49 protein-coding genes and 1 pseudogene (2 of these 50 running past the window's edge) are annotated in these 56723 nt (G+C 73.2%); 16 read left to right on the top strand and 34 right to left on the bottom strand.

Annotated features, from left to right (window positions below; genetic code table 11):
- The 11 genes from AQJ11_RS05155 to AQJ11_RS05110 all read right to left on the bottom strand — a co-directional run.
- Positions 1 to 230, bottom strand: the 5' portion of a protein-coding gene (locus AQJ11_RS05155) for a flavin reductase family protein (RefSeq protein WP_237280992.1). 271 nt of this gene lie to the left of the window's left edge; only the first 230 of its 501 coding nucleotides appear in the window; it begins with the start codon at positions 228 to 230; its stop codon lies beyond the left edge, outside the window.
- 58 nt (positions 231 to 288) lie between these two features.
- Complete coding sequence (gene galU / locus AQJ11_RS05150) at positions 289 to 1200, bottom strand: UTP--glucose-1-phosphate uridylyltransferase GalU (protein ID WP_014675885.1); 912 nt, start codon at positions 1198 to 1200, stop codon at positions 289 to 291.
- Positions 1197 to 2708, bottom strand: a complete 1512-nt coding sequence (locus AQJ11_RS05145) for an alpha,alpha-trehalose-phosphate synthase (UDP-forming) (protein ID WP_059262026.1) — start codon at positions 2706 to 2708, stop codon at positions 1197 to 1199. Before AQJ11_RS05145 ends, galU begins: the two co-directional genes overlap by 4 nt.
- 86 nt (positions 2709 to 2794) lie before the next feature.
- Entirely contained in the window at positions 2795 to 3856 is a 1062-nt protein-coding gene (locus tag AQJ11_RS05140; protein ID WP_244218114.1) for a zinc-dependent alcohol dehydrogenase, read from the bottom strand.
- A 59-nt stretch (positions 3857 to 3915) separates the two neighbouring features.
- Complete coding sequence (locus AQJ11_RS05135) at positions 3916 to 5115, bottom strand: acyl-CoA dehydrogenase family protein (RefSeq protein ID WP_014675882.1); 1200 nt, start codon at positions 5113 to 5115, stop codon at positions 3916 to 3918.
- Between the two features lie 346 nt (positions 5116 to 5461).
- Positions 5462 to 5608 (bottom strand): LxmA leader domain family RiPP, encoded by a 147-nt coding sequence (locus tag AQJ11_RS49700; RefSeq protein WP_014675881.1) that lies wholly within the window; start codon positions 5606 to 5608, stop codon positions 5462 to 5464.
- A gap of 137 nt (positions 5609 to 5745) precedes the next feature.
- A complete protein-coding gene (locus tag AQJ11_RS05130) occupies positions 5746 to 6699 on the bottom strand; it encodes a T3SS effector HopA1 family protein (protein ID WP_059262025.1) in 954 nt (317 codons plus the stop codon).
- A gap of 74 nt (positions 6700 to 6773) precedes the next feature.
- The gene (gene lxmK / locus AQJ11_RS05125; RefSeq protein WP_244218113.1) at positions 6774 to 7925 is read right to left on the bottom strand and encodes a class V lanthionine synthetase subunit LxmK; all 1152 of its coding nucleotides are present in this window, start codon (positions 7923 to 7925) and stop codon (positions 6774 to 6776) included.
- 7 nt (positions 7926 to 7932) lie between these two features.
- Entirely contained in the window at positions 7933 to 8961 is a 1029-nt protein-coding gene (locus AQJ11_RS05120; RefSeq protein ID WP_014675877.1) for a ParB/RepB/Spo0J family partition protein, read from the bottom strand.
- Positions 8962 to 9015: 54 nt separating this feature from the next.
- Positions 9016 to 10212, bottom strand: a complete 1197-nt coding sequence (locus tag AQJ11_RS05115) for an IS701 family transposase (RefSeq protein WP_244218112.1) — start codon at positions 10210 to 10212, stop codon at positions 9016 to 9018.
- 150 nt (positions 10213 to 10362) lie between these two features.
- Positions 10363 to 11337 (bottom strand): LLM class flavin-dependent oxidoreductase, encoded by a 975-nt coding sequence (locus tag AQJ11_RS05110; RefSeq protein ID WP_058082518.1) that lies wholly within the window; start codon positions 11335 to 11337, stop codon positions 10363 to 10365.
- 266 nt (positions 11338 to 11603) lie between these two features.
- On the opposite strand from AQJ11_RS05110, the gene AQJ11_RS05105 reads away from it, so the two are divergent.
- Positions 11604 to 12221, top strand: coding sequence for a TetR/AcrR family transcriptional regulator (locus AQJ11_RS05105; protein ID WP_059262023.1), 618 nt, complete (start codon positions 11604 to 11606; stop codon positions 12219 to 12221).
- Here the strand turns inward: AQJ11_RS05105 and AQJ11_RS05100 are convergent.
- The 3 genes from AQJ11_RS05100 to AQJ11_RS05090 all read right to left on the bottom strand — a co-directional run bounded on the left by AQJ11_RS05100 (position 12212) and on the right by AQJ11_RS05090 (position 15223).
- On the bottom strand, positions 12212 to 12931 hold the full coding sequence (locus tag AQJ11_RS05100; protein WP_059262022.1) for an HAD family hydrolase: 720 nt from the start codon (positions 12929 to 12931) through the stop codon (positions 12212 to 12214). The genes AQJ11_RS05105 and AQJ11_RS05100 overlap by 10 nt on opposite strands.
- The gene (locus tag AQJ11_RS05095) at positions 12928 to 13986 is read right to left on the bottom strand and encodes an acyl-CoA dehydrogenase family protein (RefSeq protein WP_059262021.1); all 1059 of its coding nucleotides are present in this window, start codon (positions 13984 to 13986) and stop codon (positions 12928 to 12930) included. The genes AQJ11_RS05100 and AQJ11_RS05095 overlap by 4 nt, the downstream gene beginning before the upstream one ends.
- A gap of 214 nt (positions 13987 to 14200) precedes the next feature.
- Positions 14201 to 15223, bottom strand: a complete 1023-nt coding sequence (locus AQJ11_RS05090) for a ScbA/BarX family gamma-butyrolactone biosynthesis protein (RefSeq protein WP_244218111.1) — start codon at positions 15221 to 15223, stop codon at positions 14201 to 14203.
- 142 nt (positions 15224 to 15365) lie between these two features.
- On the opposite strand from AQJ11_RS05090, the gene AQJ11_RS05085 reads away from it, so the two are divergent.
- A complete protein-coding gene (locus AQJ11_RS05085; RefSeq protein ID WP_014675870.1) occupies positions 15366 to 16046 on the top strand; it encodes a ScbR family autoregulator-binding transcription factor in 681 nt (226 codons plus the stop codon).
- A gap of 295 nt (positions 16047 to 16341) precedes the next feature.
- Here AQJ11_RS05085 and AQJ11_RS05080 read toward each other — a convergent pair whose 3' ends face one another.
- Positions 16342 to 16935, bottom strand: a complete 594-nt coding sequence (locus tag AQJ11_RS05080; protein WP_059262020.1) for a CGNR zinc finger domain-containing protein — start codon at positions 16933 to 16935, stop codon at positions 16342 to 16344.
- A gap of 114 nt (positions 16936 to 17049) precedes the next feature.
- On the opposite strand from AQJ11_RS05080, the gene AQJ11_RS05075 reads away from it, so the two are divergent.
- A complete protein-coding gene (locus AQJ11_RS05075) occupies positions 17050 to 18282 on the top strand; it encodes an MFS transporter (RefSeq protein WP_059262019.1) in 1233 nt (410 codons plus the stop codon).
- 82 nt (positions 18283 to 18364) lie between these two features.
- Here the strand turns inward: AQJ11_RS05075 and AQJ11_RS53075 are convergent.
- The 8 genes and pseudogenes from AQJ11_RS53075 to AQJ11_RS05035 all read right to left on the bottom strand — a co-directional run.
- A pseudogene (locus AQJ11_RS53075) lies at positions 18365 to 19663 on the bottom strand (SWIM zinc finger family protein); the annotation flags it as partial.
- A 1250-nt stretch (positions 19664 to 20913) separates the two neighbouring features.
- Complete coding sequence (locus AQJ11_RS05065; protein ID WP_059262018.1) at positions 20914 to 23769, bottom strand: DEAD/DEAH box helicase; 2856 nt, start codon at positions 23767 to 23769, stop codon at positions 20914 to 20916.
- 92 nt (positions 23770 to 23861) lie between these two features.
- A complete protein-coding gene (locus AQJ11_RS05060; RefSeq protein ID WP_058082512.1) occupies positions 23862 to 24443 on the bottom strand; it encodes a hypothetical protein in 582 nt (193 codons plus the stop codon).
- Positions 24440 to 25585 (bottom strand): ROK family glucokinase, encoded by a 1146-nt coding sequence (locus AQJ11_RS05055; RefSeq protein WP_059262017.1) that lies wholly within the window; start codon positions 25583 to 25585, stop codon positions 24440 to 24442. Before AQJ11_RS05055 ends, AQJ11_RS05060 begins: the two co-directional genes overlap by 4 nt.
- 140 nt (positions 25586 to 25725) lie before the next feature.
- On the bottom strand, positions 25726 to 26496 hold the full coding sequence (locus AQJ11_RS05050; RefSeq protein WP_014675862.1) for an ATP-binding cassette domain-containing protein: 771 nt from the start codon (positions 26494 to 26496) through the stop codon (positions 25726 to 25728).
- The gene (locus tag AQJ11_RS05045; protein ID WP_059262016.1) at positions 26493 to 27536 is read right to left on the bottom strand and encodes an ABC transporter permease; all 1044 of its coding nucleotides are present in this window, start codon (positions 27534 to 27536) and stop codon (positions 26493 to 26495) included. Before AQJ11_RS05045 ends, AQJ11_RS05050 begins: the two co-directional genes overlap by 4 nt.
- Entirely contained in the window at positions 27533 to 28537 is a 1005-nt protein-coding gene (locus AQJ11_RS05040; protein ID WP_059262015.1) for a sugar ABC transporter substrate-binding protein, read from the bottom strand. Before AQJ11_RS05040 ends, AQJ11_RS05045 begins: the two co-directional genes overlap by 4 nt.
- Before the next feature lie 163 nt (positions 28538 to 28700).
- The gene (locus tag AQJ11_RS05035; RefSeq protein WP_107120786.1) at positions 28701 to 29438 is read right to left on the bottom strand and encodes a GntR family transcriptional regulator; all 738 of its coding nucleotides are present in this window, start codon (positions 29436 to 29438) and stop codon (positions 28701 to 28703) included.
- Between the two features lie 130 nt (positions 29439 to 29568).
- Between AQJ11_RS05035 and AQJ11_RS05030 the strand changes: the two genes are divergently transcribed.
- Complete coding sequence (locus AQJ11_RS05030) at positions 29569 to 30585, top strand: Gfo/Idh/MocA family protein (RefSeq protein WP_059262013.1); 1017 nt, start codon at positions 29569 to 29571, stop codon at positions 30583 to 30585.
- Between the two features lie 76 nt (positions 30586 to 30661).
- Here the strand turns inward: AQJ11_RS05030 and AQJ11_RS05025 are convergent, their stop codons facing one another.
- Positions 30662 to 31846 carry a cytochrome P450 family protein gene (locus AQJ11_RS05025; RefSeq protein WP_244218110.1) on the bottom strand — a complete coding sequence of 395 codons (1185 nt, stop codon included), beginning with the start codon at positions 31844 to 31846 and terminating at the stop codon, positions 30662 to 30664.
- 248 nt (positions 31847 to 32094) lie between these two features.
- Here AQJ11_RS05025 and AQJ11_RS05020 point away from each other — a divergent pair, with 248 nt between their 5' ends.
- On the top strand, positions 32095 to 32481 hold the full coding sequence (locus tag AQJ11_RS05020; protein ID WP_014675854.1) for a ribonuclease domain-containing protein: 387 nt from the start codon (positions 32095 to 32097) through the stop codon (positions 32479 to 32481).
- Positions 32482 to 32553: 72 nt separating this feature from the next.
- Here AQJ11_RS05020 and AQJ11_RS05015 read toward each other — a convergent pair whose 3' ends face one another.
- The 6 genes from AQJ11_RS05015 to allB all read right to left on the bottom strand — a co-directional run bounded on the left by AQJ11_RS05015 (position 32554) and on the right by allB (position 40459).
- The gene (locus tag AQJ11_RS05015) at positions 32554 to 34911 is read right to left on the bottom strand and encodes an MFS transporter (protein ID WP_059262011.1); all 2358 of its coding nucleotides are present in this window, start codon (positions 34909 to 34911) and stop codon (positions 32554 to 32556) included.
- Between the two features lie 197 nt (positions 34912 to 35108).
- Positions 35109 to 36017, bottom strand: coding sequence for a DMT family transporter (locus AQJ11_RS05010; protein WP_059262010.1), 909 nt, complete (start codon positions 36015 to 36017; stop codon positions 35109 to 35111).
- Between the two features lie 257 nt (positions 36018 to 36274).
- Positions 36275 to 36901 carry a dihydrofolate reductase family protein gene (locus AQJ11_RS05005; RefSeq protein WP_059262009.1) on the bottom strand — a complete coding sequence of 209 codons (627 nt, stop codon included), beginning with the start codon at positions 36899 to 36901 and terminating at the stop codon, positions 36275 to 36277.
- A gap of 99 nt (positions 36902 to 37000) precedes the next feature.
- A complete protein-coding gene (locus AQJ11_RS05000) occupies positions 37001 to 37816 on the bottom strand; it encodes an AIM24 family protein (RefSeq protein WP_078611843.1) in 816 nt (271 codons plus the stop codon).
- A gap of 133 nt (positions 37817 to 37949) precedes the next feature.
- Positions 37950 to 39065 (bottom strand): allantoicase, encoded by a 1116-nt coding sequence (gene alc / locus AQJ11_RS04995; RefSeq protein ID WP_059262265.1) that lies wholly within the window; start codon positions 39063 to 39065, stop codon positions 37950 to 37952.
- A 53-nt stretch (positions 39066 to 39118) separates the two neighbouring features.
- Positions 39119 to 40459, bottom strand: a complete 1341-nt coding sequence (gene allB / locus AQJ11_RS04990) for an allantoinase AllB (RefSeq protein WP_059262008.1) — start codon at positions 40457 to 40459, stop codon at positions 39119 to 39121.
- A gap of 274 nt (positions 40460 to 40733) precedes the next feature.
- Here allB and AQJ11_RS04985 point away from each other — a divergent pair, with 274 nt between their 5' ends.
- Together AQJ11_RS04985 and AQJ11_RS04980 are read left to right on the top strand one after the other, a co-directional pair.
- Positions 40734 to 41531, top strand: a complete 798-nt coding sequence (locus AQJ11_RS04985; protein WP_014675847.1) for an IclR family transcriptional regulator — start codon at positions 40734 to 40736, stop codon at positions 41529 to 41531.
- Positions 41532 to 41880: 349 nt separating this feature from the next.
- On the top strand, positions 41881 to 42303 hold the full coding sequence (locus AQJ11_RS04980; protein WP_059262007.1) for a DUF6234 family protein: 423 nt from the start codon (positions 41881 to 41883) through the stop codon (positions 42301 to 42303).
- Positions 42304 to 42310: 7 nt separating this feature from the next.
- On the opposite strand, the gene AQJ11_RS04975 is transcribed toward AQJ11_RS04980, so the two are convergent.
- The gene (locus AQJ11_RS04975; protein ID WP_078611842.1) at positions 42311 to 42664 is read right to left on the bottom strand and encodes a DUF5955 family protein; all 354 of its coding nucleotides are present in this window, start codon (positions 42662 to 42664) and stop codon (positions 42311 to 42313) included.
- 144 nt (positions 42665 to 42808) lie between these two features.
- On the opposite strand from AQJ11_RS04975, the gene AQJ11_RS04970 reads away from it, so the two are divergent.
- On the top strand, positions 42809 to 43417 hold the full coding sequence (locus AQJ11_RS04970) for a nucleotidyltransferase family protein (protein WP_059262006.1): 609 nt from the start codon (positions 42809 to 42811) through the stop codon (positions 43415 to 43417).
- Between the two features lie 184 nt (positions 43418 to 43601).
- Positions 43602 to 45227: a malate synthase A gene (aceB, locus tag AQJ11_RS04965; RefSeq protein WP_059262005.1), complete on the top strand. Its 1626-nt coding sequence runs from the start codon at positions 43602 to 43604 to the stop codon at positions 45225 to 45227.
- 32 nt (positions 45228 to 45259) lie between these two features.
- Here the strand turns inward: aceB and AQJ11_RS04960 are convergent, their stop codons facing one another.
- Together AQJ11_RS04960 and AQJ11_RS04955 are read right to left on the bottom strand one after the other, a co-directional pair.
- Positions 45260 to 46174, bottom strand: a complete 915-nt coding sequence (locus AQJ11_RS04960; RefSeq protein ID WP_079082222.1) for a HipA family kinase — start codon at positions 46172 to 46174, stop codon at positions 45260 to 45262.
- Between the two features lie 20 nt (positions 46175 to 46194).
- Positions 46195 to 47694, bottom strand: a complete 1500-nt coding sequence (locus tag AQJ11_RS04955) for an IucA/IucC family protein (protein ID WP_059262003.1) — start codon at positions 47692 to 47694, stop codon at positions 46195 to 46197.
- A 131-nt stretch (positions 47695 to 47825) separates the two neighbouring features.
- Between AQJ11_RS04955 and AQJ11_RS04950 the strand changes: the two genes are divergently transcribed.
- From AQJ11_RS04950 to AQJ11_RS04930, 5 genes are all read left to right on the top strand, one after another.
- Positions 47826 to 49349 (top strand): IucA/IucC family protein, encoded by a 1524-nt coding sequence (locus tag AQJ11_RS04950; protein WP_059262002.1) that lies wholly within the window; start codon positions 47826 to 47828, stop codon positions 49347 to 49349.
- 107 nt (positions 49350 to 49456) lie between these two features.
- The gene (locus AQJ11_RS04945; RefSeq protein ID WP_014675839.1) at positions 49457 to 50998 is read left to right on the top strand and encodes a hypothetical protein; all 1542 of its coding nucleotides are present in this window, start codon (positions 49457 to 49459) and stop codon (positions 50996 to 50998) included.
- Between the two features lie 48 nt (positions 50999 to 51046).
- Positions 51047 to 51790: an NUDIX hydrolase gene (locus tag AQJ11_RS04940; RefSeq protein WP_059262001.1), complete on the top strand. Its 744-nt coding sequence runs from the start codon at positions 51047 to 51049 to the stop codon at positions 51788 to 51790.
- 80 nt (positions 51791 to 51870) lie between these two features.
- Entirely contained in the window at positions 51871 to 53133 is a 1263-nt protein-coding gene (locus AQJ11_RS04935) for a VWA domain-containing protein (protein ID WP_014675837.1), read from the top strand.
- Entirely contained in the window at positions 53133 to 53933 is an 801-nt protein-coding gene (locus AQJ11_RS04930; protein WP_059262264.1) for a hypothetical protein, read from the top strand. Before AQJ11_RS04935 ends, AQJ11_RS04930 begins: the two co-directional genes overlap by 1 nt.
- Before the next feature lie 55 nt (positions 53934 to 53988).
- Here the strand turns inward: AQJ11_RS04930 and AQJ11_RS04925 are convergent, their stop codons facing one another.
- Positions 53989 to 54615, bottom strand: coding sequence for a winged helix-turn-helix transcriptional regulator (locus AQJ11_RS04925; RefSeq protein ID WP_014675835.1), 627 nt, complete (start codon positions 54613 to 54615; stop codon positions 53989 to 53991).
- 81 nt (positions 54616 to 54696) lie between these two features.
- On the opposite strand from AQJ11_RS04925, the gene AQJ11_RS04920 reads away from it, so the two are divergent.
- Positions 54697 to 55905, top strand: a complete 1209-nt coding sequence (locus AQJ11_RS04920; RefSeq protein ID WP_014675834.1) for a pyridoxal phosphate-dependent aminotransferase — start codon at positions 54697 to 54699, stop codon at positions 55903 to 55905.
- 169 nt (positions 55906 to 56074) lie between these two features.
- Positions 56075 to 56723: the beginning of a trypsin-like serine peptidase gene (locus AQJ11_RS04915; protein ID WP_244218109.1), read on the top strand. It continues 1178 nt past the right edge of the window; only the first 649 of its 1827 coding nucleotides appear in the window; it begins with the start codon at positions 56075 to 56077; its stop codon lies beyond the right edge, outside the window.

Here is a 56723-nt window from a genome sequence, read left to right as displayed (position 1 = left end):
TCGGCGGCCAGGACGTTGACCAGGAACCGCTCGGCGGTCACGAAGGCGTGGTGGGTGCTGGCCTTCTTGTCCAGGCAGATCAGGACCAGCGGCGGCGTGAGGGACAGGGAGCTGAAGGAACTTCCGGTGAAGCCCCACCGGCCGCCGGACGCGTCGACGGTCGTGGCGATCGTCACGGGAGCCGGAACGCGGGCCATGGCACGGGTGAAGAGGGAACGGTCGACGGTCATGGAGAACATCCGTTTCGCGGGGCCGGGGTGGCCGGCCGGGTGAGAGGGGTGGCCGGTGTCAGGGGCTCTTCGGCATCGACTCGGTGACGTACCGGTGGAGCCAGGTGCGGAACTCCTCGCCGAGGTCCTCGCGTTCGCACGCGAGCCGCACGATGGCGCGCAGGTAGTCCCCGCGGTCGCCGGTGTCGTAGCGGCGGCCCTTGAAGACGACGGCGTGGATCTGCTCGTCCCCGTCGGACAGCAGCCGTTGCAGCGCGTCGGTGAGCTGGATCTCCCCTCCCCTGCCGGGCGGGGTGTCGCGCAGGACGTCGAAGACGGCCGGGGAGAGCACGTACCGGCCGATGACGGCGAGGTCACTGGGCGCCGTGCCGGGCTGCGGCTTCTCCACGAGGGAGGTCACCTGGACGACGTCGGCGTCCTTGGTGAGGTCGACCGCGGCACAGCCGTAGAGGTGGATCTGCGCGGGGTCGACCTCCATCAGCGCGATGACGCTGCCGCCGTGCTCGCCCTGGACCTCGGCCATCCGGGCGAGCAGGGGGTCGCGCGGGTCGATGAGGTCGTCCCCGAGCAGTACGGCGAAGGGTTCGTCCCCCACGTGCGGGGCGGCGCACAGGACGGCGTGGCCGAGCCCCTTGGGCTCTCCCTGTCGCACGTAGTGCAGGGCGGCGAGGTCGTTGGTGGCCCGCACCTTCTCCAGCCGGCCGTGGTCGCCCTTGGCCCGCAGGAGGCGTTCCAGCTCCTGGTTGCGGTCGAAGTGGTCCTCCAGCGCTCTCTTGTTGCGTCCGGTGACCATGAGGACGTCGGTCAGTCCGGCGGCCACGGCCTCCTCGACGACGTACTGGATGGCCGGCTTGTCGACGACGGGCAGCATCTCCTTGGGCGTGGCCTTCGTGGCGGGCAGGAACCGCGTTCCCATGCCTGCCGCGGGGATGACGGCCTTCCGCAAGGGGACGGGTGGTACGGGTGTCATGTCAGGGCCCATTCGGTGTCGGAGGCGAGCGGCGCGGAGCCGTCCGCCACGGAGGAGCCGGGAACGCCGGGGCGGCCGTCGGACAGGGCGGCGAGGAACGACCGGGCCCAGAAGTCCACGTCATGGGTGAGGACTTGGTGGCGCAGTCCGCCCATGCGCAGGCGCGCCTGGTGCGGGGACTGGTCCAGTGCCTCGGCGAGGGCGTTCTTGACCTCGTCCAGATGGTGCGGGTTGACCAGGTACGCGCCGGTCAGCTCGGCCGCCGCGCCCGCGAACTCGCTGAGCACCAAGGCCCCGTCCTCCCGGTACCGGCAGGCGACGTACTCCTTGCAGACGAGGTTCATGCCGTCGCGCAGCGGGGTCACCAGCATGACGTCGGCCGCGCTGTAGAAGGCGGCGAGTTCCTCCCGGCTGACGGAGGTGTGCAGGTAGTGGACGACCGGCCGGCCGACGCGGCTGAACTCGCCGTTGACCCGTCCGACGGCGCGCTCGATGTCCTCGCGCAACCGGACGTAGTGCTCGACGCGTTCACGGCTGGGGATGGCGATCTGGACGAAGGCGACCCGGTCGGGTCGGATGCGCCCCTCGGAGAGCATCTCGTGGACGGCCCGGAGGCGGACGTCGATGCCCTTCGTGTAGTCCAGCCGGTCCACCCCGAGGATGATCTTCTCGGGGTCGCCGAGTTCCTCGCGGATCTGCCGGGCGCGCCCCTGGACGTCGGGCCGCCGGGCGAGCTCGTCGAGTTCGGCCGCGTCGATGGAGATGGGGAAGGCCCCGATGCGGACGTCACGGTCGCCGAGACGGACCATCTCCTGGCCTGGACCGGACGCGGGGTGCGGTGCGGTGGGCAGGCCGGTGAGCCGGTGCGCGAGCCAGCGGAAGTTCCGCGCGCCGCCGGGCCGGTGGAAGCCGATGAGGTCGGCGCCGAGCAGGCCGCGCACGATCTCGGTCCGCCAGGGCAGCTGCATGAACAGTTCCACGGGCGGGAACGGGATGTGCAGGAAGAAGCCGATGCGCAGGTCGGGGCGCAGCTCGCGCAGCATGGCCGGCACGAGCTGGAGCTGGTAGTCCTGGACCCACACGGTGGCTCCGGGACCGCTGGCCCTGCTCGCGGCCTCGGCGAACGTGCGGTTGACCCGCACGTAGGCTTCCCACCAGCCGCGGTGGTACTCGGGCGGCACGATCACGTCGTGGTACAGCGGCCAGAGGGTGCCGTTGGAGAAGCCCTCGTAGAAACCCCGGACGTCGTCGGCGGAGAGCCGCACGGGGTGCAGGCGCAGGCCGTCGTCCGGGAGGGCGGGCAGGTCGTGGGCCGTGGTCCCGGGCCACCCCACCCATACGCCCCGCCTTCCGCGCAGGAACGGCTCCAGGGCGTTGACGAGGCCTCCGGGGCTGTGCCGCCAGTGCGGGCGGCCGGCGGCGTCGCGTTCCAGGCTCACGGGCAGGCGGTTGGCCACGACCACGAGGCCGGCCTGCGCTCGCGGTGCCTGTGTGTCTTCGTCGTCCATCCGGAAGCTCCTTGTGCAGCGGGCTGGGGGGGGCGCCGCGCCGGGTGTGCCGGTCGGTGGTCGCCGGCGGCACACCCGGCGACGGGTCACTTGCGGAAGTCGACGATGGTCTTCAGGTCGGTGGTGAACCGGTAGTTCTCGAAGATGGCCACCAGACCGTCGTAGTCGTCGAAGGGGTGGACGGTGGACAGCAGCGCCTTGCCGTCGACGATGCCCCTCAGCAGCATCTGCATGGCCGCCGCGATGACGTTGGCGCTCTTGTGCATCGGGAAGTGGGTGACGTCGAAGGGCGCCGAGCGGATGTTGATGCCCTTGGCGAGCATGAGCCAGGTGTCGAACTTCTGCATCTCCTGGGACGCCCCGTAGAGGACGTAGCGGCCCCCGGCCTTCATCTTGCGCATCGCGACCCGGCGCGGGTCCTTCTCCTCGTCGATGCCCTTGACGGTGGGCAGGGCGTCGAAGACGTAGTCGAAGGTCCCCTCCGGGACGGAGTCGATCAGCTCCTCCGGCAGGTAGGCCCGGTCGGAGAACTGGCTCTCGGCGAAGGCGTTGCGGGCCGGGTTGGTGTCGACGGAGACGACCGTGTTGGCGGCGAGGAGCTTCTTGATCACGCTGCCCGCGATGATGCCGATGGGGCCGGTGCCCAGGATGAGCACCTTGTCGCCGACCCGCGGCGGGTTGGACAGCACCGAGCGCATGGCGCCGGTGACCGGCTCGATGAACGACGCCTCCAGGTCGCCCATCTCGTCCGGTATCTTCACCGCCGCCGCTCGCCGGTCGTCGTTGAAGTTGCGGTCGGCGGCGAAGACGTCCTCCTTCACCTGACCGGAGAAGATGGGGCGCACGGTGCGGTACTCGGCGAAGCCGCCGAAGTCCGTCTGGCCCCAGTAGACGATGCGGTCCCCGACCTTGACGTCGACGGAGCCGCCGTCGAACTCGGGACCGATGTCGACCACTTCGCCCAGGTACTCGTGACCCAGGATGACGGGGTATTCGGACGGGAAGAGATGTCCTTCGTAGAAGGAGATGTCGGTGGAGCAGATCGACACGCACCGCGTCTTCATCAACAGGCCGTCGACCGGGGCCGCGGGGACCGGGAGTTCGGCCAGAACGGTCTTGCGCGGGGCCAGGAGCTGAACTGCCTTCATCGATTCCACTGGTTTCCTCCGGAGTGTGCCGGCATCGGATTCTTGGATACTTCTCGCGGTCAGCGGCGCTTCAGCAGTTCTCCGCCGAGGAGGTACTGGCCGGCCATTTCAAAGTGCGTGGACGACAGCGTGATGTGCTTGACCGCGGAATGCACGTCACGGAAACAGCGCTCCAGTCGGCTGGTGGCGTAGACGGAGGTCGCGCCCGCCAGGTTGTAGGCGATGTCGACTGCGGCCGAGGTGTTCTCCGCCACCGTCGCGGCGGTCAGCCGCACGAGCGCCGTCAGCGGCTTTCCACCGGTCTCACCGAATTCGCTGACGCGGTCGGCGGTGTCGGCGAGCAGCAGGCGCGCGGTGTGGACGAGCATTTCGGCGCGCGCCAGTTTCTCCTGGACCACATGGCTGGTGGCCAGCGTGCTGCTGGCACCGGTCGCGGTCTTCTTGACGGCGAGTTCCTTGAACGCGCCGACCGCGTCCTGGGCGATTCCGAGCGCGGTGGAGGCGGATGTGAACGGCCCGAAGTCGTCGTAGCTGACGGCGTACGCGCGCGATTCCCGGGCGGCCGGCGGACGGGTCATCTCCGCGCCGTCGACGGTGTATTCCCGCGGGACGAAGACGTCCTGGACGGTGTAGTGGTTGCTGCCGGTTCCGCGCAGCCCGACGGTGTACCAGGTGTCCTGGAACTCGACCGACTTGCGCGGCACGAACAGCATGCGCAGTTCGGGGCCGCTGTCGGTGCGGCGCACCTCTCCCCCCTCGGTGACGAAGGCCGCGCACACCAGCCACTCGGCGTGGGCCGACCCGCTGGCGAACGCCCACTCGCCGCTGAGCCGGTATCCGCCCGGGACGGCCTCGGCGCGGCCGGAGGGGTTGACGCCGCCCACGACGAGGCCGTCGTTGTCGCGGAACAGCTCGGTGGAGGTGGCCTCGGGCAGGTAGTCGGCGAGCCGGCCGATGGCGCCCTGCACGCCCATCTGCCAGGCCACGGAGGCGTCCAGACGGGCGAGGGCCTGGATGACGGCGGAGCCGGTCCGGATGCCGACCTGCGAGCCGCCGAACCGCCGCGAGACCCACATCCGCGGGATCCCCGCGTCCCGCAGGGCCTCGAACACGGGCCGCGAGGTCACGCGTTCGCGGTCGGCCTGCTCGCGCGCCGCCTCGATGACCGGCGCGATCCGCTGGACCCGGTCCAGCCACGCTTGCGTCTCCTCGTCCGGCAAGACGGAAGGCAGCGCGTGCTCGACGCTGAATTCATTCATGAGATAGCTCCGTACTGTCCCGGAATGGGCTACGAGAGAAAACCGCAGGACATGAACTGCGAGAGAATGCGTCGACGTTGACGCTGAAACAGAAGAGCTTCGGCCTCACGGCAGCAGCCTTGGCGCCGGACAGGGATCCACCTTCCGAAAAGGGAATCCGAGGCCTTCTTCGCTCACTCCGCGAACAGTGGCTCCCACCTCGCGGCTTCGTTCTCCATTCTGGGAAGGACCGGGACTCCGGGCAAGCCCCGCCGGCCGGAAGTTGCACGCCGCGGACGAAAAAAGAGCCCGGGAGAACTCGGTGAGTTCTCCCGGGCTCGGCGTCCGCGCCGTGCGGCGCGGTTCGTCAGTGCTGGCCGGTGAGGCTGAAGGTCGGGGTGATGGAGAATCCCGGGGTCTTGGCCTCGGTCGACGCCTCGACGGCGGCGGCGAGTTCCTCAAGGTCGGTGTAGGCGTCGAAACCAGTGGCCAGTTCGGCGGTCTCGTTCATCATGCTGCTACCTCCTGTTTGTTTTCAGGGGCTCCGGCCGGAGACATTTCTTTTATAGCAAGCACGGATCTGACCACCAAGATGCATCTTGCACAGTGCGGCGCATTTCCGGGTGACCGCCGTGTGACGAATGCGCTACATCATGCGGCGAGATTGCGGGACGGGTCGGAGGGGTCGATGGACGCCTCGGCCAGCCGGCGGGCGAGCAACAGGTCGAGGGGCTCGCCGCGGCCCGTGGCGGCGTGCTCGACCAGGGCCTGGGCCATCACGTGGCTGCGGTGCTGGCCGAAGCTCATCCCCCGCATGCCCGGCCGTGGGTCCCCGGGCTCCGCCGCCGATGCCAGACCGGGCGCGTGCCGGCGGGCGAAGAGCGACGTCTCCTCGCCCAGTGCGGGATGCCCCTCCACCTCGCGGGCCACCAGGTCGGCCAGCGCCCGGTCCTCGGCCGCGAGATACACGACGACGGCGTCGTACCGCGGGTACTGGTGAGGAACGGAGGCCGCCTTGGCCCTGTAGGGCCGCCCGCTGGCCTCCAGCGCCCTCAGCACCCGCCCGAACAGCGCGGGGGCGGCGTCCTCGTCGCGGACGTGCAGGTAGACGCGGAGCAGGGGCTGCTCGCGGGGCGGTGGTCCCTGCGAGCCGGTGACGAAGAAGAATCCCGGGGAGACCGCCGGGTGGGCGGCCGGCCAGGCGAGCCTGACCGGCCGCCCGTTCCGCACCGGCCCGTCCACCCAGGCTCCGGGCACCGCCACCGCCACGCCCCCTGTCCGCACCACGACGCGGCCACCGGTGCCGGATTCCGGTGGGCGGTCGCCGATCAGCTCGGCGTCCGAGGGGAAGGTGGCGTGCGGCACCTGACGGGCCAGCGCCTCTTCCAGTCGCGGGTCGCGCAGCCGCCGGGAAGGGGCCGACGACTCGGGCAGACCGGCGTGCAGGCTCGCGTACAAGGCGTCGGCGAGCAGACCGGTCAACTGCCGCGTGTCCTCGGCGGCCACCCGCCGATCGGCCAACTCGGCCTCGGCCGCGGCGGCATCGACACGGACGGCGTGCAGGGCCGCCCGCAGGTCCTCGGGCAGGCGCGTGCCACTGGTCATGCGACCGCCTCCGGACTCGGCCGCGGTTTCTGGAGGGAACGCATGCCGAGCCTCCTGCGAACGCCTGTTACCGGTCATGCGGCCACCTCCAGGCCCAGGGTCGTCGTGAAGCGTTCGGGGGTGAGGAGGATCCGTCGGCCGATTCCGGCGGCGGCGCGGTCGACCGCGCCCAGCCGGGCGGACTGCGTGGCGCCGGCCAGCAGGCGGTCGTACATGTGCCAGCCCGCGTAGGCGGCGGCGCGTACCGCGAGGTCCCGGTCCGGGGCACCGTGGGAGCCCGCCCGCCCCGCGTCCGCCGCCCGGTGCCGGGCGGTCAGGTAGCTCTGCCAGAAGGCGGCGATCTGCACCCGGGCCGCGGCGATCGCCTCGGTCAGCCGTGCGGTCATCTCCTCGTGGGTCGGTGCGGGCGCGCTCTCGCCGCGGATCACCCGGGTCAGCGAGCGGAACAGCCACTCCCCCGCGAGACTGCCGAGGTCGCGGGCCGGGTCGCCGAGGCAGAACTCCTCCCAGTCCGACAGGTACATCTCGCCCGCCGAGATCAGGAACTGGTCCAGGCGCAGGTCGGCGTGGAGGGGCCGGGCGACAGCGGTGGCCGAGGCGTCCCGCAGCCGGTCGAGGGCCTGGTGCAGCGGGGTGTCGCGTTGCAGCAGCGCCCAGGCGTCCAGTTCCGCCCGCGTCGAGTCGAGATAGGTCTCCGCGGTGAGGGCGCGCAACGACTCGCGGGGGAAGAAGGACGCGGGTGCGGCGGGCAACGACGGGTCCGGTGCCAGGCCGTGGACGTCGGCGACGAGTTCGCCGGCGCGCTCGCACCAGGCCGTGGAGAAGCCGTCGTCGGTCTCGGCGACGTCACTGCCCGAGCGCGCGTCCTCCAGCAGTTCGAACGCCATGAGGCAGGCGGCCGGGTCCCAGCCCAGGCACGTCGGCCCGAGGTGGCGGGAGCGGTCACCGGCGCGCCGGGCCTGTTCGAAGGCGATGGCCCGCTCCAGCCGGCGGCCGGGTGCCCGCCCCGCGCCGTCGAGCCGTTTGACGAACAGTTTGACGCCGCGCGTGGTGGTGCCGGCCCAGTTGGCGTTCCGGCCGGGGTACGACGTCACGTCCGCCTCGCGCAGCCGGCCGAGCCCGAGGGTGTCCAGCAGTTCGTTCACCTGGGGGACGCGGGACAGTTCCAGGGCCCGCACGTGCCGGCGCGCACTGCGTGCGTGCGGCGTGGAGAGTGTGTTCGGCATGGAGAGCTCATCCTCTTTCTTCCAGGCGTCTGCTGAAGTCGAGCCACACCTGCGCGCATTCGCGTGCCGCGGCGGACAGTCCCGACAGGCTGTGGGGCGGCAGGCCGGCTATCAGCCGCTCGCTCTCGGCCTGCGACAGGAGCCGGTTGTCGAGCAGTTTCAGCAGCAGGCGCCCGGTCTGGGTGTGCCGCAGGGAGGGGTCGCGCATGAGGGCCGCGAGCGTCGGGCCGCTCGGCCGGCGCCCGGTCCGCTCCGGCGGCCGGGGCGGGTCGGCCTGCGCGGCTCCCCCCGTCCGCCGGCGCAGCCGGGGCGGCAGCGGGTCCTCGCTGCGCTGTAATCGCCGGCGTACGTCGCGCGCGGTGCCGGGGGAGATTCCCGCGGCCTGTGCCACCTGCCGCAGGGACGCGTCGGGGTGCCGTCGCAGGAAGGCCGCCGCGCGCTCCCGGCCGTCCGCCCCGTCGACCGGACGGGCCCGCCCGTCCCGGCCGATCCGGGTGTGCAACTGCTGTTCCTGACCGGTTGCACACTTCTGCCGGAGCTTGCCGATCGTGGTCGCCGACAGGCCCGTGACCTGGGCGACGGCACGGTCGGACCAGTGCGGGTGCGAGTCGAGGACGCGTTCGGCGGCGGTCAGCCGCTCGGCCCTGGACAGCGGCAGCCCGTGCCGTACGTTCGAGGCCACGGCCAGGACGAAGGCGCCGTCGTCCGGTCCTTCGTAGAAGCGGGCCGGGATCGTCGTCTGCCCGCGCAGCCTGGCGGCGTGCACGCGGTGCGTCCCGTCGATGAGGCGCAGGGTGCCGGCGTGCACGATCACGGGTGGCAGTGGCGCGTCGCTCTCGGCGAGGGTGCGGACGTGCTCGTCGTCCTCCTGGACGCTGCGGGGCGAGTCCGCGGGGAGCAGGTCGCTGATGTCGACCGTGTGAACGGTCGGGGAGACCGCCGTGAGGACGGCGTGCTCCTCCGTCGTCGGCGCCTCGGTCGGTGGCGTGTGGTCGGGTGGAGGTCCGCCGGCGTTCGACGACTTCCGGTGGGCCATTGTCGTTCCTTCCCCCTGCCTTTCGGCTCGGATACGGCATCGGCGTGACGTCGTCTAGGACGTGAGTTCGAGCAGCGCCCCCCTCGGGGTCGGGTGGTGACCGTGCCGGCAGGTCCGGGGCGCGGTGTGGTGAAGGCGGCTGAAGACGTAGGCCGCCGCGGCCATCGTCATGTGGTGGTGCCAGCCCGGATAGGAACGTCCTTCGAAGTCCTGGACGCCGAAGTCGTCGATGAGGTCGGCGATGGCGCAGTCCGTGGCCGTGACGCTCTCCGCCAGTGCCGGCACCTCGTGGATCCGGGTCGCCATGTTCGTCAGCCAGTACCGCCCGTCCCGGTGGAAGGGCGAGGCGGGCTGCATGACGAGCCGGTGGGAGAGCGGGACGCTGTGCGGTCCTCCGGCGAGGCAGGCGGGTCCGGTGTGCAGCAGGAAGCGCCCCGGACGGCGGTCGTCCGGGGGGACCGCCGACGCGAGGGCCGGCTGTCCCCGGCGGTGCGTCATGGCGGTGGCGGCCGACACGGGACGCCGGCCCAGGGCGGCCAGGTGCATCCGCTGGGCCGGGCCGACCTCGCACAGGAAGTCCTGCCCGTGTTCCGTCAGCGCGTCGACGACCAGGGCGGCGTCCGGGGTCTCGGTCAGGTCCAGCACCCAGGGCGCCTGGTTCCCGTCCGGCACGGCCGGGGCCCCGGTCACCAGCTCCCGTACGTGTTCGGCCAGGGTCCGCGCGGTCTCCGTGTCGGGCACACGGGCCCGTCCGCGTCGTACGGTGTCGGTGCTCCAGGTGCCGTCCAGGAGCAGCCGCCAGTCCACGGGCAGGCTGCCGTGCGGCGTGACCGCGAACAGCCCTATGGCGAGCTGGCAGTTGACGACGCGTCCGGCCCGGGGGTCGAAGCGCCGGTGGACGCCCACCGAGTGGTGGCCGCGCTTGCGGATGGTGATGGTGGCGATGCTCCAGGCCCGGGGCCGGCCGTGTTCGGTGATGACCCGCGCCAGGGCCTGGCGCACCGGGGCCCAGTCCCAGGGACTGCCGTTGATGAACTGCTGGAGACCGTGCGCGGACGCCGTACGGGGAGTGACCGCCTGGGCGAGGCCGCGCAGGGTCTTCCTGCCCGGCACGGTCAGCAGACCGTGCAGGTACGCCTGTGCCCACCTGCGCTGGTCGACGCGCGGGAGCGAGGCGAAGACCTCGTTGACGAAGGCTGCGACGGCGGCGCTCTCCGGGATGGTCGGGTGCCCCTCGTACATCTCTAACATCCGGTGTTCCCCCTTGTTGCCCACCCACCGCAGCGGGTGCCGGCCGCCGGCCGACCGGCCGCAGCCAAAAATACCTTCCCACAGGTAGTTTTCCCGGATGTAGGAACGACTTTGCGAATTCCGCTGGTGAGCTGGGAAGTTGTCGTCGGATCAGGACTGGAAAGCGGTTGTGACGGCGTGCAGGTCCTCCAGGGCCGCACGTGCGCCCTCGGTGAGGAACACCCCGGTGACGTTGAGGATCACCTCGTCGACGCCCTCGGCCCGGTACGCGCGCAGTCGCGCCGCGATGTCCTCGGGCTCACCGGTCAGGTGGACGCCGTCGCCGACGAGCCGGCCGGCCGCCTCCCGGGGGCGGCCCGGGTCCACGTCCAGCCCCGCCCGGCGGAGCATGTCGGTGTAGTGGGCGGACCTGAGGTGGGCTCCGACGGCGGCGAAGGCCACCCGGTCCAGGTCGCGGCCCGGCCGTCGTACCGCGAGGTGCACGACGCTCGCCACCCGCGGCACGGGCCGGTGAGCCGCACGGGCCCCGGCACGCAGCGCGGGCATGATCCGGTCGGCGAGGTAGGGCAGCGGCGCCAGCCAGGTGATGGCCACGTCGGCGCAGGCGCCCGCGGTCCTCGCCATCCCGGGGCGGAGCACCCCGAGCCCCACCTCGACCCGCGGACCCGGCAGTTCGGGCAGGACGTAGCGGGTGGTGTGCGCCGCGCCCCGGTGCTCGACGGCGTCTCCGTCCAGTAACCGCCGCATGACCGTCGCGTAATCGGCCATGGCCGTCAGGGGGCTGCCGTACGGCTCCGGCAGCAGGCGCTCCTGGAGGTCGAGCGAGCCCGGCCCGTACCCGGCGACGTACGGCGCCTTCGACAGCACGCTCACCGTGCGGGCCTCGACGGCGGCCTGGTACGGATGGCGCAGCGGCGCGAGGGAGACCGCGGTGCCGAGCGGGAGACCCGGCTGCCGGGCGGCGAGCGCGGCCAGCGCCATCTGCGATTCGAGGTGGAAGGACTGCCCCAGCCACAGCCGTCCGGCACCCAGGCGCCGGACGAAGGACGCGAAGGCCGACATGCCGTCCAGGTCCCGGGGCGGCGCGGGGTAGAAGACGGACAGCCCCTTCGGTTCGGCGAGCATCGGGTCTCCTTGTCGCTGTGCCGGCACCTCGGGTGCGTACCGGCCCTGCCGCTGTATACCTGACGCGCGAGCGCGCGGAGCCGGGGCGCGGGGAACCTGCCGAGATGGCGGTACGACTTCGCGAGGTCCGCGCCGGGGCATGCCACCGGGACGGGCCCGGTGCCGGTTTCGGACAGCTCCTGCCCTTCCGCTTGTCGGCCCTGCTCCGCTGATAAAAAATTCCGTAATGATGGTTTGCTCTTCGTTTCCGATGCCGAAGGGGCGCTGTGGTCAAGCAGGACAGAGCACGAAGGACCCATGAGCTGCTGCTGGACGCGGCAGCCGCGGAGTTCGTCCGCCACGGCTATGTGGGGGCCAACCTCCAGCGCGTGGCCGCGGAAGCCAACCTGACCAAGGGGGCTCTGTACGCGCACTTCACGTCGAAGCGCCTGCTGGCGAACGCGCTGATCGCGCCGTTCGAAGGCACCTGGCGCGAACTGCTGGCGCAGGCCGGGCGGACCGACCTGTCACCGGCGGAGCGGCTGCGCCTCGTCACGGACGCGCTCGCCGGGCGGCTCCAGGCGGATCTGCGCTTCCGCGCCGGGTTCCACCTGGCCAGCGAGGACGCCCGCGCGCACGGCCGGCTCCCCCGTTTCGCCGTGGACTTCAGCGGCTGCGTGCTGGGGCTCGCGGCCGAGGCCCGGCGGCAGGGGCAGTCGGCGGGGGTGCAGGATCCCGAATGGCTCGGGCAGTTGCTGCTGGTCCTCATGTACGGCGTCTACTACACCACGCCCGCGTGCGGCATGGACCGGTTCGGTGACGCGGTGTGCGCGCTGTGGCAGCAGGTCGTGCGCGGCGGCGAGGCCGCTTCGCCTTCCCTGCCCGCCCTGTGCGGTCAGCGGTGACGGGGGTCCTGCCGGGCGGGCAGGCGGTGCGCGCCCGGCAGGGCCCGGCTCAGCTCCGGGTCGTCCCCCACCACCACCGGGTGTCCCACGGCCGCGAGCATCGGCAGATCGCTGATGTGGTCGCCGTAGGCGTGACAGACCGCGGGCGAGACGTGCGGATAGCGGCGGAAGACCTCCTCCACGGCCCGCAGCTTGCCCGCGCCGATCACCGGATCACCGACCAGCTCCCCGGTGTAGCGGCCGTGGCGGATCTCGGGGCGGCTGCACAGCAGATGGCCGGCTCCCACCTCTGACGCGATCGGTGCCAGCAACGCGGGGAACGAGCCGGACACCAGCACCAGCAGGGCGCCCCGCGCGCGGTGCCGCAGCAGGGCGGCGCGGGTGGCCTCCAGGAAGAGCCGGTGGTCGCGCTGCCGGTCGTCCGCCCAGCGCTTCGCCGCCGCCTCGACGTCGGCCACCGCCTCGCCGCTCCACACCCGGTAGTAGAGCCGGTTGGCCTCCACGCGACCGCCGCCGGCGTTGAGCAGCCGTCCGACGGCGCGGCGCGTGTCCTGCGCGCGGTGCGCCCGGGGCCCGCCGAGGAAGTAGTGGTCCATGAAGTCGAACAGGCTCTTGCACGCGATCAACGTCTCGTCTACGTCGCTGAAGACGATGCTCGCCGGGCGGCTCGCGGCCACGTCCCAGGGCGCGGCGGAGGGGGTGCCCGTCATGGACGCTCACCGGCCGGCAGGGCCGCGGCATAGGCGGCGGCTGCCGCGTCGAGACTCAGCGCGCCGTGCGTGGCGACCGTCCGTACGTCGTCCCACCCGCGCCGGAACTCGTCGTCGAGGGCGTCCGGCGGACAGGTGACGTCCTGCGTGAGGGAGGTCACCGCGTCGGCCAGGCGCTGCGCGGAGACGGCCGCGTCCCGTTGGTTACGGGCCACCGTCCCCGGGGTGACGGGCGCGGAGTCGGCGCGTAAGGCGGCGGCGTCCAGCAGCAGTTCGACGGCGTCGATGTCCGCGCCGGCCCGGGCCAGGCCGATACGGCGGGGCGCGTGCTGCCGCGCCTCCAGCCCGGGCCTGACCTGGCGCGTCCACGCGCGCAGCGCCGCTCGGGCGGCGCCCAGGGCCGGGGCGCACATCAGGAGCTGACCGGCCAGCTGGGCCGGGGCCGTGTGGCACCGCGCCCCGTCCCGGTCCTCGCGCGCCTCCAGCAGGGCGGGCAGCGGCAGGCTCCGGTGCTCGGGCACGAACGTCTCGGTGAGCGTGACGTGGTGGCTGCCGGTGGCGCGCAACCCTGCCGCGTCCCAGGTGTCGCGCACGGCGACGGCGTCGCGCGGCACGGCGAAGACGCGGGACGGGCCCGGCTCGTCCTCCGGCGCGACCAGGAGGAGCCACGCGGCGTGGTGGACGCCGCTGACCACCGGCCAGCGGCCCTCGACCAGCCATCCCCGATGCGCGTTTCGGGCCCGGCCGGACGACGGCCACAGGCCCGCGGCGATCCGGGTGTCCGGCCCCTCACCCCACAACTCCCGCTGCGCCGGCAGCGGGAGGCGCGCGGCGAACCGGCCGTGCACCGCCCAGAGCATGCCGCACCAGGCGGCGGACGCGCAGCTCTCGGCCAACACGGCGGTGGCGTGCAGCAGTTCGCGGAACGTGCCGCTGCCGCCGCCCCACCGGCCGGGGACGAAGTGCCGGGCGAACCCGGCCTCGTCCAGAGCCCGCAGTGTCTCCTCGTGGAGGCGGCGCCGGGCGTGCGCGTCCGGGGCGAGGCGAGCGGTCACGCGAGCGGCGCGCTCAAGTCCCTCCTGGCTGAGCCCGGTTGCCCGTACGACGTCCGACGCGGCGGCAGGCACGGGGGGTCGCGGCACCCCCTGGACGGCCGTCGCGTCGCCGGGACGTGCCGGAGCAGGCGTCGCTCGCGGTATCGGTGTGTTGTCGGAAGTCTGCTGATCGGTAGGCATGACGCTGTTTCCTGACGGGGGCGGCCGGAAGAGGCTATCGATGGCTGTCGGACGGTACGGGCGTCCCGGCGTGGTGCCAGCGCCCCGTGATCGCGGCGACGCCGCGGTCGTCCTGGGTGGCGTCGATGGCCAGGTACCGGCCCCCACGGGAAGTGGTGCGGTCGTCGGTGACCCTGAGCCGGACGGGCGGGTCCAGCTCCGCGAAGGCGAGGCAGTCGACCGTCAGGGAGGTGAGCTGGGAGGCGACCGCGGGCCGGCCCCCGCTCGCGCCGGGGCCGCTGGTCACCAGGTGGCCGAGCTGCCGCACCCCTTCCAACAGGACCATCAGCGGGACATGATCCGTGGGATGGTCGAAGAGGACGGCGTGGTCGAGGTCGGCGTGGAGCTCCCATTCGCCGGCCCGCCCGGTCGCGGCCAGCACGCTGTCCTTGCCGCGCAACCGCCCCACCTGGGCGGCGGGCAGGGTGAGCACCCGGCGCCGCTGCGCGGGAATCACCGTTCCGCTGCCGCCGGTTCGCCTTCTCAGCACGGAGTAACGACGCTCGTCCAGGGTGACGACCTGGAGGCTCCCCCGGCCGATCTTCCGGTCGCCCACGACCAGTTCGGCCTCCAGTCGCATGCCGTGGCGGTGCGGCGGCCGGCTGTCCACCCACTCCCAGCGTGCTTCCAGCACGACGGGCAGCGGCTGCCCGGTGACCCGCAGCGCCTGCGGTTCCGTGATGTCCAGTTCCATGCGCCGGCCGACGAACCGCCGGTCCAGCGGTATCGCGTAGTGCCAGTGCGCGAGGTAGACGAGCGCCTGACGGATGGTCTCGGCGGCGAGCAGGGGATCGCTGCGCCCGAGTACGTCAGGATGGTAGAGAGCGTGATCACGCGGCCACTGCGCGCCGAGCAGGAAGCGGTCGTCACCGAGCGCCAGCGCGTCCGTGAGGAACACCTCCGCCACGGACGCCCGGTGCACCAGGCGCCGGGGAACGGTCCGTTGGAAGGTGAGCCGCCCCGCATGTCCGCCAGGGCTGGTCCGCGCGCCTGCGTTACCCTGCTGCACCTCGCTCATGCATACTCCCCCGGTTGCGTCTGAGACGGCCGAACGGCCAACCCCCCACGTCAAACCTACCTTTGGGAAGGTTTATTCCCTGGCAAGGAACGTCTCGCCGGCGCGCAGCGGAAGAGGGACCCCTAGGCATTGGAGACGCCAGATGAACGACCCCCACGACACGACCGCCGGCCACGGCCCGAGGGCGCAGCGCAAGGAGCTCAAGCAGGAGCGTGCCATCCGTTCACGGGGGAACATCCTGCTGGCCGCGGCCCGGGCGTTCGCCCAACGGGGCTATCCGGCCGTGACGATGCTCGATGTCGCCGAACTGTCCGGCATGACGAAGGGCGCCGTGTACTTCCACTTCACCAACAAGGAGGCACTGGCCCTCGCGGTGACCACCGAGTTCTACAAGCGGCTGCCCGCCATCTCCGACACCGTCGCCGAACTGGAGCTTCCGCCGGTCGCCTCGGTGGCGGAACTGCTGCTGCGCACGGCGGCGGCGCTGCGGGACGAGCCGATGATGAAGGCCGGGGCGCGGCTCCAGATAGAGCGGGGACTGATCGACGCCGACCTGCCCATCCCGTTCCAGGACTACACCGAGCTGATCACGTCCTGGTTCCGCAGCGCGCTGGCCGCCGGGGAACTGGAGCACGAGACACCGCCCGCGACGCTGGCCCGGGTGCTGGTCTCGGCGTTCTTCGGCGCCCAGCACATGTCCTGGGTCCTGCACGACCGGGAGGACATCATCGAACGGACCGTGGAAGTGCTGCACGCGGTGGTCCCCTGCACCAGGGACCCCCGGCACGTCAGCCCGTTCCTGCTGGAGCAGACGTCCGCGTGAACCACTGAGGAGTCAGGCGTACGCCGGTGCGGTTCGCGGGGTCGGCGGGAGGCCGGTGCCGTCCGCGGAGTCGGCGGGAGGCCGGGGCTGTCGGCGAAGTCGGCGGGAGGCCAGGGCTGTTCGCGGGTCAGCCGGAGGCCGGGGCTGTTCGCGGGTCAGCCGCCGGGGTCATCCGCGGAGCCGGCCCGAGCCTGGGACCATCCGCGGAGCCGACCCGAGCCCGGAGCCATCCGCAAAGTCTGCGGGGGGCCGGTGCCGTCCGCGAAGTCGGCGGGAGCCAGGGCCTTTCCGCGGGTCAGCCGGAGGCCGGGACCGTCCGCTCCCGCCTCGCCCGCTTCTTCTCGTGGTTGCCGCACGCGCCCATTGAGCACCAGCGGCGGCTCCCGGGGCGGGAGTTGTCGAGGAACAGGGCCCCGCAACGCGGACCAGCGCAACGGCGTACGCGCTCCATCGCCGGGGAGGTGACGAGGTCCAGCGCGTCCCGCGCCACCAGGGACAGCACCGCGCCGGCGACATCGACGGCCTGCCACCACAGCCGGCCGGCCGCGTCGAGGTGGGGCACCGGTGGGGGCGCGGACGCCCATGCGTTGAGGCGTGCGCGGACCTCCGCGGGCACCGGGACCGGGCCCGTGCCGTCCAGCCTGCCCGCCAGCAGCCCGTACAGCACCTCGCGCGCCTCCCGCGCACGGTTCACGTCCTCCTGGCGCACCGGCCGCGATCCCGCCGCCGGGGCGCAGGCGCAGCACTGTTCGGCCCACGCCAACAGCTCGTCAGGCGTGCGCAGTTCCTCCACCTCACCGGCGTCGCCGCGGTACCGCAGGGTGCGCAGGAAGTCGAGGCTGAGGCGCCCCGCGCCCTGCCGGAAGACGATCGAGCCGGGCCTGTTCATGCCGGCAAGCCTACTGAGGGAACCGGTTCGACTGGTACCTTGAGGAACCCTGAGGAACCACTTAAACCGGTTCCCGCTTCCTGTTGGGCTTCCGCGTCTCCTCTTGGGGCTTTCGTGTCCGTCACCTCCGCACCCTCCGCCACCGCGACCCGGTTACCCGGCCGGCTCCTGGCCCTGTTGTCCCTCACCTGCGGCGTCAGCGTCGCCAACATCTACTTCCCGCAGGCCCTCACCCCGCTCATCGCCGACGACTTCTCCATATCGTCCGGCTCGGCGGCGTTCGTCGTGACGGCCGGTCAGTTCGGCTACGCGGCGGGGATCTTCCTCCTCGTCCCGCTCGGCGACCGCCTCCCCTGGCGCCGGCTGCTCGCCGTCCTGCTCTCCCTCACCGGGGCGGGCCTCCTCATCGCCGGTACCGCGACGACGCCGCTCGTCCTGACCGTCGCCAGCGTCCTGGTCGGAACGACCACCGTGGTGCCGCAGATCATCATCCCGCTGGCCGCCGGTCTCGTCGCCGAACACCGGCGGGGCGCGGTGACCGGCATCCTGCTCAGCGGCCTCACCCTGGGCATCCTGCTCGCCCGGGCGTTCGGCGGCGGCCTGGGCGGCTGGCTGGGCTGGCGCGCCCCCTACCTCCTGGCCGGCGCCCTCGTCCTCATCCTCGCCGCCGTCGTGCCCAGTCTCGTCCCGGCCCACCGGCCGGCGAGCGCGCCCGCCTACCTCGACCTGCTGAAGGCACCCGCCGAACTGCTGCGGGCGGTCCCCGAACTGCGCCGCTCCTGCCTCTACCAGGCGCTGGTGTTCGCCGGGTTCAGCGCCGCCTGGACGCTGGTGCCCCTGCTCATGACCGGGCCCGCCTACCACCTCGGTACCGGCGCCGTCGGGCTCGTCGCCCTGGTGGGGGCCGGCAGCGTCCTGGCGACCCCGTTCGCGGGCCGGCTCATCGACCGGTACGGGACCGACCGCATGAGCCTGTGGTGTCTGCTCGGCGCGCTGGCGGCCCCCGTCGTCCTGCTGCCGGCGTCGGCGGGCGGCGCGGCCGGCATGACGGCGCTGATCGCCGGGATGCTCGTGCTGGACGTCGCCCTCCAGTCCGGGCAGGTGGCCAACCAGACCCGCATCTTCAGCGTGCGCCCCGACGCCAGGAGCCGGCTCAACACGGCCTACATGACCTGCGTCTTCCTCGGCGGAAGCCTGGGGTCGTGGGCGGGCGTCACCCTGTACCGCCACTTCGGGTGGGCCACGGCCCTGAGCGCGGTCCTCCTGGTCAACGCGGTGGCTCTGGGCCGGCACGTGCTGCACCTGACGTACGGCCGACGGCGGCGCGCGGGGACCGCCGGCCCCTGAGTCGGGCGGTGTGCCGCAGTGGTGGTGCCCTCTCGGCGGGGTACGGCCGCACGTCAACGCCCCTGCCACCGGCGGGAGTTGCTCAGACCGCGTCGTCGGGTATGCCCAGGCCGGTCAGGGCGCCGACCGGGTCGAGGTCCGGGGTGCCGCGGGGCCACCAGTCGTCCTGGCCGGGGTCCGACTCGTAGGCGTACCACAGGCCGTCGCGGCCCAGGCGGAGCTGGACGTGGCCGCGTGGGTGGGTGAGGCGGTTGCGCCAGGGCCGGAACGCCGGCAGGTCGGCGGCGAGCAGCAGCGGGCGGGCCCGGTCGAAGCGGCCGGCCGGCGGGTCCCACGGCTCCTCCAGCGCGGCCAGCCCCGCCGCACCGCCCTGCCGCCAGGCCGCGACCGCACGCGCGAGATCGGCCGGGGTGCGCCGGGCGGCGTCGGCGAGCGTGGCGTACAGCGTGCGGGTGGCCGCGGTCAGTCCGGAACCGGGCCGGGCCGCGGCGAGCCGTACCGCGTCCTGCCACAGGGTCAGCTCGCCGACCGGGTCGCGTCCGGTGGCGAGCAGGGCGTGGGCGCGGGCGGCGGCGTCGGTCGCCAACTGGTCCAACGCGAAGGGGTCGGGGCCGCCGGGCACCGACGGGTACGCCGGGGGCTGCTCGGGGTGCGGGGGCACCGGCAACGGCCGGGGCAGCGGCGGGAGTTCGCGCGGAGCGAGGGCGTCGGCGGCACGGACGCCCGGCAGCGTCTGCGGCTGCCGTTCCCGGGCGGCGCGGGCGGCTCGGGCGGCACTGCGCCGGGACAGCGCGTCGAGCAGTTCCCTCTCGCCCCGGCCGCGCAGCAGGAGCAGCACGAAGGGATCGGCGTCGAGCAGACGGGCCGTCTGGTAGCAGAGGGCCGCGGCGTGCTTGCAGGGGTGGCCGGAGTCGGGGCAGCTGCACCGGGGGGCGAGGTCACCGGGGCCGGGCAGCAGGGGCACCCCGCAGTCGGCGAGCGACTGGGGCAACTCCTTGTCGAGCAGCGCCGCGATGTGCCCCGGCCGGTCGGCCGCGGCGTCCAGGAACCTCTCCCAGTCCTCGTCCCCCAGCGTGCGCACCCGCACCTGTACGCGGTACGGCCGGGGCCGGCTTCCGCGCACGTACGCCAGCACGAGTCCGGGGGTGACGGTGATCGCGTCCACGTGCCCCTGGTCCGCGTACCCCCGTCCCCGCGCCAGCCGCTTCGCGTCCAACGCGCCCTGCTCCAGCGCCCCGACCCAGGCGTTGCCCCACCAGGTCCCGGCGAACGGCCCGGTCCCCCCGGCGCTCTCACGCGGGGCGAACGCCGGGAAGGTACGGCGGAGTTCGGTGTCGCGGTGGGGGGTGGCCATGGTCGTCGGTACGTGCGGGGCGGCGGGGGCCGAAGAGGTGCCGGGGGCGGGGTGCGCGGAGGGCTCGGACGGGACGGCCTGTGCCGGGGTGGGCCGGGCGGCCGGGGTCCAGCGGGCGAACGGCCCGTCCGGGCCGGGGCGGGCGGACGTGTGCGCCGAAGGCTCGGGCGTGGGCGCCTGCCCCTCCGGGGCCGAGGCAGTGGTGCGGGACACCTCGGCGGAAGGGCCGGACACCGAAGGCGCGGACGGTACGGAGGCCGACGGCTCCGTCGGCAGGGCAGGGGTCCGCACGGCAGGGACCGTCTCCGACGGACCGGACGCCGGGGACGGCGGTGCCGACGCCGGTGCCGGCGGGGTCGGTCCGGTCGGCGTGGGCGGGGCGTGCTCCTCCGGCTCCTCGGGGGTTTCCGCCCACGTGGGCATGCGGAAGGCGGTCGCCAGGTAGTGCCGCATGTCCTGCGCGGCCTTGGTCCTGGCGGCCGAGGTCTGCTGCCCGGATGCCGGTGAGGTGCGCGGCGTGGCGGTGGCGGAGCGCGCCGGTGTCCGCCGCTCAGGCCGGGGGTCCGCCGCCTGGGCGCGCGACGCTTCGCGCCGGGCCGCGCGCAGCGCCTCCCGGGCGACGTCACCGGGACGCCCGCCCGTGGCACCGGGCGGCCCCGCATCCTCCGCACCCGTGTCAGCGGCACCAGCGACAGCGGCGTCAGCCGCGCCCGCTCCCCGCCCGGACCCCGTTTCGGGACGTGCGGCCTCCGCGCGGTCTCCCTCCACCACCGGGCCGTCGGCATCGGTCACCGGTGCCGGGCCGGCGGCCGTCGGCGGTGCGCCCCGGCCCCGGCGCGTGGCAACGGCGGCCCTCAGAGCCGCGCGCGCCACATCGCCGGGCCTGTCCCCGCCCGTGCCGGCAATCCCCTCCGGCCCCTCGTCATCCGGCGCACCCCCACCACCGGACACCACCGCATCATCCAGCTCACCCCGGCCACCAGCGACAAGCCCCGCGCACGGCACGCCCCCCGGCTTGCTCTCCCCATCGGAGGGCACCGGGTCGTCAGCGATCGACCCGCCGCCAGCGAGCCCCGCTCGTCCCTCATCCACCGGCCCGGGGTCCGTGCCGTCCCCGCTCTCCGGGTGGGCCGTCGCCTCCCCCTCGGTCGGCTCGGCAGCCGTTTCCTCCGGGGTGTCCCGCGTCGGTCCCGCCGTCCGCGCCCGCTCGGTCTCCGTTCGCTCGCGGGCCGCGCGGAGGGCCCGGCGGGCGGCGTCGCCGGGGCGGGGCGGGGGTGTCATGAGGTCCTCCGCAGGGAGACGAGGTCGGAGAGTTCACGGTCCGTCAGCTCCGTGAGGGCCGCCTCGCCGGAGCCGAGGATCGCGTCGGCCAGGGCGCGCTTGGACGCGAGCATCTCGGCGATGCGGTCCTCCACCGTGCCTTCGGTGACCAGGCGGTGGACCTGCACCGGCTGGGTCTGGCCGATGCGGTACGCGCGGTCGGTGGCCTGCTCCTCCACGGCCGGGTTCCACCAACGGTCGAAGTGGATGACATGGCCGGCGCGGGTGAGGTTCAGACCGGTGCCGGCCGCCTTCAGGGACAGCACCAGCACCGGTGTGCCGCCGTCCTGGAAGCGGTCGACCATGCGTTCGCGCTCCGGCACCGGTGTGCCGCCGTGCAGCAGGTCGACGGGGATCGCGCGGGCGGACAGGTGGGCGGTGAGGAGGCGGGCCATGCCGACGTACTGGGTGAAGACGAGCGCCGAGCCGTCCTCGGCGAGCAGGGTGTCCAGCAGCTCGTCCAGGAGGGCGAGTTTGCCGGAGCGGGCGGCCAGGCGGTCGGGGCGCGGGTCCTCCTTCAGGTAGAGCGCCGGGTGGTCGCAGATCTGCTTCAGGGCGCCGAGGAGCTTCAGCACCAGGCCCCGGCGGGCCATGCCCCGCGCCGTCTCGATGGCCAGCATCGACTCGCGCACCACCGCCTCGTACAGCGCGGCCTGTTCCCGGGTGAGCGGCACCGGGTGGTCCGTCTCCGTCTTGGGCGGCAGCTCGGGCACGATGCCGGGGTCGGACTTCTTGCGGCGCAGGAGGAAGGGGCGGACCAGCCGGGCCAGGCGCCGCACCGCTTCCTCGTCCTCCCCGGTCTCCACCGCCCGCGCGTGCCGCGCGCGGAAGGACTTCAGCGGGCCGAGGAGTCCGGGGGTGGTCCAGTCGAGCAGGGCCCACAGTTCGGAGAGGTTGTTCTCCACGGGGGTGCCGGTCAGCGCCACGCGCGCGGGGGACGGGATCGTGCGCAGCGCCTTGGCGGTGGCCGAGTAGGGGTTCTTCACGTGCTGGGCCTCGTCGGCGACGACCATGCCCCAGGGCTGTTCGGCGAGACGGGCCGCGGTGGAGCGCATGGTGCCGTACGTGGTGAGGACGAAACCGCCGTCCACCCCGTCCAGGGTGCGCTCGGGGCCGTGGAAGCGGCGGACGGGGACGCCGGGCGCGAACCGGGTGATCTCCCGCTGCCAGTTGCCGAGGAGGCTGGCCGGGCAGACGACGAGGGTCGGCTCGGTCCGGGCCCGCTTCAGGTGCAGGGCGATGAGGGTGACGGTCTTGCCGAGGCCCATGTCGTCGGCGAGGCAGCCGCCGAGGCCGAGGGAGGTCATCAGGTCGAGCCAGGCCAGGCCGCGCAGCTGGTAGTCGCGGAGGGTGGCGCGCAGGCCGGGGGGCGGGTCGGCGGGGCGCAGGCCGGCGGTGAGGCGGTCGCGGAGGGTGGCCAGCGCGCCGGCGGGGACGGCCTCGACGGTCTCGCCGTCGACCTCGGCGGTGCCGGTGAGGGCGACGGCGAGCGCGTCGACCGGGTCCAGCAGGCCCAGTTCGCGGGTGCGGGCCTTGCGGACGAGCGCGGGGTCGACCAGCACCCAGCGGTCCCGGAGCCGTACGACCGGGCGGTGGGCCTCGGCGAGGGCGTCCATCTCGGCCTCGTCGAGCGGGTCGCCGCCGAGGGCCAGCTGCCAGCGGAACCGGAGCAGGTCCTCGCTCTCGAAGAAGCCGGTGCCGTCGGTCGCCGAGCCGGGCGCCGGGCGGACCACGGCGGTGGCGGTCAGGTCGCGGGCGAGGTCCCGGGGCCAGTGCACGGCGACCCCGGCGGCGGCGAGCCGGGAGGCGGCCACCCCGAGCAGCTCGCCGAGCTCCTGCTCGGACAGGGCCAGGACGTCGGGGACGTCCTGCTCGGCGAGGCGGTCGAGGGGCGGCCACACCCGTGCGGCGCGCCGCACGGCGAGGGCCGCGTCGACGCGCGCGCGGGGCCCGAACGCCCCGTCCGCCTCCCCCGCCCACAGGGCCGCGGCGTCGGCCACCAGGGTCGGGTCGGCGAGGCTGTGCACCTGGACGACGGCCGCTCCGGCGGCGCGGACGCCCTCGTCGGCGCCGGCGTCGAAGACGTCGTACGCGGACAGGTCCAGGCGGAGCGAGATCCGGACGCCCGCGTCCATGCCGGCGGCGACCTCGGCCGCCCATGCGTGCGCCGCGGGCAGGGCCTGGGCTTCACGGGCGGCGAAGGGCCGTCCGGCGGTGTGGGGGGCCGCCGGCGTGCGCGGCAGGGTGTCGGCGACCGCGTCCAGGAAGGACCGGATCAGGGCCTCGGGCTCGGGCAGCCGGAGCGCGCCCGGACCGGGGAGGGGCACGGCGTGGCCCTCGGGAGGCAGGGCCGCGGCGATGGCGCGCAGGTGGGCGATGTCGTCGGGTTCCAGCGGGCCGGCCCGCCAGGCGTCGTGGCCGGACGGGGTCAGGCCCGGCAGCAGCCGGCCGCGGGCGACGAGCCGCAGCGCGTGCAGGGCGGCGGCGCCCCAGCAGGCGGTGGCCGGGTGGGCGGCCGGGTCGCGCCGGGCGCCGACCAGCAGCGGCAGGGCCTCGGCGAGGGGCAGGGTCAGCGCGGGCACCTGCCGGCGGCGCACCCCGGCGCCGTGCCGTCGTACGACCGTCAGCTCCTCGGGGGCGCCCCCGCTCGCGGGGGGCAGCGGGTCGCCGGCGGGATCCCAGAAGGCGAGGCGGCCCTGGCGCGGCAGGGGCGCGGGCAGGTAGACCGACGCGAGGCGCACCGGGACCGGGTGCCCGGTCCCCGTCTCCCGGGGACCCCCCGTACGCTCGGCCACCGCGGCCGTGCCGCTCATACGTCCTGCCACCTCCCGCCCGTGTGTCGGATCAGACGTCTCCGACTCTACGGGCGGGGTCTGACAATCGGCTCCGCGGGCGGGTCACGGCCCTAGGGGACCGTGCGGGAGACCACGAACACCATCGGATACTCCGGGTCGGACAGGTTGACGACCACGTCCTGGGTCGGCGCCGGGTTCTTCTGCGCGTGGGTCAGGCCCCACCAGGGGCCGGTGCCGTCGAAGGTCCAGCCGCTGACCTTACGGTCGCGTGCGCCGACGGCGATGTCGTCCTTCCTCAGCTGGTCCCGGCGTACGCCCATGGCCTGGAGGAAGCTGTCCAGACCGGCGGGGTTGGTGCGGAACTGCACGTAGAGGCGGCTGGTCTTCCAGTTGTTCGTCTCGTAGTAGGCGATGTCGTCGGCGGGGTGCGGGACGGCCACCTGGTAGAGACGGCGCTGCACCTTCGACGGCCACCCCGGGGTGAGACCGGTCGCCGAGTACTTCGCCTCCTTGTCCTTGCCGCTGTCGCGGCTCTGGTTCGCGGAGATCACCAGGTAGCCGGCCGGGACGCCGATGAGGAGGACGATGATCAGCAGGGTGAGCGCCCGGCGCCTGGCCTTGTGCCGCGGGTCCTCGGCGGGCCGCTGTGGCTCGTCCGGCGGGCCGCCCTGGTGGGGCAGCGACGGCGTCATACGGTGTCCCGGTCGCGGCGGGCCTGGGTGTACCGCTCGTAGCGCTCGTACCGCTCCACCCGGCGCCGCTTGGCCCGGCGGAACCGGCGGGCGACCAGCCGGGCCAGGTCGGCGGCGCCCACCATGCCCGCCTCGGGGCCGAGCTGGGCGCGGGTGATGCGGGCCTCGGGGCGGTAGCCGCGGCCGGTGAGGTGCCGCTTGAAGGCGTCCCGGGCCGGGCCGATGAGCAGGTCGTCGGCGGCCGAGACGCCACCGCCGATCACGAAGCAGGAGGGGTCGAGGGCGGCGGCGAGGTTGGCGATGCCGACGCCGAGCCACTGGCCGATGTCCTGGAGCAGCTCCACGCACATCGCGTCGCCCTCGCGGGCCAGCTCGGTGATCATCGGGCCGGTGATGTCGCCGATGTTGCCCTTGACGTGCTCGATGATGCCGTAGGCGACCGGCGAGTCGGCGGCGGCCAGCTCGCGCGCCTCCCGGACCAGCGCGTTGCCGGAGCTGTACTGCTCCCAGCAGCCGCGGTTGCCGCACGGGCAGCGGTGTCCGCCGGGGACGACCTGCATGTGGCCGAACTCGCCCGCGACGCCGAACTTGCCGCGCTTGACCTGGCCGTCCTCCAGGATGGCGCCGCCGATGCCGGTGCCGAGCGTGATCATGACCAGGTGGTCCTCGCCGCGGCCGGCGCCGAAGCGCCACTCCGCCCAGGCGGCCGTGTTGGCGTCGTTGTCCACCAGGACCGGTACGGAGAGCCGGCTGGCGAGGCGGTCGCGCAGCGGTTCGTTGCGCCAGGACAGGTGGGGGGCGAACAGGACGCGGTTGCGGTCGGCGTCGACCCAGCCGGCGGCGCCGATGCCGACCGCGTGCACGTCGTGCCGGTCGGACAGGTCCAGCACCAGCTCGACGATGGTGTCCTCGACGACCTTGGGGCTCTTGGACTTGTCCGGGGTCTCCGTGCGGAGCTTCTCCAGGATGTTGCCGTCGGCGTCCACGACGCCCGCCATGACCTTGGTGCCGCCGATGTCGATGCCGACGGTGGGGACACGGGGTGCGGTCAGGTGTGACCGGCGCTCTCGTGTGCCTACGGTGCGCAGGACCGGGGCTCGGCGGGAACCGATGGGGGCGGTGAGGTCGCGGTAGGTGCTCATCGGGCTCGATTGTGCCGCACGCTCACGCCGGGTGCCGCGCGGGGCCGGAGCGACGGGTGCGCGTCCGGCGCCGGCTGCGGGTGCGTCGTGGTTGCCCGCCCCGCGCGGCGGAGCCGCACATCGGCACGGTCCCGCGCCCCTCAGCCTCGTCGCAGTTCATGGCGCAGCGCGTCCAGGTCGGATCCCCCGGCCATCTGCTGGGTCAGCTCGTCCAGCGTGATGTCGTCCCGTGTGTAATGGCCCACCATCGTGCCCCTCCTCAGGAGCACGAACCTGTCCCCCACCAGGTACGCGTGATGCGGGTTGTGGGTGATCAAAACAACGCCCAGGCCCTCGTCCCGTGCCGCCGCCACATATTTGAGGACCACACCGGACTGCTTGACTCCCAGTGCCGCCGTCGGCTCGTCCAGCACCAGGACCTTCGCGCCGAAGTGGACCGCCCTGGCGATGGCGACGCACTGGCGCTCGCCGCCCGACAGCGTGCCGATGGGCTGGTCGACGTCCCGGAGGTCGATGCCCATGCGGAGCAGCGCCTCGCGGGTGGTGCGGCGCATGAAGTCGGTGTCCAGGCGCTTGAAGGGGCCGGCGCCCTTGCGGGGCTCGGAGCCGAGGAAGAAGTTGCGCCAGACCGGCATGAGGGGGACGACGGCCAGGTCCTGGTAGACCGTGGCGATGCCCCGGTCCAGGGCCTCGCGCGGGGAGGAGAGGGTCGTCTCCTCGCCCTCGACGCGCAGGGTGCCGCCGTCGTGCCGGTGCAGGCCGGCGACGATCTTGATCAGGGTGGACTTGCCCGCGCCGTTGTCGCCGAGGACACAGGTGATCTCACCCGCGTGGACCTCCAGCGAGACCCCTTCGAGGGCGCGGACGGTGCCGTAGTGCTTGCTGACGTCGGTCAGCTCGACGAGTGTCACTTGGTGGCCTCCGCGCGCTTGCGGACCCAGGCGTTGAGCAGGGTCGCGAGGAGCAGCATCGCTCCGAGGAAGAACTTGAACCAGTCGGGGTTCCACTCGGCGAAGACGATGCCCTTGCTGGTCATGCCGAACAGGAGCGCGCCGACGGCCGAGCCGACCGCGCTGCCGTGGCCGCCGGTGATCAGGCAGCCGCCGATGACGGCCGCGATGATGTAGATCAGCTCGTTGCCGACGCCTTCGCCGGACTGGACGGCGTCGAAGGAGAAGAGCAGGTGCTGGCCGGAGATCCAGGCGCCGAACGCGACGCCCATGTAGAGGCCGATCTTGGTCCGGGCGACCGGGACGCCGACCGCGCGGGCCGCGTCCTCGTTGCCGCCGACGGCGAAGATCCAGTTGCCGGTGCGGGTGCGCAGCAGGATCCAGGAGGCGAGGGCGACCAGGCCCAGCCACCACAGGACGGTGACCTTGATGTCGACCCCGCCGACGTCGATCGTCGAGGCGAAGACGGCGCGGGCGCTCGGGAAGCCCTCCATGTCGGCGATGCTCTTGGTGGACACCGTGTCGTCGATCAGCTTGGTGAAGCCGAGGTTCATGCCGGTCAGCATCAGGAAGGTGCCCAGCGTGATGATGAAGCTGGGCAGCTTGGTGCGGGTGAGCATGAAGCCGTTGAAGGCGCCGATGGCCAGCGTGACCAGCAGGGACACGCCCACGCCGACCCAGGTGTTCGCCGTCATCTGGTAACTGAACATCGAGGAGACCAGCGCGGACGACGTCACCAGGACGCCCGCCGAGAGGTCGAACTCGCCGCCGATCATCAGCAGGGCCACGGGGACGGCCATGATCCCGATGGTCGAGGAGGCGTACAGGACCGTGCTGAGGCTGGTGGCGCGCAGGAAGCCGTCGGCGGCGAACGCGAAGAAGACGAAGACGGCGAGGGCGCCGACGACCGAGCCCAGTTCCGGGCGGGCCAGCAGCTTCCGCAGCGGGGAAGCCTGCACCACCCTTTCGTCGAGCGGCTTGCCGTCCGTGACCGCGCTCATCGGGTGCCCCGCTCGGTGTACTCCGCGAGGGCGGACGCCTGGTCCTTGGTGATGATCTGCGGGCCGGTCAGCACCGGCTTGCCGCCGCCGAGGACGTCGCCGTTGTACTTGTACAGCCACAGCAGGTCGACGGCCTGGTAGCCCTGGAGGTACGGCTGCTGGTCCACGGCGAAGCCGAGGGTGCCGTCCTTCAGCGAGGCCGCCACCTTGGCGTTGAGGTCGAAGGTGTCGATCTCGGCCTTGCTGCCCGCGTCCGTCCGCGCCTTCACGGCGGTGTCGGCGTAGGGCGCGCCGAGGGTGACGACGGAGTCGATGGACTTGTCGGCCTGGAGCTTGGCCTCGATGGCGGACTGCACGTCGGGCATGTTGGTGCCGTTGACGTAGAGCTTGCGCAGCGTGCCGTGGAAGGTCTTGGCCACGCCGTCACAGCGCTGCTCGTGGCCGACGTTGCCCTGCTCGTGCAGCACGCACAGGGCCTTCTTCTTCCCGCGCTTGTTCAGCTCGTCGCCGACGGCCTCGCCGGCGATGGTCTCGTCCTGGCCGATGTGGGTGAGGGCGCCGAAGGCCTTGGACTCCTGCGAACCGGAGTTCACGGTGATCACCGGGATGCCGGCCTTCTCGGCGCGGGCCACGGCGGTCTTCATGGCGTCCGGCTTGGCGAGGGTGACGATGATGCCGTCGACCTTCTTGTCCACGGCCGCGTCCACCAGCTGGGCCTGCTGCTGGGCCTCGTCGTCGTGCGAGTACAGGAAGTTGATGTTGTCCTTGACGGCGGCCTGCTTGGCGCCGCTCTGCACGATGTCCCAGAAGGTGTCGCCGTCCCCCGAGTGGGTGATCATCGCGAAGGTCCAGCGCGGGGTGTTCACCGCCGCCCTGCCCTGGGCGGCGGCGGCCTTACGGGCGTCCTCCGCCCGCTTGCCTCCGGTGCTGCTGCATGCCGCCAGGGACACGGAGAGTGCCCCCGCCAGCGCTATGCCTACCCAGGTCCGAAACCGTGCCACGAGGCCGTGCCCTTCTTGCCGTGTTCGTACAGACGCAAGGGGCCGTCGATCGCATCAGCGGCCCCAAACACTCCAGTATCGAACACGCGGAACACCCGTGACGTGACCGGGGAGCCTCCACGGGTCGCATTGTCCGGACATTGCGACGAAGGCGGTCGCTCGCTCAGGGGCGGACGAGCAGCTGGAACTCGAAGGAGTAGCGGCTCGGCCGGTAGGTGTGGTCGCCGAACTCCACCGCGCGGCCGGTGTCGTCGAAGGTGGTGCGCTGCATGGTGAGCAGCGGGGCCCCCTCGGCCTCGCCGAGCCGCTCGGCCTCGGCGGCCTTCGCTCCGCGGGCGCCGATGGACTGGCGGGCGCTGTGCAGGGTGATCCCGGCGGAGCGCATCAGCCGGTACAGGCCGGTGGCCTCCAGCTGGTCCGTGTCCAGGTCGAGCAGGCCGAGCGGCAGGTGGTTGATCAGGTAGGCCATCGGCTCGCCGTGCGCGAGGCGCAGCCGCTCGATGCGGTGGACGTCACCGCCCTCCGCGACGCCGAGTGCGGCGGCGACCGCGGCGGGGGCCGGGACGACCGTGTTGACCAGCACCTTCGTCGCGGGACGCTGGCCGGCCGCCTCCAGGTCGTCGTAGAGGCTGCTCAGTTCCAGCGGGCGCTTGACCTGACTGTGCACGACCTGGGTGCCCACGCCCCGGCGCCGCACGAGGAGTCCCTTGTCGACGAGGGACTGGATGGCCTGGCGGACGGTCGGCCGGGACAATCCGAGCCGCGCGGCCAGCTCGATCTCGTTGCCCAGCAGGCTGCCCGGGGTGAGACTGCCGTGCTCGATGGCGGCCTCAAGCTGCTGGGAGAGCTGGAAGTACAGCGGCACCGGGGAGCTACGGTCCACACGGAGGTCGAGCGACACGGTCGGGTCCACATCTGGTTTCGGCACGGGCCCGAGCGTAGCCCTGTGCCCGGTTGACGGGAAGTCGTGTAGTCCGGTTGTCCGGACATATGTATTGACAGCGTACGGGGTCGGCCCTCACTTTGTTTCCATGCGCATCGGGGTCATCGGTACGGGCCGCATCGGCACCCTTCACGCGAGGACGCTCAAGCGCCACCGCGAGGTCGGGTCCCTGATCCTGACGGACACGGACCCGGCGCGGGCACAGGCGCTGGCGCACCGGCTGGGCGAGACGGCGGCGCCGGGCGTGGACGAGATCTTCCGGTGGGGCGTGGACGCGGTGGTGATCACCACGGCGACGGCGGCCCACGCCGAGCTCATCGGCCGGGCGGCCCGCTCGGGCCTGCCGGTCTTCTGCGAGAAGCCCATCGCGCTGGACCTGCCGGGCACGCTGCACGCGCTGGCCGAGGTGGAGACGGCCGGGACGGTCCTCCAGATGGGCTTCCAGCGGCGGTTCGACGCGGGCTACGCCGGCGCCCGGGAGGCCGTCCGCGCGGGCCGGCTCGGCCGGCTGCACACCGTACGGGCCCTGACCTGCGACCAGTCCCCGCCACCGGTGGAGTGGCTGCCGCTGTCCGGCGGGCTGTTCCGGGACACGCTGATCCACGACTTCGACGTGCTGCGCTGGGTGACGGGCCGCGAGGTGACCGACGTGTACGCCACCGGCTCGGACCGCGGCCCCGCGATGTTCCGGGAGGCCGGGGACGTCGACACGGGCGCGGCGCTGCTGACGCTGGACGACGGCACCCTGGCCACGGCGACGGCGACCCGGCTGAACGGCGCCGGCTACGACGTGCGCATGGAACTGGCCGGGGAGCGGGACACGGTGGTGGTGGGCCTGGACGACCGTACGCCCCTCGCGTCCACCGAGCCGACCGGTCCGCCGCCCGCGGACAAGCCGTGGACGGGCTTCCTGGAGCGGTTCGGCCCCGCCTACGAGGCCGAACTGAACGCCTTCGTGGAGGTGGTGCGCGGCGAACGGCCCAACCCGTGCGACGGCCGCGAGGCGCTCCAGGCCCTGCGCATCGCCGAGGCCTGCGAACGCTCCCGCCGCGAACGGCGCCCGGTGGCCCTGGCCGAGGTGCCAGGCGGAAGGGGGACGCCGTAGGGCCGGGTTACGGGGTGGATCGGGGGCGGGGGCCGGGGCGCGAGCTCGTACGCCTGAGGGACGGGGACGTACGCCGTCACCAGCGGACCGGCAGGCTTCTCACGCCTCGCATGAGCATGCCCGGCAGCCACTCCCCCGGCTCGCCGTCCAGGGTGAGGCCGGGAGCGCGGTCCAGGAGTGCGCCGAGGGCGACACCGGCCTCCAGGCGGGCCAACGGCGCGCCCAGGCAGTAGTGGATGCCGTGGCCGAACGCGAGGTGGCCCCGGGTGTCGCGGCGGATGTCGAAGCGGTCTGGGTCGGTGAACCGGGCGCCGTCGCGCTGGGCGGCGGTGAGGCCGACCAGCACGTCGTCGCCCCGCCCGATCCTGGTGCCCGCGATCTCCAGCGGCTCGGCGGCGAACCGGTACGTCGCGGTCTCCACCGGCCCCTCCCAGCGCAGGGTCTCCTCGACCGCTTTGTCGAGGAGGCTCGGGTCGGCGCGCAGGGCCGCGAGCTGGTCGGGATGGGTGAGCAGCGCCAGCACGGCGTTGCCGATGAGGTTGACCGTGGTCTCGTGGCCGGCGATGAGCAGCAGGTAGGCCATGCCCCGCAGCTCGTCCATCGAGAGCCGGTCACCGTCCTCGGCGGTGGTGCGGATCAGGTCGCTGAGCAGATCGCCCGTGGGACCCGCGCACCGCTTGTCCTCGATCAGCTCGGTGAGGTACTCGGCGAGGCGGACGGTCGCCGCGCGTTCGGAGTCCGTGCCGGTCGGCGCGACCACCTCCGTGGAGGTCTTCCGGAACTCCGCGCGGTCCATCTCGGGCACCCCGAGCAGCTCGCAGATGACGGTGATCGGCAGCGGGTAGGCGAGGGAGTCGACGAGGTCGGCGTGGCCGCGCGGCAGCATGTCGTCGAGCAGTTCGTCGGTGATCTGCCGGATGCGCGGGCGCAGCCGCTCGACCCGGCGCATGGTGAAGGCACGCGCGACGAGGCCCCGCAGGCGGGTGTGCTGCGGCGGGTCGGCGACCAGCAGGTACTTGCCGATGAGCTGCTCGTCCAGGGGCACGAAGCCCGTCCTGGCGATGTCCTTGGCCAGCCGCTGGTCGGCGAGGGCGGCCCGCGCCTCCTCGTACCCCACGACCAGCCAGGTCTCCCAGGCTCCGCCCGGCGTGGCGAGCCTGACCCGGTGGACGGGACCCCGCTCGCGCAGCCGCGCGTACACCGGGTGGGGGTCCCGGCGGAGTGCGTCGCCGTACTCCGTCAGGTCGATCACTCGTGCCATGTCTCCCCCTGTGGACTGCCCCGAGGTCCCGGACAGCGGCCGGTACCGGGACAACGCGCACGGCGCCCGGATCGTGCCCGCCGATCAGCACCCGCCGGTCGGCACGTGTCGCCCCGTGCCCGCCGCCTCGGTCCTGCCGACCGGGACGCCGGGTACCTGGTCGACTCCCGGAAAATCCTCGGACTTCACGGGAAATTCTCCAGGGTTGTCATTGACATGCCACCTTCTACGCGCGTCATCATGAGGCCATGAGATTCCCCCCACGGATCACACGCGTCGGCGCCGCAGCCGCCGTCCTGTCCGCCCTCCTCGTCGGCGGCACCGTCACGGCCACCCCGGCGACCGCCGCGGTCGGCAGCATCTGCTCCAGCGACCTGCCCTCGCAGGCGCACGACACGCTCGACCTGATCGAGCGGGGCGGGCCGTTCCCGTACACGCAGGACGGCGCCGTCTTCCAGAACCGGGAACGCGTCCTGCCCGGCCGGCCGTCCGGCTACTACCACGAGTACACGGTGATCACCCCTGGCTCGCCCACGCGCGGCGCCCGGCGCATCGTCACCGGCGAGGCGTCCCGGGAGGACTACTACACCTCCGACCACTACGCCACGTTCGACCTGGTCGACTTCGGCTGCTGAGGTCCGGCCGGGCCCCTCGCCCCGCGTACTCCCCCCACGGAGAACGGACGCGGGGCGAGGCGACCGCCGGCGCTACGCCTCCTTGTGGCTGAGCAGGATGTCGACCGTGGCCTGGCCGCCGTCCACGGTGACCTGCGTGGCCACCGGCGCGTAGCCGGCGGCGATCACGGTGTACTGCTCACTGGCGAGGTCGGCGAAGGAGTAGCTGCCGTCGACGCTCGTGGTGCGCGATCCGACGACGTTCCCGGCGGCGTCGATCAGGGTCACCCGGGCGTCCTCCAGCGCCCGTCCGTCCCGGGTGCGCACCGTCCCCCACAGGGTCGCCGCCGTGGACAGCCGGATGTCGCAGCGGGTGGTCTCGCCGAAGACCGTGGCCGGCACGGCGGCCGGGCGGTGGCCGGCCGCGCTGACGCTGAGCGTGTAGTCCCCGGGCGGCAGGTCGCCGAGCCGGTAGCCGCCGCCCGTACCGGTGGTCGCGGAAGCCGTCACGTCACCGTGCCGGTCCGTGGCCACCACCAGGGCACCGGGAAGCACCTCCCCGTCACCGCCGCGCACCGTGCCGGCCACGCCGCCGGGGCTGGGCAGGAGCACGAGGTCGTGGGCGACGGGTGTGCCGTCCAGGGTCAGCGTGGCGACCTGCGGCTGGTATCCGGACGCCGAGCCGATGAGGACCAGGCTGCCGCGTTCGGGCGTGTCCACCGCGTACCAGCCGTCCTCCCGGGAGGTGGTGCGGGCGAGCTGGTGACCCGTCGTGTCCAGCACGGTGATCGCGGTACCGGGCACGGGTACGCCCGCGCCGTCCCGCACCTGTCCACGGATGGCCGCCGCACCGCCCGCGCCGACGGCCGGAAGGGGCGCGGTGGCGGTCCCCCCGGCGGCCTCGGGCGCGGGCTCGGTGACAGCGGTGGCCCCGGCGGCGGGGGTGGCCTCGGCCCGGACCGGCCCCTCGGCGTCCTCCGCGGGCGTGTTCGCCCTCTTCCTCGCGCGGAACAGCAGCACGGTGACGAGCACGGCGAAGGCGAAGAAGCCGGCCGACCACCAGTAGGCGACGGTGTAGCTGTGCAGCGCCGCGTTCGCCTTGACCAGGGGGTCGCTCAGATGGTGCTCGGCGTAGTCGGTGGCCGCGCTGGTGGCCAGCGTGTTCAGCAGCGCGGTGCTGATCGAGCCGCCCACCTGCTGGGTGGTGTTGACGGCCGCCGAGGCCACGCCCTGGTCGCTCGCCCGCACCCCCAGGGTGGCGTAGCTCATGGCCGCGGGCATCGACATCCCGAGGCCCGCGCCCAGCAGCAGCAGCGGCGGCAGCACATGCGGCGCGTAGCTGCTGTGCAGGTCGAGGCGGGTCAGCCAGACCATGCCGCCCACGGCCAGCAGCATGCCGAAGGGTACGACGATCTTCGGCCCGATCCTCGGCACCAGCCAGTTGGTGGACAGCTGCGCCATCACCATCAGCGCGCCGACCATCGGCAGGAAGGCCACGCCGTTCTTCACCGGCGAGTAGCCCAGCGTCGCCTGGAGGTAGTAGGTGAGGAAGAGGAAGACGCCGAACATCCCGGCGGAGGAGATGAGCACGGTCGACAGGGCGGCGGCGCGGTCCCGGTCGGCCAGGACGCGCAGGGGCAGGACGGGGTGCTTCGCGCGGGCCTGCCAGAGGAAGAACGCCACCAGCAGCAGACCGCCCGCGGCGAGGAAGCCCCAGGTCATCCAGTTGTCCCAGTCGTGCGTCTCGGCGTTGGCGAAGCCGTAGACGACACCGAACAGGCCGCCGGAGACCAGGACGGCGCCGAGGATGTCCAGCTTGGGCCGCTCGGCCGGGACGGAACGGCCGATGAGGACGACCGCGCCGATCAGCGCGGGAATCGCGATGACGTCGTTGACGTACAGCGTCCAGCGCCAGTTGAGGTACTCGGTGAGCAGACCGCCGAGGACCAGGCCGACGGCGGCCCCGGAGCCGGCGATGGCCCCGAATATGCCGAACGCCTTGGCGCGTTCCTTGGGCTCGGTGAACGTCGTGGTCAGCAGGGAGAGCGCCGCCGGCGCGAGCAGGGCGCCGAACAGCCCCTGCACGGCGCGCGCGACGACCAGCATGGTGAAGCCGTTCGCCGCGCCGCCGACCGCGGAGGCGGCGGCGAAGCCGGCGATGCCGATGATGAAGGTCGTCTTGCGGCCGAAGAGGTCGGCGAGCCGGCCGCCGAGCAGCAGCAGGCTGCCGAAGGCCAGGGAGTAGGCGGTGACGATCCACTGCCGCCCGTTGTTGTCGAAGCCCAGGTCGTGCTGGGCGGACGGCAGCGCGATGTTCACGATCGTGGCGTCGAGCACGACCATGAGCTGGGCGAGGCCGATCACGGCCAGGGCCCACCAGCGGTGCTTCGGCGGGGCATGGGTCTGGCCGGACGGCCCGGCCTGGACGGTGGCGACCGGGATGGCTTCCACGATGGGACTCCCTGATGGGGCTCGGATTGCTCGGTTGTGCGTCAGCGCCGGCAGGACGACCGTGTCCCCGTGGCGATCGGTCCGAAACAGTTTCGTATCGCAAAGGTAGGCAATCCCGCAGCGAAACTCAAACGTTTCGATCGACCTCCGGACGATGTGCGGCAGGTCACAGGCCGGGGAATCGAGCAGCCTTTCGGTCAGGCTGCCGCCCGGCGTCCCCACGCCGTCCCCAGGAGCACCAGCGCGCCGCCCGCCAGGCCGAGCGCGCCGAGCCGGTCGCCGCCCAGCGCGATGCCGGCGCCGGCGGCCCACAGCGGCTCGGTGCCGAGCAGCAGGCTGACCCGCGAGGGAGAGGTGCGGCGGACGGCCCACATCTGCACGAAGAAGGCGAACACCGTGCACAGGGCCGACAGGAACAGCAGCCCCGCCCACTCCCGCGCGCCGAACCCCGTCGCCGCGGTCCACGGCGCCGGTCCGCCGCCGGCGGCCGACAGCAGGGCGAAGACGACGACGGCGGAGCCGAGCTGGACCGTCGTCAGCGGCAGCGCGCCGGCGCCCTGTACGGCCCTGATCCGGGACATGGCCAGGACGTGCACGGTACGGGCGCACGCGGCGAGCAGCATCAGCAGATCGCCGAGCGAGGGCCGGGTGAAGCCGGCGCCCTGGGTGAGCAGGACGACGCCCAGCACCGACAGGGCCGCCGCACCGAGGAAGGACGGCGTGGGCCGGGTACGGGTGACGGCGGCCTCGGCCAGCGGGGTGAAGATCATGGTGAGGCTGATGATCAGACCGGCGTTGGTCGCCGAGGTGTGCACCACCCCGTACGTCTCCAGCAGGAAGACCCCGGCGAGGACCAGCCCGAGCAGGGCCGCGCCGCGCCACTGGGCGCCGGTGAGGGCGCGCAGGGCCCGGCGGCCGGCGACGGCCAGGGCGGGCAGCGCGAGGGCGAACCGCAGCACCAGGACGGCGAGCACCGTCCGGGCGGTGGTGATCTCCTTCGCCGCGAGGTAGCTGGCGCCCCAGCAGACCGCGACGAGCAGCACGGGCAGGTCGGTGTGCCAGGCCCGGCGGGGCGCGAGCGCGGCGGGCACGGCGAGCGAGGACATCGGTGCGGCTCTCCCGGTCTGCGGAAAATGGGGTGCGCAGACAACGGCGGCTCGCGCGGGACGCGCTCACGGTACCGGCGGCGACGATCTTTCGGCCAGGTCTTTCCGGGCGGTCGCGTCCGCATGATGCTCCCGCCGTCGATCCCGGCGCGCGGTCCTCCGCGCCGGCCCGACCCGCCCTTCCCCCGGGTCCCGGACGACGCGGAACGCATGCCGCGGCGGGCACGGTTCCGCTCCGCCCCGGCGCCGGTGGCTCGTCAGGACTCCTCGGGGAGGTCGTACGTGCCGTACTCCGGGCTGCCCGCCAGGTCGTACGTCTGGAGGGAGATGCCCGAGCCGGTGACGTGGCCGCGGCGGTGGGTGAAGCGGGTGGGGAGCGTGCCCGGCGTGAACAGACGGCGGCCGGCGCCGAGGACGACCGGGAACGTCAGCAGGTGCAGGGTGTCGACGAGCCGGAGGTCCAGCAGCGAGCGGACCAGGGCGCCGCTGCCGTGGATCTGGAGTTCGCCGTCCGTGCGCTCCTTCAGCGCGGTGACCTCCTTGGCGAGGTCGCCGGAGACGACGGTGGTGCCGGCCCACGCGGGTGCCTGGAGGGTGGCGGAGACGACGTACTTCGGGAGGGCGTTGAGCCTGCCGGCGATCGGGTGGGCGGGATCGGTCACCTTCGGCCAGTAGGCGGCGAAGATGTCGTACGTACGGCGGCCGAGCAGGAAGCCGCTCGCGCGGGCGAAGATCTCGGTGATGTACCTGCCGGAGTCGTCGTCGGCGAGCGGGAAGCTCCAGCCGCCCTGGTCGAAGCCGCCGGAGGTGTCCTCCTGGGGGCCGCCGGGTGCCTGGTGGACGCCGTCGAGGGTGACGAAGATCGTGGAGACGAGCCGGCCCATGGCGGGTGCCTTCTTCCGGGTGCGGGGTCTGCGGTCGACAGGTCAGACCCCGCGTCCGCCCGAGACTCATCGGTCCGGCCGGCCCCGGGAGCGTCCGGCTCAGCCGGCGTGCGTGGAGAACAGCCCGCCGGTCGGGCCCTGCTTGTCGCCGCCCTGGGCCTTCTTCAGGGCGTTGGCGAGGCTCTCGATGGTGAGGGACTGGAGGATCACCCGGCCGTTGCCCTCCAGTGTGGCCAGGGACAGGCCCTCGCCGCCGAACACGGCGTTCATCAGGCCCTGGCGGTTGAGGCCGCCGACGCGCTGGACGCCGTACTCGATGCCCTCCTCGAAGGCGACCACGCAGCCGGTGTCGACCTCGATGCGCCCGCCGAAGTCCGCCGGGTTCAGGTCGATGAAGTTGCCCGCGCCCGCGATGATCACCGTGCCGTGTCCGGTGAACTTCTCCAGGACGAAGCCCTCGCCGCCGCTCATGCCGGTGCGGCCTCCGGCGAAGGCGATGCCGAAGTCGACGGTGGACTCGGCGGCCACGAAGGCGTCCTTCTCCGCGAACCACGCGCGCGTGCCGTCCAGCTCCAGGGCGCGCATCTCGCCGGGGAGCACGCCCGCGAAGCCGACCGTGCCCTCACCGCCCTGGGCCGTGAAGTACTGGAAGGCCAGCGACTCACCGGCGAGCATGCGCTGGCCGACCTGCATGGCGGTGCCCATGGCCTGGCGGAGCAGCCCGCCCATCCCGCCGCCCGAGCCGCCCTGCTGCTGCCCGCCGCTGCCGGACGGGCCGGACAGCCGCGTCTCCATGGTCACGTTCGTCGTCTTGAACAGGAACTTCCCGGCCTCGCAGTACACGGTCTGGCCGGGGTGCAGGTTGACGACCGCCATCTGCATGGCGTTGCCGACGATCTCTTGCTTAAGGGTCACGCGGAGAGAACGCGGGAGGAGCGGGGAAGAGTTCCGGCGGCCCGGAACAGGGGTCCGCGCGGGTGACGCGGGGCGCCCCGGTGCTGTCCGGCCGGGGCGCCCCACGCGCGCGTGGACGGGCGTCGGCGCCGGGTCAGCCGCCCAGCTCCTGGTGGCGGGCGGCGAGGCCGCTCGCGCCCTGCTCGGTCAGGGAGCCGAACAGCCGCAGGCGGGAGATGCCGCCGTCGGGGAAGATGTCGATCCGCGCGTGGGTGCCGACCGCCGGCTCGGGCAGGACGAAGCGGTGGTCGGTGTCGGGCTGGAGGCGGGTGCGGGGCAGGATCTCCCGCCACGCGCCGTCCTCCCCGTCCTGCACGGACACCGAGGCCCAGCCGGCGCTGTTGCCCTTCAGGTAGGCCGTGTCGATCTCGATGGCGCGGATCTGGGACTGGGCGACGAGCCGGTAGCGGATCCAGTCGTTGCCCTGGTCGCGGCGGCGGCGGGTCTCCCAGCCGTCGTCCATCTTGCGGGAGCGGCCCGGCTGGATGGTGTTGGTGGCCGGGGAGTAGAAGAGGTCGGAGGCGTCCTCGACCCGGCCGCCGTTCTCCAGGGCGACCACGTCGAAGGTGCCGAGGACGGCCAGCCACCCGGGGTCCGGGACGACCTCGCCGTACACGCGCAGGCGGGCGATGCCCCCGTCGGGGTGCTGGTTGACCCGCAGGTGCGTGAAGCGCTGCTCGGCCGAGACGGCGAAGCCGTTCGCCGCGTGGCCGCCGACGGCGGTGCGCGGGAGGATCGTCGTCCACTTCACGTCGTCGCCCAGCAGTTCCTCCGGGGACGGCGAGCCGGGTACGGACGCGGCCTCGACCGAGACGGCCTGCGGGTAGTTGCCGCGGAAGTGGGCGGTGTCGACGACGATCCCGCGGATCACCCCGGGCGCGCCGAGGCGGACCAGCGCCCAGTCGTGGTCCTCGGCGGTGGGCCACGGGTGCTCGGCCGAGGCGCCGCGCCGGCGGCGGGTCTCCCAGCCGTCCATGATCTTGCCCTTGTGCCCGAAGTGCTCGGGGTCGAACTCGGCCCGCTCGGGCACCAGCAGGTTCTCCCGCTGGGCGAAGAACTCGTCGTTGGCGGCGATGACACCGGCGCCGAGCCGCCGGTCGGCGAGGTTGGCGTACCGGGTGAAGGGGAAGTCAGCGGTGCGGTAGTCCGCGTACGGGTCGCCGCCTCCGTAGGGGTTCGCGTCGCCGGTGAAGCTCGAAATCGCCGTCACGGTGATCAGTGGGTCCTCTCTGGGAGTCGGCCGGGTGCGGTTGCGGTGGTGGCTCACTGGGGGCGGGCGAGCAGCGTGCCCTTCGGCGCGGTGAACTCGCCGTCGGCGACGATGCGTTCGCCGCGCAGCCAGGTGGACTTCACGACGCCGTACAGGGTCCTGCCGGCGTAGGCGGTGACCCGGTTGCGGTGCTGGAGCCCGGCCGGGTCGACGGTGAAGGTCTCGTCGGGGGCGAGGACGGCGAAGTCGGCGTCGTGGCCCGGGGCGATGGCGCCCTTGGAGGCGCCGAGGCCGACGAGGCCGGCGGTCCGCGTGGACATCCAGCGCACGACGTCCTCCAGGCCGTGCCCGCGCGCGCGGGCCCCGGTCCAGACGGCGGACAGGCTGAGCTGGAGGCCGGAGATGCCGCCCCACGCGGTGGCGAAGTCGTCCGTCTTCAGGTCGGCGGTGGACGGCGAGTGGTCGGTGACCACGCAGCCGATGGTGCCGTCGGCGAGTGCCTCCCAGAGCAGGTCCTGGTTGGCGGCCTCGCGGATGGGCGGGCAGCACTTGAACTCGCTGGCGCCGTCCGGGACTTCCTCGGCGGTCAGGGTGAGGTAGTGCGGGCAGGTCTCCACGGTGACGCGAACGCCCTCGGCGCGGGCGGCGCGGATCAGCGGCAGGGCGTCGCCGGAGGACAGGTGCAGTACGTGCACGCGCGCGTCCAGGCGCCGGGCCTGGGCGATGAGGTTCGCTATGGCGGTGTCCTCGGCGTCGCGCGGCCGGGAGGCGAGGAAGTCGGCGTACTTGGGGCCGCCCTGCTGCGGGGCGGCGGCCAGGTGGTGCGGGTCCTCGGCGTGCACGATGAGCAGCCCGTCGAACCCGGCGATCTCGGCCAGGGACCGGGCGAGCCGCTCCTGGTCGAGGTGCGGGAACTCGTCCACGCCGGACGGGGACAGGAAGGCCTTGAAGCCGAAGACGCCGGCGTCGTGCAGCGGGCGCAGGTCCTTGACGTTGTCGGGCAGGGCGCCGCCCCAGAAGCCGACGTCGATGTGCGCCTTGTCCCGGGCGACGTCCTGTTTGATCCGCAGGTGCTCGACCGTGGTGGTCGGCGGCAGGGAGTTGAGCGGCATGTCGATCAGGGTGGTGATGCCGCCGGCCGCCGCCGCGCGGGTGGCGGTCCAGAAGCCCTCCCACTCGGTGCGGCCCGGGTCGTTGACGTGCACGTGGGTGTCGACCAGGCCGGGCAGCAGGACGTGGTCGCCGACGTCCTCCAGCCGGGCGGCGGCCGGTACCTCGGCGTCGTACGGCAGGACGGCGGTGATCCTCCCGGCGGACACGGTGACGGTGGCGGCCCGTGTCCCTTCCGGAGTGACCACGCGCGTGGAGCGCAGCACCAGTTCAGCGTCGGACACCCGAACCCCTCTCTCTACCGCCGTTTTACGTCCAGGAAACGGGATTTACTCCCATGTAACGGACTTCAACGTTTTGTTGAACGAGTCTTCACTCCTCGTTCCCCGCCGTCAAGAGGCACACTTCTGGGCAGCATCGAAGCGGCGCCGGGTCTGGACGTTTCCACAACGCGGAATTAGAATTCCAGCAAGCAGAACGTAGCTACGTACAAGCAGGGAGTCAACCGACTGCCGGGTAGGCTTCTGCTCTCCCCGCCAGTCCCGAAAGGAACGCGCCGTGCCGACGTCCAGCGCCAGCACCACCGACTCCGCCAAGCCCTCCGCCGCCGGCGGGGTGCAGTCCCTGGAGCGCGCCTTCGACCTGCTTGAGCGGATGGCGGACGCGGGCGGCGAGGTGGGGCTGAGCGAACTGTCCGCGGCGAGCGGGCTGCCGCTGCCGACCATCCACCGGCTGATGCGCACGCTGGTCGCCTGCGGCTACGTCCGCCAGCAGGCCAACCGGCGCTACGCCCTCGGGCCCCGGCTGATCCGCCTCGGCGAGTCCGCCTCCCGGCTCCTCGGCACCTGGGCGCGGCCGTACCTGGCCCGGCTGGTGGAGGAGACCGGCGAGACGGCGAACATGGCGCTGCTCGACGGGGACGAGATCGTCTACGTGGCCCAGGTGCCGTCGAAGCACTCGATGCGGATGTTCACCGAGGTCGGCCGGCGGGTGCTGCCGCACTCGACCGGTGTGGGCAAGGCGCTGCTGGCCGGGGTGCCGGACGACGAGGTGCGGGCGCTGCTGGCCCGGACGGGCATGCCGGCCGCCACGGAGAAGACCATCACCACGCCGGAGGGGTTCCTGGCGGCGCTGGCGGAGGTGCGGCGGCTGGGCTACGCCGTGGACGACAACGAGCAGGAGGTCGGGGTGCGGTGCCTCGCGGTGTCCGTGCCGGACTCCCCCACGGCCGCCGCCATCTCCATCTCCGGACCGGCGGGACGGGTCACGGAAGCGGCCACGGACAAGATCGTGCCGGTGCTCCAGCAGATCGCCGACGAACTGTCGGCGGCACTGGTCAGCCAGAACCAGGCCTGACGGGGGTACGGCGCCGGCCCGGCCGGCACCGTCGAGCGCCGTCGGAGAGCCCGACGGCCGGGGGCCGACCGGGACGGCGCCGGAGGCTGACCCTGCGGCGCCCGGGGCGTCCGCGTCGAGGGCGGCGGCCACGTGCGTCTGCCTGGGGCTCCCGCGTCGGGGGCAGCGGCCACGTGCGTCCGCGTCGAGGGCGGCGGCCACGTGCGTCCGCCCGGACCGCCCGGCCACGGCGGCCTGCCGTCGGCGACCGGCACCGGGCCACCGGGGACCGCCCCCGTACCCCCGCTCACACCCGGCTGAGTACCCGTACTCATGTGCCCCTCCCGCCCCCGCGGGCAGGGTGGCGGGCATGGACCTCCCCGTCGCCCCGCCGGCCTTCGACGCCACCGCCGGTCCCGGGCCCCGCCGCCGTGCCGACCGGGGCGCCGATGTCGGAGCCGGGTGCGGGCTGGTGGTCCTGGAGCTGGTCGCCCTGGTGGTGATCTTCGGGCTCTGGGTGTTGTCCGGGTGGACCTTCGACACGGCCGAGACCGTCACGGCCGACCCGTTGTGGAACTACCTGGCCGCCGCCGGCGCGGTCGGCGTCCTCGCCCTGGCGGCGGGCCTGATCGCCGCGTGGGCCGGTGCCGTCGTCACGGTGGCCACCCAGGCCGTCGTGGCCGTCCTGGTGTGCCTCGTCGTCTTCGGCGGGGCCGCCGCGCAGTCACACCAGGACCAGGTCTGCCGGGACATGCCGTCGGCATCGGGCTGCCGGGGCGCCGGGCGGCCGTAGCGGACGGTCAGGCCCCGCCGTCCGGATCGTCCCGGCGTCGCGGGGCCCGGTCGAGGGGCGGTCCGCCGAACAGGTCCACCGCGTCGCGCACCTGGGACAGCCCCCGGGCCAGCGCGCTCATCGAGCCGATGGCGCCGGCGATCAGCAACAGGGAGCTGCGCAGGCGCGGGGTCTCCGGCAGGCCGCCGGCGGCCATCGCGGCCAGCGCCGCGAGTTCGTCCTCGGCTATCGCCCGGTCGGGGAAGTCCGCCGGCACCGCGGCGAGTTCGCGGCGCAACCGGGACACCGCGGTCCGCAGTTCCGCCACCCTCGGGTCCTCGTCGCTGCCGGTCACTGGCCTCTGCCCCAAGCTCCGCAACACAGCCCTCCCCCCTGCCACGGCGTCGTGCGCGGGCCAGTAAACGCCACCCCGTGCGGGAGCGCCACTGGGCGGACCGAAATTCAGCCCAACGGAAGCGGCACCGGAAGACCGGCCGAATCCACGGCCGTCGGGTATGCAGGACCCATGACGGACAACCAGGATCTTCAGGGGGGCGTCGCGGGACTGCTGCTCGCCGCCGGCGGCGGCAGGCGGCTCGGCGGACGCCCCAAGGCACTGCTGCCGTACCGGGGCCGGCCGCTGGTGGAGCACGCGGTCGGGGTGCTGCGGACGGCCGGATGCGAGCGGATCCACGTGGTGCTGGGCGCCGCGGCGGACGAGGTGCGGGAGCGCGCCCGGCTGGACGGCTGTGTGCTGGTGGACAACTCGGACTGGGCGGCGGGCATGGGCTCCTCGCTGCGCGCGGGGCTCGCCTCACTCGCCGGCACGGGCGTCCGCGCGGCCCTGGTGAGCCTGGTCGACCAGCCCGGCATCGGTCCGGCCGCCACGGCCCGGGTGCTCGGTGCCTGCGAGGACGAGACGTCCCTGGTCTCGGCCGCCTACGCGGGGGTACGCGGGCATCCGGTGCTGTTCGGCGCGGCGCACTGGGCGGGCATCGCACAGACGGCCACCGGGGACCGCGGGGCGCGGGCCTACCTGACGGCGCACGAGGGGGAGATCCGGCTCGTGGAGTGCGCGGATGTCGCGGAGCCGTACGACATCGACACGGAGGCCGACCTGAGCCGCCTCCGGTGACCGGGGTGGCACCGGGCGCCACCTTGCCTCGACCCGGAGATTCTCGACATCAACAAACCATTGAACTTCCACAATGAGGAAACTACTATCCACTGATCAGAAGCGCCTGTCCGCACAGCCGGCGCTCACCGTCCTGTTCGTGCCCCTTGGCACCAGGTGCCACCGCTGAAGGAAGTGACAGCTCATGTCCGCACCAGCGCCGTCCCCGCTGGCCATCGTCGACGCCGAGCCCCTGCCCCGGCAGGAGGAGGTCCTCACGGACGCGGCGCTCGCCTTCGTGGCGGAGCTGCACCGGCGGTTCACCCCGCGCCGTGACGAACTCCTGGCCCGCCGGGCCGAGCGCCGCGCCGAGATCGCCCGCACCTCCACGCTCGACTTCCTGCCGGAGACGGCCGCGATCCGCGCGGACGACTCCTGGAAGGTCGCCCCGGCCCCGGCCGCGCTGAACGACCGGCGCGTCGAGATCACCGGCCCCACCGACCGCAAGATGACCATCAACGCGCTCAACTCGGGCGCGAGGATCTGGCTCGCCGACTTCGAGGACGCCTCCGCCCCCACCTGGGAGAACGTGGTCCTCGGCCAGCTCAACCTGATCGACGCCTACACCCGGAACATCGACTTCACCGACGAGCGCACCGGCAAGTCGTACGCCCTGCGGCCGAACGAGGAGCTGGCGACCGTCGTCATGCGCCCGCGCGGCTGGCACCTGGACGAACGGCACCTGGCCGACGCCGGCGGCCGGGCCGTCCCCGGCGCCCTCGTCGACTTCGGCCTGTACTTCTTCCACAACGCGCGGCGGCTGCTCGACCTCGGCAAGGGCCCGTACTTCTACCTGCCGAAGACCGAGTCGCACCTCGAAGCCCGCCTGTGGAACGACGTGTTCGTCTTCGCGCAGGACCACCTCGGCGTCCCGCAGGGCACCATCCGCGCCACCGTCCTGATCGAGACCATCACGGCCGCGTACGAGATGGAGGAGATCCTCTACGAACTGCGCGACCACGCCTCCGGGCTGAACGCCGGCCGCTGGGACTACCTGTTCTCCATCGTGAAGAACTTCCGTGACGGCGGGCCGAAGTTCGTGCTCCCGGACCGCAACGCGGTCACCATGACCGCCCCGTTCATGCGGGCGTACACCGAACTCCTCGTCCGCACCTGCCACAAGCGCGGCGCGCACGCCATCGGCGGCATGGCGGCCTTCATCCCGTCCCGCAAGGACGCCGAGGTCAACAAGGTCGCCTTCGAGAAGGTCCGCGCCGACAAGGACCGCGAGGCGAACGACGGCTTCGACGGCTCCTGGGTCGCCCACCCCGACCTGGTCCCGATCGCCATGGAGTCCTTCGACAAGGTCCTCGGCGACAAGCCCAACCAGAAGGACCGCCTCCGCGAGGACGTGCGCGTCGAGGCCGCCGACCTCATCGCGATCGACTCCCTCGACGCCAAGCCGACGTACGCCGGTCTCGTCAACGCCGTCCAGGTCGGCATCCGGTACATCGAGGCCTGGCTGCGCGGGCTCGGCGCGGTCGCCATCTTCAACCTCATGGAGGACGCGGCCACCGCCGAGATCTCCCGCTCGCAGATCTGGCAGTGGATCAACGCCGGGGTCGAGTTCGAGAACGGCGAGAAGGCCACGCCGGAGCTGGCCCGCAAGGTCGCCGCCGAGGAACTCGACGCCATCCGCGCGGAGATCGGCGAGGCGGCCTTCGCCGCCGGGCACTGGCAGGAGGCGCACGACCTGCTGCTGCGGGTGGCCCTCGACGAGGACTACGCCGACTTCCTCACCCTGCCGGCGTACCGGCAGCTGCGCGGCTGAAGCCCCGCCCGGCGGGTCGGCGGGTCAGCGGGTCATCCCAGGTGTACCGACCAGTCCTGTTCCGCCGCCGGCTTGCCGTGCAGGTCGGGGACCCGCTTCAGCCAGTCCGGGCGGCCCGCCTGTGTCCTCGCGGTGCGGGCGGCCTCCTCGGCCGCCAGCTCCTCGCTGCTCGGGAAGTCGGTGGGCAGCCACTGGGGGGAGAGCCGGACCCGCTCCAGGAGGTAGCCGACGTAGGCGTCCCGGACGTCGTCGGGCGTGGCGAACCCGGCGTCCTCGGCGAGCCAGACGTCCGGCACCTCGGCGACGATCCCGCGCAGCAGCTCCTCCGTCACCCGGGGCGCCAGTTCGGCGTCGGCGGCGCGCACGTCGGGGCCGTAGTGGCCGAGGGCGTGGTGCCGGAAGTCGTACCGCCGGCCCGGGGCCGTGGTGTCCCAGCGGTGGTGGAAGACGAGGGCGGCGCCGTGGTCGATCAGCCACAGGCGCGCGGGCGCGGTGCCGAGCGTGGGCCAGACCATCAGGTTGGAGCTGTGGACGGTGCGGTCGACGTTCACGGTCAGCGCGTCCAGCCAGACGATCCGGCCGGCCTCCAGCGGGTCGACCGGGAACGTCCGGGCGATCTGCGGGGTGAAGTCCCGGGCGCCCGGCAGGTAGTCCATGCCGAGGTTGACGCCCGCGCTGGCGCTGTGCAGCTCGCGCACCTCCTGGTGCGGCTCGCCGGCGGCGATGGCCGGGTCGAAGTGGACGAGGACCAGCTCGGGGAAGCGCAGGCCGAGCGCGCGGGCGAGTTCCCCGACGATGATCTCGGCGACCAGCGCCTTGTGCCCCTGCGCCGAGCCCGTGAACTTCACGACGTAGGTGCCGTCGTCGTCGGCCTCCACGACCCCGGGCACGGAGCCGCCGGAGTGGAGCGGGGTCACGTATCGAACAGCAGTCACATCGCGCAGCACACCGGCCAGAGTACGGCAGGTCAGGCGCCGGCCAGCGGGTTCGGCAGCGGCAGGTAGCGGGCGTCCGCGCCGTCCGCGCCGGTCCAGCGCAGGAGCAGGTTGGTCTTGCCCGGCAGGGTGGGGGCGGTGAGCAGGGCGGGGATCTCGGGGAGGTCGTGACGGGCGAGTTCCCGGCGGGCGGCGGGCCAGGGGTCGAGGCCGGGGTGGTGGTCGGTGAGGGCGCCGGCGATCTCGATGAGGTGGTTGACGACGAGGCAGTACACCAGCCGCTCCCAGCCGGCGGCCCGGTTCACGTCCCCCAGCAGCTTGGCGCCCTCCGCGTCCCGGAACAGGGCCTGCACGGGCGTACCGGCCGCGTCCACGGCGACCAGCGTGTTCTGGAGGTGGGCCTCCAGGACCACCCCGTGGTCGCCGAACGCGCTCAGGGCGGGCGGCACGACCTGCCGCAGGTACGCCTCCCACCAGGCGGCCGGGTCGGTGGCGGCGGCGAGCGGGCTGCCGTCGAAGCCCTCGGCGAGACCCGCCGCGAGCAGGGGGGTGGCGCCCGGCAGCAGATGCCCGCGCAGCCCGTCGCGGACCAGGACGGCCAGTTCCTCGAAGGCGAACGCGGCGGTGCGGTAGCCGCGGTCGCCGAGCCAGGCCGCGGGCGGGCCCACCGCCGCGAAGGCGTGCCGGACCGCGGTGTCGGTGCGGCGCAGTTTCCGCAGGTCGTGGCGCCACAGTCGGCGGATGTCGTTGGTGATGCGGACGTCCAGGCTGAACTTCAGGAACAGATCGCGGCGCGGCTCGTACACCGTGCGGACGGCGGCCGTGGGCCAGGTGTCGAACGGGGTGGTGCCCAGCCGCAGCAGCCGCCCGTCGGCGAAGGCGGGCGCGAGATCGCGGGCGACGAGGTCGAGCTGCCAGGGGTGGGCGGGCAGCAGCCGGTAGCCGGGCGGGGCGGTGCCGAGGGCGTCCAGGGCCCGGGTGTCGCCCTCCTCGGCCACCTGGTCCTCGCGGACGCCGAGCAGCGTCAGCGGGAACCGCGCGTGCGCCTCGGGGGCGTACGGCAGCCAGGAGGCGACCGGGCCGCCGCCGCGCGCCTTGGGGGCCGGGTGGTGGGGGTGACCGGTGAGCAGGGACTGCTCGGAGCGCAGATACAGGTCCTCGGGCGCCGTGGCCCGGGCGCGGGCGGTGAGCAGGGCGGCGATCGCGTCCCGGCTGTCGATCATCTCGGCGGGCAGGTCGCCGCCGGGCAGCCCGGTGTGCCGGCGCAGCTCCTCGGCGACCAGTTTGACCAGTTCCGAGTGGCCGATGCGGCGCCAGCCCCCGGCCGTGCACAGCTCGGGGTCGGCGGGGCGCCGACCGGGGCGCACCCGCAGCAGCCGACCGTCCGGCAGCCGGTGGACGCGGCGGTCCCCGGCGTCCGGGAGCGGTTCGGCGACCTCCCGCAGCAGGCAGTTGAGCAGGGGCGCGGTCGCGTACGCGTCGGCACGGCGGCCGACGGCACCATGGGGGGGTGTGAGGTCCACGCGATCCATTCGTTCTTCGTCCAGGGGGCCCGCGGTCTTCCCCGGGGCACGCCGGGTGCGCCCCGCGGGAGCCGGTGACGATCAGTATGGCTGCCGTCCCGGACAATCGTGCCGTGGCCCGTGTACCCGAGGAGCCGACCGTGCACCGTCCCCCGACCGCCGACGCCGAGATCGCCGAGGAGCTGGCCGCCGTCCGGCCCGCGCTGCTGCCCCGGTACGCGGCGGAGCTTCCCGGTGCCCGTGCCGCCGTGCTGACCCGGCTGTGGCGGGCGCTGGCCCATGAACCGCTGCCCTGGCTGTCCGGCCGGGTGTCCGGGGCGGACGGCCTCGTCCTGCGCCTGGCGGACGGGCGGACCCTGCACGGGCCGCACGCGGATCCGTACGCCACGAGCGCGTACGTCACCGCCGTACGACTGGACCGGGAGCGGTACGACGATCCGGCGTGGCTGATGACCGCGCTCGGGGTGCCGCACGCGCCCGCCTTCGCCGCGGAGCTGGCGCACAGCGTGGCCTCGCTGGCGCTGTCCCGGGCCGGCGCCGATCACCCGAAGGGCTGGCCGGTGCGGGGCGGCGGGAGGGACTGGGAGTGGGAGCAGCGGGTGGTGGACGGGCACCCGTACCACCCCAACTGCCGTTCCCGGCCGGGTTTCTCGGTGGCGGACCAGCTCGCGTACGCCCCCGAGCACGGGCCGGTGGTGGAGCTGGGGACGGTGCCGGTGCCGGCGGACGGGTGCCTGGTGTCCGGCGACTGGCCGGCCGAGCTCCGCGACGGCGACCGGATCCTGGTGCCGGTCCACCCCTGGCAGGCCGCGCACGTGCTGGGGCGGTCGTACGACCGCTGGCGCACCGCCCACCCGCTGATGTCCCTGCGCACGCTGGCGGTGCCCGGCGGCCCGCAGGTGAAGACCGCGCTGAGCGCCCGGCTGACCTCGTCGGTGCGGGACATCTCGGTGTACTCGGTGCGGGCCGCGGCGCCGCTGTCCGCGTTCGCCGAGGACCTGGCGGCACGCACGGACGGCCTGCTGCACATCACCCGCACACTGGGCGCGGTCACGGCCCACTCCCCCGACCTGGCCGCGCTGCTACGGGAGTCGCCGGAGGTGTACGCCGGTCCCGGTGAACACGTCCTCCCGGTGGCCGCCCTCGCCACCACGTCCCTGCCCGGCTCCCCCGCCTGGCTGGCCGCGTTCGCCCGGCTGGCGCTCACGGTGGGCCTGCGGCTGCTGGATCTCGGCGTGGCCCTGGAGGCCCACGGCCAGAACCTGCTGGTCGTCCTGTCGGCCGACGGCACCCCGCTGCGCCTGGTCTACCGCGACCTGGCCGACATCCGGATCAGCCCGGCCCGCCTGACCCGCCACGGCATCACCCCGCCCGCGCTCACCGGCCGTCTGATCACCGACGACGGCACCGCCCTGCGCCGCAAACTGTTCGGTTCCCTGGTCGCGGGGGCACTGGCGGGCACGGCCGGCTCGGCCCCCGCACTGGGCGCCGCGCTGCGGGCCGCCCTGCCCGACCTGCCGCCCGGCCCGGACCTGGCGTCCCTGCGCGAGGACCCGCTCCCGGCGAAGGCGTTGACGCTGATGCGTCTTTCGCCCGACCGGGCGGGAGACATCTGGACGTCCCTGCCTCATCCCTGCACGGCGCCGTTCCCGGTCCAGAGCTGATTTCGCGTCATGTTCGGTTACGGAACCTGCCATTGTTCTCACGAGGCGCCGTCCGGCGGTGTACCCCTGATGAGCCAGTCAGGACACGACAGTTTCGAGAGCAGCAGATGACCGATGACGACCGCAGTGACAGCCTGATGTCGCCGATCCAGCCCGAACAGCTGGATCCGGGGGCCGTGATCGCCCAGTCGCTCGACAACCAATGGGTCCCCGCGCAGCTGACCCGGAAGATGATCGAGCGCGGTGAGTCCCTGGACCAGGTCGACCGCCAACGCGTGCGGGAGGTGCGGGCCGAGTACTTCCGCAGCCTCATCAACGCCAGCCAGGTCGTGGTCAACCGGGCCTACTTCTACAACAACGACGCGATCAGCCGTGACCTCGCCGAGGAGGGGGAGGCCCGCGCGGCGCACCGCAAGCTGCTCGCCTCGGGCGCGATCGTCCCCTTCCTGCTGCGCGAACGCCACCCGGCCGAGGATCCGCCCGCCCACCTCCACCTGCGGCAGGACGGCTTCACCGCCTGGCAGGAGACGCTGGCGGGCATGTCCGCGGGCGACCGGGTGCGCTGTGTGCGCATGTCCTGGGACGACTCCGCCGGCGACCAGGAGAACCTGAACCGCACCCGGATACGGCTGTACCAGCCGTTCACCGAGAAGGTCCAGGGACTCACGGCCAAGGACATCGACATCCTCGCCGCGCAGGTCGGCGTGGCCCGCGAGGACACGGACCGGTTCGGAGAACGGCTCGGCGAGGTCGTCGCGTTCAGCAACGGCCTCAGCGTGCGCAGGCAGCAGGTCGTGCGCAACACCCTGTACGAGGAGTTCGTGACCGTCCCGGGCACGAACGTGGCGGAGGGCAGGTACGACCGCGCCAAGCCCTTCGCGGCGGAGATCAAGCAGCTCCTGGACCTCATCTACAACGTCAACCTGGCCGACGCCCTGGGGCGTTACCCCCTCACACCGGTCGGCAGCCTGCGCCGCGTGGTGCTCCAGGAGGCCCGCGAGGCCACGTCCTCCACCGCCGGTGTCGTCCAGGACCCGGAGCGGCTGCTGACGTTCCTGCGGCAGCAGACCTTCGCCGTCGTGCAGGACCACCTGACGCCCCAGGCGGTGAACGACCTGACCCTGCACGACATCTGGCGGCTGCGGCAGACCCCCGCCTGGAACTCCTACATCAAGGCGTTCGGCGCGCTGACCGCCGCGCCGGAGACCTTCCACGACGGCGTCGGACAGGTCTTCGACTCCTACGTCCGGCTCAACAAGGAGATCCTCCGGCTCGCGCGGGAGCGCCGGCAGGCCCGGCCGGCCCCCTGGCGCCCGGTCGTGGAGGTCGTCGTCACGGTGGGCGCGGCCGTGTTCACCGCCGTCAGCGGCAACGACATCTGGGAGGTGGCCGGTACGGTCCTGCCGCTCACGGTGAGCGGCTCGCTGACCGGTTCGGTGCAGTTGGTGCTGCGCAACCACATCGCCGGACGGCAGGAGCAGAGGTTCGCCCGCGAGATCGCCTCCGTACGGCTGGCGAGTGAACGAGAATGGGCGCAGTTCCACGACCTGGTACGGCGGCTGCCCGGCTACCGGGACACGGCGGGCCCGGTTTCGGCGGGGACCGCCTCGACGACCACCCAGGACAACGAGGACCTGCCCGACTACTGACGGACCGACGAGCCGGAGTACCCCTTTGCCCAGCCTGCCGAGGCGCCGATGAACCGTTACGACGCACTGCGCCGGGACGTCCCGGAGTGGTTCCGCGACGATCCCGAAGGAGTCCGGATCCTCACCGACCCGGCGCAGATCCGCGACGCCCGCCGCCAGGTGACCCTGGCCGGGCAGAGCGGTCGCGGCGGCCTGTTCGGGGCCCTGTGGGCACGGCTGCGGGCCGTGCTGCGGCCGGTCCCGGCGGGTGTGGTGTCGGCCGGCCGCTACCTGTGGTACCTGCGCGACCCGGTGCGCTTCCCCGACGGCCGCCTCGGCCTGTACGACCGGATCCTGCCGCCCCCGGATTCCTCTCCCGGTGTGGTGGTCCTGCCGCTGCTCGGTCCGGAGAGGAGGGTCGTGCTGATCGAGCACCACCGGCACGCCACCCGGAGCCGGCACTGGGAGGTGGTGCGCGGCTTCGGGGCCCCGGGCGCGACACCCGCCGAGAACGTCACCCGGGAACTGCGGGAGGAGATCACGGCCACGCCGACGGAGGTGATCCCGCTGGGCGAAGTGCACCCCGACACCGGGCTGCTCGGCCACAAGGTCCTCCTCTACGCGGCGTCCGTGGACGGCGTCGGCGCGGTCGAGCGGGGCGAGGCGATCCACCGTGCCGTCACGGTGACGCCGGCCGAGGCGGAGGAGATGGTGGCCGACGGGCGGATCACCGACGGCTTCACGATCGCCGCGCTCTACCGGGCCCGCCTGGCAGGCGTGTTCGGGACCCCGGCGCCGGACGACGGGAGCTGACGGGGCGGCCCGGGCACCCCGGGGGCAGGGGGGTGGCGGTCGTTTTGGAGGACGGCCTGTCTGATCAATAAGATCCGGCGATGATCAGAAGACAACGGCTGGCGGCGGGCGTCTGTGCTCTGCTCGCCGCCCTGACGGCCGGGCTCGCCTTCCCCGCCGGTGCGGTCGCCGACGAGACGGACCAGGCCGCTCCGAAGGTCGAACTGGTGCTGGACGTCAGCGGTTCCATGCGCACCCGTGACATCGACGGCGGCACCCGGATGGCCGCGGCGAAGCAGGCGTTCAACGAGGTGCTGGACGCGACCCCCGAGGAGGTCCGGCTCGGCATCCGTACGCTCGGCGCCAACTACCGCGGCGACGACCGCAAGGAGGGCTGCAAGGACACCGAGCAGCTCTACCCGGTCGGCCCGCTGAACCGGACCGACGCCAAGACGGCCGTGGCCACACTGGCACCGACCGGCTGGACGCCGATCGGCCCGGCGCTGCTGAAGGCGGCGGACGACCTGAACGGCGGTGACGGCACCCGCCGTATCGTCCTGATCAGCGACGGCGAGGACACCTGCCAGCCGCTCGACCCGTGCGAGGTGGCGCGGGAGATAGCCGCCAAGGGCATCGGGCTGACCATCGACACCCTCGGCCTGGTCCCGGACGCCAAGACCCGCGACCAGCTCAGCTGCATCGCCGACGCCACCGGCGGCACCTACACCGACGTGCGGCACAAGGAGGAACTGAGCGACCGCGTCGGCGAGTTGGTGGACCGGGCGGCCGACCCGGTGGTCACTCCGGTGGCCACCGAGGGCGCGGACCGGTGCGAGAAGGCGCCGGCGCTCAAGTCCGGCCTGTACACCGACCGCGCCGGGTTCGGGCAGCAGCGCTGGTACAAGGTGGACGTCGAGCCCGGTCAGGAGCTGCGCGCCTCGGTGAGCGTGGCCGACGACCGGGCCGTCCAGCCGAACTACGGTGTGCTGCTGCGGGCGGTGACCGTGCACGGCCGGGAGATCGTCCGCGGCGAGGCCGCCGGCACCGGCCGTACGGACGTCGTCTCCACCGGTCTGCGCTACCCCAGGCCGGACAGCGACGACGACGCGGCGCCCGCGGAGACGGTGTGCCTCCAGGTCACCAGTTCCTTCTCGGCCGCGTCCGGCGTGAAGACGACCCCCGGTCTGCCGCTGGAGCTGACCGTCGACGTCGTGGACGGGCCGTCCGGTCACCACGACGTGGCCGCGTTCGGTCTGGGCCGTGGCTGGTGGCTGCTCGGCACGCTGGTGCTGATCGGCTTCCTCGCCGGTCTGCTGTGGGGCTGGCTGTCGCGCTGGCGGGTCGCCGTCTGGAGGACGAACTGATGCGGATCACACGTGTGATGGGCGCCGCCCTGCTGGCGCTGGGGCTGGCCGCCGGACCGGCCGCCGCCGACTCCTCGCCGTCCCCGAGCGCCTCCGCCGACGGCGACGCGCCCACCCGGGCGGGCACCTCCTTCCGTACGGCGACCGAGATCGAGCAGGGGCAGCAGGCCACCGCCTCCGGCTCCACCGGCGACTACCTGTACTGGTCGTTCCCCGCGGACACCGGGCAGCGCCCCACCGTCAAGGCGACGGTGAAACTCCCCGACGCGCACGGCTTCGAGACCTGGCAGCTCGACGTGTACGACGGTCTGCGGCGCCGCCAGTCCTGCCAGTACGGCGCCCAGACCCGGACCGCCGCGCAGGGCGCCGGCTCGGTCGAACTGGCCTGTGTGCTGCGCACGGTGCGGGGCTGGGCGGAGCCGTGGGCCAATGACCCGCTGCCGGGCACGTACTACGTCCGGCTGACGGTGGTGGACCTCGGCGCCGCCGACCTCGGCAAGCCGGTGGGCGCCGAGGTGCGCGTCGACTCCAAGGACATCGGCGGCGCGGCGGCCGTGGACGGCTCGCTGGGCAAGCCGCTCGTCCCCGGCATCGCCGCCAAGTCCGAGCAGGACGAGGACGGTTCCAAGGGCGCCGTGCTGTCCAGCTTCGGCTCCGACGACGGCTGGTCCTCCGGATGGTGGTCCGACCGGTGGGTGTGGACCGGGATCGGCGCGGTGCTGGCCGCGCTCGCCGGGATCGGGGGGTACGTGCTGACCCGGGGGTCCGGGCGGCCGTCCCGGGTGCCGCCGAACGTGTGATCCGCTGGAGCGTGAAGGCCCGCCGTACGGCGGGCCTTTGCGTTTCTCCGGGCGGTCACGCCTCCCGCAGCGCCTTGGCGAGCGTGCCGTCCCCGGTCACCGCGACCCGGCCGTCCCGTACCGCGTCCGGCAGCCGCGTCTCCCCCCGGGCGACGGCCTCGCAGGTCGCCGCGTCCATCTCCAGCCGCGCGTCCGCCTCGCCGGGGGCGGGCCCGTCGCCGTACACCGGGCCCTCCTGCGCGCCGACGCGCAGGTGGAAGTCCCCCTCCTCCAGGCGGACTTCCACGACGCCCTCCCCGTCCAGCGCCCGCAGCAGCGGCAGTGCGAACCAGTGCGCGCGGACGGCGTCGGTAGGCCTGCGCTCCCCCAGTTCCTCCTCGCCCCACGCGCCCAGCGCCTGGAGCACGGGCAGCAACCGGCGCCCCCGGGCGGTGAGTTCGTACACGTACGCCGCGCCCGGCGGGGGCAGCCGCCGCCTGGTGGTGAGCCCGTCACGTTCCATGTCCTTCAGCCGCGAGGCGAGTACGTCCGTGCTGACGCCGGGCAGGTCCGCGTGCAGGTCCGTGTAGCGGCGCGGACCGGCGAGCAGTTCGCGGACGATCAGCAGGGTCCAGCGGTCACCGACGAGGTCGAGGGCGCGGGCTGCGGAGCAGTACTGGTCGTAGCTTCGGCGAGGCGACATGCGACGCAGTCTAGACGCGTTGTTGGACTTTCCAAGCTCCCGCTTGGTAAAACCAAGCAACACGAGTTTCCGGAGGGGCGCATGGAGTTCCGGCAGTCCAACAAGCTCAGCGAGGTGTGCTACGAGATCCGCGGCCCGGTGATCGAGCACGCCAACGCGCTGGAGGAGGCGGGGCACAGCGTGCTGCGCCTGAACACCGGCAATCCCGCGGCCTTCGGCTTCGAGGCGCCGGAGGAGATCCTCCAGGACATGATCCGGATGCTGCCGCGGGCCCACGGCTACACGGACTCCCGCGGCGTCCTCTCCGCCCGCCGCGCGGTCGCCCAGCGCTACCAGGCCCTGGGCCTCGACGTGGACGTGGACGACGTCTACCTGGGCAACGGCGTCTCGGAGCTGGTCTCCATGGCCGTACAGGCGCTGATCGAGGACGGCGACGAAGTCCTCGTCCCCGCGCCGGACTTCCCCCTGTGGACCGCCGTCACCACGCTGGCCGGCGGTAAGGCCGTGCACTACCTGTGCGACGAACAGGCCGACTGGAACCCGGACCTGGCCGACATGGCGTCGAAGATCACCGACCGCACCAAGGCCGTGGTCATCATCAACCCGAACAACCCGACCGGCGCGGTCTACCCCAAGGAGGTCGTCGAGGGCATCCTCGACCTGGCCCGCCGGCACGGCCTGATGGTGTTCGCCGACGAGATCTACGACCAGATCCTCTACGACGACGCCGTCCACCACTCGGCCGCGGCGCTCGCCCCCGACCTCGTCGTCCTCACCTTCTGCGGCCTGTCCAAGACCTACCGGGTGGCGGGCTTCCGCTCCGGCTGGCTGGTGGTCACCGGGCCGAAGCAGCACGCCAAGGACTACCTGGAGGGCCTGACCATGCTGGCCTCCATGCGGCTGTGCGCCAACGCGCCCGCCCAGTACGCCATCCAGGCCGCGCTCGGCGGACGGCAGTCCATCGGCGAACTCACCGTGCCCGGCGGGCGGCTGTACGAGCAGCGGAACGTGGCCTGGGAGAAGCTCAACGAGATCCCGGGCGTGTCCTGCGTCAAACCCAAGGGCGCGCTGTACGCGTTCCCGCGCATCGATCCCAAGGTGCACCCGATCCACGACGACGAGAAGTTCGTCCTGGACCTGCTGCTGCGCGAGAAGATCCAGGTGGTCCAGGGCACCGGCTTCAACTGGCCCTCCCCCGACCACTTCCGCATCCTGACCCTGCCGCACGCGGACGACCTGGAGGCGGCGATCGGCCGGATCGGCAGGTTCCTCAGCGGCTACCGGCAGTAGGCGCCTGGCCCGTTTCGCGCATTCGTGCGAAGATCACCCCCGTTGACGACCGGGGGACCGCCGCGGGGCGGGCCGCCCCTCGGCCGCCGGTGCGCGCCCGACCAGCGCCGCACCCCCCTGGTCCGGTTCGAGCGGACCGCTCGGACACGTCAGACCAGGGGGAGTCGCAGTGTTCTCGTACGGACAACGCCGTACGCGCGGAAGGCGCCGTACGGCCGTCGCCGTGCTGTGCGCGGTGATACTCGGGCTCACGGCGCCGGGCGCCCGGGCCTCAGGCGGGCCCCGGCCGGCCGCGCCCACCGCCGGGCAGGAGGCACGGCAGGCCGCGCGGTTCTGGACCGCGCAGCGCATGGCCGGCGCCCGGCCGCTGGACGCGGCGCGGCACGTGCCGGCGGAGCCGGGGGCGGCGACCGCGGCGGCGGGCCGGCCGAAGGGCACCCTGTTCACGGGAACCCGCCTGGTGGGCACGTTCTTCGGCGCCGACGGACCGGGCGGCACCACCTGGCACTGCACCGGCAGCGTGATCGACACCAAGGCGCGGAACATCGTCCTCACCGCGGCCCACTGCGCGCTGAACATGACGGACGACTACATCTTCGTCCCGAAGTTCGTGAAGGGCGCGGCCCCCGACCGGCAGCCGTACGGCATCTTCCACATCCAGCGGATCTTCATCGATCCCCGGTACGTGCCCGACCGCGGTTCGGCCACCACCAAGAAGGCCGCGTCCGACCTGGACACCGCGTTCGCCCGGGTCTCGGCCAACCAGCGGGGCACCTCCCTCCAGGACGCCGTGGGCGGCGGCCTGACCTTCACCCGGC

The organism is Streptomyces corchorusii (genome assembly GCF_001514055.1).
Taxonomy (GTDB): domain Bacteria; phylum Actinomycetota; class Actinomycetes; order Streptomycetales; family Streptomycetaceae; genus Streptomyces; species Streptomyces olivaceoviridis.
This window is presented reverse-complemented; position numbering and strand designations above follow the sequence as displayed.

Bases quoted from the DNA above. Each gene is read 5' to 3' on its own strand.
- galU (WP_014675885.1), bottom strand. From the start codon at position 1,200: ATGACACCCGTACCACCCGTCCCCTTGCGGAAGGCCGTCATCCCCGCG.
- AQJ11_RS05145 (WP_059262026.1), bottom strand. From the start codon at position 2,708: ATGGACGACGAAGACACACAGGCACCGCGAGCGCAGGCCGGCCTCGTG.
- AQJ11_RS05140 (WP_244218114.1), bottom strand. From the start codon at position 3,856: ATGAAGGCAGTTCAGCTCCTGGCCCCGCGCAAGACCGTTCTGGCCGAA.
- AQJ11_RS05135 (WP_014675882.1), bottom strand. From the start codon at position 5,115: ATGAATGAATTCAGCGTCGAGCACGCGCTGCCTTCCGTCTTGCCGGAC.
- AQJ11_RS49700 (WP_014675881.1), bottom strand. From the start codon at position 5,608: ATGATGAACGAGACCGCCGAACTGGCCACTGGTTTCGACGCCTACACC.
- AQJ11_RS05130 (WP_059262025.1), bottom strand. From the start codon at position 6,699: ATGACCAGTGGCACGCGCCTGCCCGAGGACCTGCGGGCGGCCCTGCAC.
- lxmK (WP_244218113.1), bottom strand. From the start codon at position 7,925: ATGCCGAACACACTCTCCACGCCGCACGCACGCAGTGCGCGCCGGCAC.
- AQJ11_RS05120 (WP_014675877.1), bottom strand. From the start codon at position 8,961: ATGGCCCACCGGAAGTCGTCGAACGCCGGCGGACCTCCACCCGACCAC.
- AQJ11_RS05115 (WP_244218112.1), bottom strand. From the start codon at position 10,212: ATGTTAGAGATGTACGAGGGGCACCCGACCATCCCGGAGAGCGCCGCC.
- AQJ11_RS05110 (WP_058082518.1), bottom strand. From the start codon at position 11,337: ATGCTCGCCGAACCGAAGGGGCTGTCCGTCTTCTACCCCGCGCCGCCC.
- AQJ11_RS05100 (WP_059262022.1), bottom strand. From the start codon at position 12,931: ATGACGGGCACCCCCTCCGCCGCGCCCTGGGACGTGGCCGCGAGCCGC.
- AQJ11_RS05090 (WP_244218111.1), bottom strand. From the start codon at position 15,223: ATGAGCGAGGTGCAGCAGGGTAACGCAGGCGCGCGGACCAGCCCTGGC.
- AQJ11_RS05085 (WP_014675870.1), top strand. From the start codon at position 15,366: ATGAACGACCCCCACGACACGACCGCCGGCCACGGCCCGAGGGCGCAG.
- AQJ11_RS05080 (WP_059262020.1), bottom strand. From the start codon at position 16,935: ATGAACAGGCCCGGCTCGATCGTCTTCCGGCAGGGCGCGGGGCGCCTC.
- AQJ11_RS05065 (WP_059262018.1), bottom strand. From the start codon at position 23,769: ATGAGCGGCACGGCCGCGGTGGCCGAGCGTACGGGGGGTCCCCGGGAG.
- AQJ11_RS05060 (WP_058082512.1), bottom strand. From the start codon at position 24,443: ATGACGCCGTCGCTGCCCCACCAGGGCGGCCCGCCGGACGAGCCACAG.
- AQJ11_RS05055 (WP_059262017.1), bottom strand. From the start codon at position 25,585: ATGAGCACCTACCGCGACCTCACCGCCCCCATCGGTTCCCGCCGAGCC.
- AQJ11_RS05045 (WP_059262016.1), bottom strand. From the start codon at position 27,536: ATGAGCGCGGTCACGGACGGCAAGCCGCTCGACGAAAGGGTGGTGCAG.
- AQJ11_RS05030 (WP_059262013.1), top strand. From the start codon at position 29,569: ATGCGCATCGGGGTCATCGGTACGGGCCGCATCGGCACCCTTCACGCG.
- AQJ11_RS05025 (WP_244218110.1), bottom strand. From the start codon at position 31,846: ATGGCACGAGTGATCGACCTGACGGAGTACGGCGACGCACTCCGCCGG.
- AQJ11_RS05020 (WP_014675854.1), top strand. From the start codon at position 32,095: ATGAGATTCCCCCCACGGATCACACGCGTCGGCGCCGCAGCCGCCGTC.
- AQJ11_RS05010 (WP_059262010.1), bottom strand. From the start codon at position 36,017: ATGTCCTCGCTCGCCGTGCCCGCCGCGCTCGCGCCCCGCCGGGCCTGG.
- AQJ11_RS05005 (WP_059262009.1), bottom strand. From the start codon at position 36,901: ATGGGCCGGCTCGTCTCCACGATCTTCGTCACCCTCGACGGCGTCCAC.
- AQJ11_RS04980 (WP_059262007.1), top strand. From the start codon at position 41,881: ATGGACCTCCCCGTCGCCCCGCCGGCCTTCGACGCCACCGCCGGTCCC.
- AQJ11_RS04970 (WP_059262006.1), top strand. From the start codon at position 42,809: ATGACGGACAACCAGGATCTTCAGGGGGGCGTCGCGGGACTGCTGCTC.
- aceB (WP_059262005.1), top strand. From the start codon at position 43,602: ATGTCCGCACCAGCGCCGTCCCCGCTGGCCATCGTCGACGCCGAGCCC.
- AQJ11_RS04955 (WP_059262003.1), bottom strand. From the start codon at position 47,694: ATGGATCGCGTGGACCTCACACCCCCCCATGGTGCCGTCGGCCGCCGT.
- AQJ11_RS04945 (WP_014675839.1), top strand. From the start codon at position 49,457: ATGACCGATGACGACCGCAGTGACAGCCTGATGTCGCCGATCCAGCCC.
- AQJ11_RS04940 (WP_059262001.1), top strand. From the start codon at position 51,047: ATGAACCGTTACGACGCACTGCGCCGGGACGTCCCGGAGTGGTTCCGC.
- AQJ11_RS04935 (WP_014675837.1), top strand. From the start codon at position 51,871: ATGATCAGAAGACAACGGCTGGCGGCGGGCGTCTGTGCTCTGCTCGCC.
- AQJ11_RS04930 (WP_059262264.1), top strand. From the start codon at position 53,133: ATGCGGATCACACGTGTGATGGGCGCCGCCCTGCTGGCGCTGGGGCTG.
- AQJ11_RS04925 (WP_014675835.1), bottom strand. From the start codon at position 54,615: ATGTCGCCTCGCCGAAGCTACGACCAGTACTGCTCCGCAGCCCGCGCC.
- AQJ11_RS04920 (WP_014675834.1), top strand. From the start codon at position 54,697: ATGGAGTTCCGGCAGTCCAACAAGCTCAGCGAGGTGTGCTACGAGATC.